The organism is Kitasatospora sp. NPDC001159, assembly GCF_053598235.1.
In genome coordinates, this window is record NZ_JBSFJV010000019.1 from 56,873 (window position 1) to 106,988 (window position 50,116).

The following is a 50,116-nucleotide window of genomic DNA, read 5'->3' on the forward strand; positions in this document are numbered from 1 at the left end:
TCCAGCGCGGCCAGCGCACCGACCCGTCGGCGCGGTCCGTCGTGCAGTTCCTCGGTCGAGTTCCTCACACCGCCACCCTCCGCCTGCCGCCCGTCCCCGGCTACGGCCCTTGGGCGCGTCCGGCAGGGACCAAAGGCTCAACATGCGTCCACCGGCCCCCGGTGTGAGAGTGGGGGCAGCCCGGTAATCCGTCCGAAGGAGGAGTCATGGGCATCTTCGACAGGTTCCGCCACAAGGCGCACGAGGCCTCCGAGGATGAGCGCGGCTCGATCGGCCGCCACCAGGAGCAGGATGCCGCCCAGCGCGCAGCCCTCGCGCACGACGAGGCCGCGGACGCGTTCAGCGACGAAGTCGAGCGCACCCGCGAGACGCAGGAGCGGCTCGCCCAGGAAGAGGCCGACCGGCGCGCCGCCGAGAACATGACGGCCGAGGGCGACCCCTGGGACTGACGCCCGGCACCTTCACCGCGCCCGTGGCGGCAGCGGCGGGCGCCGCAGGTCCGGCCGGGGCGTGGACTCCGGCGGGGGCGCCGCGGCCGGGGCGTCCTCCAGCAGCTCCAGGGCCAGCTGGACGGCGGCCATCAGGTCCGGGTGGCGCCCGCGCGCCCAGTCCTGCGGGGTGCACAGCACGTGCACGTCCGGCTCGACGCCCCGGTTCTCCACCGACCAGCCGAGCCCGCCGCTGAACCAGGAGGCGTTCTTCGGCACCGAGATCTGGGTGCCGTCGCCCAGGGTGTGCCGTCCGGTCATCCCGACCACCCCGCCCCAGGTGCGGTTGCCGATCACCGGGCCGAGGCCGAGCAGCTTGATCGCCGCGATGATCACGTCCCCGTCCGAACTGGTCGCCTCGTCGGCGAGCGCCACCAGCGGACCGCGCAGGGCGTGGCGCGGCCAGCGGACCGGCTGGCGGTCCCGGGTGAAGTCCCAGGCGAGGACCTGCCGGGTGAGCTTCTCCAGCACCAGTTCGGAGACGTTGCCGCCGGCGTTGCCGCGCACGTCCAGCACCAGTGCGGGCTTGTCCAGTTCCCGCCGCCGGTCCCGGTTGAACTGCGCCCAGCCGGAGCCGCCGAGGTCCGGGATGTGCAGGTAGCCGCACCGCCCGTCGCTGAACTCCCGCACCAGGGCGCGGCGCTTGACCACCCAGTCCTGGTAGCGGATGGCCCGTTCGTCGGTCAGCGGGGTGACCGCGATCCGCCGCACCGGGGCGTCCGGGCCGCTGCGCAGGGCGAGTTCCACGGTGGTGCCGCCGGTGCCGGCCAGCTGCGGGAACGGGCCGCGAAGCGGGTCCACCGGGCGGCCGCCGACCTCCAGCAGCTCGTCGCCCTTCCGGACCCCCTTGGCGGCCAGCGGGGCGCGGGCGCGCGGGTCGGAGGACTCGCCGGGCAGCACCTGGTCGACCAGCCAGCGGCCGTCGGGGGAGCGGTGGGCGCTGGCGCCGAGCAGGCCGAGCGGCTGCTGGGCGAGCGAGGGCCCCTCGGCACGCCGGGAGGGGGTGACGTAGGCGTGCGAGGTGCCGAGTTCGCCGAGGAGTTCGCGCAGCAGGTCGGCGAAGTCGTCGGGTGAGCAGACCCGTTCCAGCAGCGGCTCGTACTGGGCGACCAGCGCCGGCCAGTCCAGGCCGGACATCGGCTCGTCCCAGAACTGGTCCCGGACGATCCGGGCCGCCTCGTGGTACGCCTGGCGCCACTCGGCGGCCGGGTGCACGGTGTGGGTGATCCGGCGCAGGTCGACGGTGGTCCCGGCGGAGGGGACGCCGACCGGGAACACCCGCAGCGTCCCGGCCGAGTAGACCGCGATCGAGCCGCCGTCGCCGGAGACCGCGTAGCCGTCCAGCTTGTCGACCAGGGTGGTGCGACTGCCCCGGGTCAGGTCGTAGTGCTCCAGCGAGGGGCGGCCGGAGGTGTCGTCGGGGCTGGCGAAGGTCTGCCCGAGGGTGCCGGAGATCGGCCAGCGCAGCCAGACCAGGCCGCCGCGCACCGCGTCGGTGGCCGAGTACTTGGAGGCGATCACCGGGAACTGCAACAGCCGCTCGCCGATGCCCTCGGGGTCGACCCGGACGGTGCCGTCGCCGCCGCCGTTCCCGCGCGGGGTGCCGTCCTCGGCGGGCGCGGCGAACGGCGACGGGGTGTCGGCGCTGAGCGGGACGAGGTACGGGCGGCAGCCGACCGGGAAGGAGAGGTCGCCGGTGTGCACGTCGTGCACCGGGTCGAAGCCGCGCCAGGAGAGGAAGGCCAGGTAGCGGCCGTCCCGGGTGAAGACCGGCTGCTCGTCCTCGAACCGCCCGTCGGTGACGTCGACGACCGGTGCGGGCGTGTCGGTGCGGGTGAGCCGGATCCGGCGCAGCGAGCGCCCGGCGGCCGGCTGGGACCAGGTGATCCAGTGCGAGTCGGGGGAGAACCGGGCGCTGGAGACCGGCCCGTAGTCGGAGGCGGCCAGCTCGCGCACCTCGCCGTCGGTGGCGGAGACCAGCAGCAGCCGCCCGTCCGAGGCGGCGGCGGCGAGGTGGGTGCCGTCGGGGGAGGCGGTGAGTTCCAGGACCCGGCCGAGCCTTCCGGCGGCGAGCACCCGGTGGCGGTGCTTCTTTCCTCCCTCGTAACCGGGGAAGTCGTCGTGGCCGGGCAGCGGCGTCACCTCGATCGCGTCGGCGCCCTCCGCGTCCGTGACCCAGGCCGCCTCGCCGGTGTGGCCGAGCACCACCGGCAGTCGGGTCCGCACCCCGGGGGTGTCGGCGAGCGCGCGGGCCGGGCCGTCCTTGTGGGTGAGCCAGTACTGGCTGCCGCGCACGGTGATCACCCCGGCCCGCCCGGTCTGGTCGCAGGCGAGATCCTTGACCTGGGAGGCGGCGCTGACCTGGTACGGGCGGCGTCCGGCCCGGGCGCCGCCGAGCGGGACGTGCAGCCGGCGCGGGGCGGCGGCGTCCAGGCCGTTCAGCAGCCAGAGGTCGCCGGCGTGCTGGTAGACGATCCGGGTGCCGTCGGTGGCGGCCTCGCGAGCGTAGTAGGAGGCATGGTCGGTGTGCCGGCGCAGGTCGCCGCCGTCGGGGAGGCAGGAGTAGAGGTTGCCTATGCCCTCGTGGTCCGAGAGGAAGGCGATCCGCCCGGCGACGGGCATCGGGGAAGCGAGGTGGCCGGTGTGGTCGGGCAGGATCAGCCCGCCGTCGACCCAGAGCCGGCCGATCGCGCCGCCGCGGTAGCGCTTCCAGGCGGCGGGCTCGTGCGGAGCGGCGCCGGTGAGCAGCACGGTCCGCTCGCGGCTCATCTGGGCGTCGCCGACGGGGCCCCAGGGCATCCGGCGGCCGGGGGAGCCGTCCGGCGGCAGGGCGTGTGCCCAGGTGTAGTGGGCGAAGGGCTCGTGGAAGGAGGTGACGGCCAGTACCTCGCCGTCCGGCAGCCAGCCGCGCACCCGGGTGTCATGGCTGCCCCAGAAGCTGAGCCGGCGGGTCTCGCCGCCCTCGACCGGGGCGGTCCACACCTCGGGGGTGAGGCTGAGCCAGCTGGTCCAGGCGAGGGTGGTGCCGTCGGGGGAGAAGCGGGGGTGGCTGACCCGGGTGCGGTCGCAGCCGACCCGCCAGGCGCGGCCGGTGCCGCCGCCGTCGGCGTCCAGCGGGGCGATCCAGACGTCGTCCTCGGCGGTGAAGGTGAGCAGGCCGCCGTGCAGGTGGGGGTGGCGGAGGTAGCCGGGCGGGGTCACCCCTCCATCCTTCGGCGGAGTGTCATCCCCGGCAACCGGGGTGGTCCTCCCGGACCGGCCCAACCGTCTGGGCCATTGACGGTGCGCTGTCGGATCCGCTGCTGCCCGCCTTCGGCCTGGTCCTCGCCGCCCGCCGCCACGCCTTCCCGCCGGAGCGCGGCTAGCGGAGCAGCAGCCGGTTCGCCCGCAGCTCCTCGGCCAGCCCGGCCGGGGCGGTCGTGATGTGGCCCGCCGAGTACGGGGGCTGCGGGTCGTACTCGATGAGCAGCTGGATCGCCTGCGCGGTCGCGTCGCCGGCGATCCGCCCGGTCAGCGTCAGTGCGAGGTCGATCCCGGCCGAGACGCCCGCCGCGGTCGCGTACTTGCCGTCGATGACGACCCGCTCGGTGCCGGTCGGCTCCGCGCCGAACTGCGGCAGCTGGTCCAGGCAGACCCAGTGCGAGGTGGCCCGGCGGCCCCGGAGCAGCCCGGCGGCGCCCAGCAACAGCGAGCCGGAGCAGACCGAGGTGGTCCAGGTGGTCGTCGCGTCCACCGCGCGCACCCACTCCACCACGGCCTGGTCGGTCAGCTGGGCCTCCGTCCCGGGCCCGCCGGGCACCAGCAGCAGGTCGGCCGAGTCCACCTCGTCCAGGGCGGCGTCGGCGGTGAGCGCCAGGCTCGTCATGTCGGTGCGGACCGGCCCGCGCCGGGCGGCGGTGAACACCACCTCGGTGCCGGGGATGCGGGACAGCACCTCGTACGGGCCGACGGCGTCCAGGGCGGTGAAGTTGTCGTAGAGCAGGACGGCGATGCGCATCAGTGTCCTCCATCGGGACTCGGTCGGAAGCGGCGTCGGTATTCCACGGGCGGGGCGGCCAGGGTCCGGACGAAGGCGCGCCGCATCGCCTCCGGGGTGCCGTAGCCGCAGGAGCGGGCGATCTCCTCGATGCCGTCGTCGGTGTCCTCCAGCAGCCGCCGGGCGGCCTCCAGCCGGACGCCGTCCACGTACCGGCCCGGCGTCACCCCCACCTCGGCGGCGAAGGCACGGGCGAAGTGCCGGGGCGACAGTGCCGAACGGCCGGCCAGCGCCTCGACCGACAGGTCGGCCTCGGGGTGCTCGGCGATCCACCGCTGCACCTCGCGCAGCGGCTGCCGGGCCGCCACCTGGGCGGCCAGCTGGGTGCTGAACTGGGCCTGGTTGCCCGGCCTGCGCAGGAAGACCACCAGACGGCGGGCGATCAGCAGCGCGGTGTCGCGGCCGAGGTCCTCCTCGACCAGGGCCAGCGCCAGGTCGATCCCGGCGGTGACCCCGGCGGAGGTGGCGATGTGTCCGTCCCGGACGTGGATCGGATCCGGGTCCACCTCGACGTCGGGGAACCGCCGGGCCAGCGCCTCGCAGTACGCCCAGTGCGTGGTCGCCCGGCGCCCGGCCAGCAGCCCGGCCTCGGCGAGCAGGAAGGCTCCGGTGCACACCGACACCACCCGTTCGGCCCGGTCGGCCAGTTCCCGGATCCACGCCACCAGCGCGCCGTCCGGATGATCGGTGCCCTCCCCGCCGGGGACCAGCAGGGTGTGTACCGGTCCGACCTCGGCCAGGTCCGTGTCCGGCAGCAGCCGCAGCCCGCTGTGGCTGCGCACCGGTCCGCCGCCGAGCGAGGCGGTGATCACCCGGTACGCGCCCGGCTGCCCGGCGGCGGTGCCCGCTCCCGCGAACACCTCCACGGGCCCGGTCACGTCCAGGCTCTGCACGCCGTCGTAGAGGACGACGACCACGCTGCGCGCTCTCATGCGGCCAGCCTGTCAGCGGGCCGGAGCGGCGGCAATGACCTGCTTCCCACCTTTCCTGCCACGGGTGGCGAGTGATCCCGCCCCGGAGGCGGGTGGGCGAGTAGCTGCCGAAACGCCGGAAGGCCCCTCGCTCTCGCGAAGGGCCTTCCGGCTGTCTGTGCGCCGCCAGGGACTCGAACCCCGGACCCGCTGATTAAGAGTCAGCTGCTCTAACCAACTGAGCTAGCGGCGCTTGCTGACGTGGAGAACATTACCTGGTCAGCGGCCGAAACACACAATCGGCCCGGACGGCCCCCACCCGCTCAGGCGGTCAGCACCACCTTGCCCCGGACGTGCCCGGTGGCGACCAGCCGGTGGGCCTCGGCGGCCTTCTCCAGCGGCAGCGCCTCGGCGACCTCCAGCCGCAGCGCGCCCGCCTCCCACAGTCGCACCAGCTCGGCCAGCCGTTCGGCCGTCCGCGGTGCCCGCAGCCCCCGGACGCCCAGTCGCTCGGCCTCCGGATAGTCGACCACGGTGCCGATCCGGTCCTTGTCGGCGACCAGCTCGACCGAGGCCTCCAGCGCGCCCCGGCCGGCCGCGTCGAAGGCCGCGGTCACCCCTTGCGGCGCCACCGCCCGGACCCGCTGGACCAGGCCCTCGCCGTAGGCGACCGGGATCGCGCCCAGCTCGCGCAGGTAGTCGTGGTTGCGCTCGCTCGCCGTGCCGATGACGGTGGCGCCCCAGGCCCGGGCGAGCTGGACGGCGACGGTGCCGACTCCGCCGGTGGCGCCGTGCACCAGCACCGTGTCGCCGGGGCCGACCCCGAGCTGGGCGAGTGCCATGTGTGCGGTCTGGCCGGAGGCGGAGAGCGAGCCGGCCGGCTCCCAGGGCATCGTGGCGGGCTTGGCCACCAGCTGGGCGGCGTCCACCGTGACCAGCTCGGCGTGGCAGTCCAGCACCCGGAAGCCCAGCACCCCGTCGCCGACCTTCCAGCCCTCGGTGCCCGGGCCCAGCCGGTCGACCACCCCGGCGAACTCGTTGCCGAGCGTGAACGGCGGCTCGACCGCCAGCCCCGGCGGGCGGAACCCCTCCCGGATCGCGAGGTCCACCGGCTGCACCCCGGCGGCGTAGACCCGCACCCGGACCTCGCCCGGACCGGGCTCCGGGGCGGGCACCTCGGTGACCCGCAGGACCTCGGGACCGCCGGACCGCACCACGGTGACCGCCTTCATGGGGGCTCCTCTCCCTCGACCGTTCGACTGATCGTTCGCCGATCGTTAGACGCTCCCGATCCTCGAACCTGAAGTGCGCTTGAGGTCAAGCGCTGCTCGGCATGTCTTCACGGCGTGGCCACCGTCGCCCTGGCCCTCGCCATCCCGCTCACCCTGCACTCCGGCGCGGACTTCCCCGAGCGCGGCCGGCTGGTCCTCATCGCCTTCAGCGTGGTGCTGTTCACCCTGCTGGTCCGGGGTCTGAGCCTGCCCTGGCTGGCCAGGCGGCTCCAGCTGGACATTGACCAGGACCGGCACGAGCAGGCCGTCCGTCAGCTCTGGTGGCGGGCCGCCAAAGCCGTGCTCACACGCCTCGGTGAGCTGGATGAGCAGGACAAACTGCCCGCCGAGGTCGCCGACCGCCTGCGGGACCGTCAGCACGACCGGCTGGCCCGACTCTGCCCGGAGAACTACGCCGAGGAGGACACCGCCGAGGCCAAGCTGCGACTCGCCCAGTTTGCGGGCCGCCCGGGACGTCGAGCAGGAGATGGTCGCCGCCTCCCGGCGCGAGCTGCTCGTCGCCCGCAGCGAACTCGGGGCCGACCCGGAACTGGTCGACCAGGTGCTGCGCGGGCTGGACCTGCGCACGGAACGGAAGTGACGGGCAGTCCGCGCGCCGGGCGGAATGTGCGCGACCGCCTCCGGGGTTGCATAGGCTGAACCCGGGCAGGCCGTCAACGGAGTCGGCATACCACCAGTACCCGCACGACCTCGCACAGAGACCCTGATTGTTCGGGCCTCACGCCTGGCCCTGCCGGTTTCCGCACCCAGATGAATCGAGGACCAACCGATGTCGGAGACCCGCGCCGACGCCCGCACCCCGCTCGACCGCACCCCGCAGTGGGCCGCGCTGGCCAAGCACCGGGACGAGCTGGGCGAGACCCACCTGCGCGAGCTGTTCGCCGCCGACCCGGAGCGCGGCAGCCGCTACACCGTGCAGGTCGGCGACCTGCACGTGGACTACGCCAAGCACCTGGTCACCGACGAGACGCTGGAGCTGCTGCGCGAACTCGCCGCCGCCACCGGCGTCGCCGAGCTGCGGGACGCCATGTTCCGCGGCGCGAAGATCAACAACACCGAGCAGCGCGCCGTCCTGCACACCGCGCTGCGCGCCCCGCGGGACGCGGTCGTCGAGGTCGACGGGGTCAACGTCGTCCCCGGCGTGCACGCCGTCCTGGACAAGATGGCCGGCTTCGCCGACCGGGTCCGCAGCGGCGAGTGGAAGGGCCACACCGGCAAGCCGATCCGCGCCGTCGTCAACATCGGCATCGGCGGCTCCGACCTCGGCCCGGCGATGGCCTACGAGGTGCTCCGCTCGTTCACCAAGCGCGACCTGGACGTCCGCTTCGTCTCCAACGTGGACGGCGCCGACCTGCACGAGGCGGTCCGCGACCTCGACCCGGCCGAGACGCTGTTCATCGTGGCCTCGAAGACCTTCACCACCATCGAGACCATCACCAACGCCATCTCCGCCCGCGACTGGCTGCTCACCGGCCTGGGGGCCGGCGCCGAGGCGGTGGCCAAGCACTTCGTCGCGCTGTCCACCAACACCCAGGGCGTGCAGGACTTCGGCATCGACACCGCCAACATGTTCGAGTTCTGGGACTGGGTCGGCGGCCGCTACTCCTACGACTCCGCGATCGGCCTCTCGCTGATGATCGCCATCGGCCCGGACGCCTTCCGCGAGATGCTGGACGGCTTCCACCTGGTCGACGAGCACTTCCGCACCGCCCCGGCGGAGCAGAACGTCCCGCTGCTGCTCGGCCTGCTCGGGGTCTGGTACGGCGCGTTCTTCGACGCCCAGGCGCACGCGGTGCTGCCGTACTCGCACTACCTGTCCAAGTTCACCGCCTACCTGCAGCAGCTGGACATGGAGTCCAACGGCAAGTCGGTGACCCGCGACGGCACCCCGGTCAACTGGCAGACCGGCCCGGTGGTCTGGGGCACCCCCGGCACCAACGGCCAGCACGCCTACTACCAGCTGCTCCACCAGGGCACCAAGGTGATCCCGGCCGACTTCATCGGCTTCGCCCGGCCGGTCGCCGACCTGCTGCCGGGCCTGGTCGCCCAGCACGACCTGCTGCTGGCCAACTTCTTCGCCCAGACCCAGGCGCTGGCCTTCGGCAAGACCCCGGAGGAGGTCGCCGCCGAGGGCGCGCCGGCCGAGCTCGTCCCGCACAAGACCTTCAAGGGCAACCACCCGACCACCACCATCCTGGCCCGCGAGCTGACCCCGTCCGTGCTCGGCCAGCTGGTCGCGCTGTACGAGCACAAGGTGTTCGTCCAGGGCGCGATCTGGAACATCGACTCCTTCGACCAGTGGGGCGTCGAGCTGGGCAAGGTGCTCGCCAAGCGGATCGAGCCGGTGCTGCTCACCGGCGAGGGTGGCGAGCAGCTGGACAGCTCCACCGCGGCGCTGGTCGCCCGCTACCGCACGCTGCGCGGCCGCTGAGCCCCGGCCGGGCCGTCCGCTCCGGCGGGCGGCCCGGCTGCTTCGGTACGGGCAGTGCCTTCGGCGGACAGTGCTTTCACCGAAAAATGCCGAGAGGCCCCTTGCTTTCGCAAGGGGCCTCTCGGCTGTCTGTGCGCCGCCAGGGACTCGAACCCCGGACCCGCTGATTAAGAGTCAGCTGCTCTAACCAACTGAGCTAGCGGCGCCTGCTGACAGAGAAGACTCTAGCAGCGGCCCGCGTCCGAGCCAAAATCGAATACCGGTCGCCCTCCGTTCACCCTCCGGCCACGACGGATGGCTCCGCCGGGACGGGCGCGCCGGGCTCGCGCGCCGCCCGTACACAGGCCCAGAGCACCACCGAGGCGCCGGGCAGCCAGGGCTCCCGCTCCTCCGGGGCGACGATCCAGCGGCCGGATCCCCGGCCGGGGGAATCCGGGCCGTGCACCATCCGCTGGACCGGCGGTACGGTCACCGCGTCGCCCCTGCCGTGGCACAGCAGCGGCGGCACGTCCCGGGCCCACTCCTCCCAGGCCAGCAGTCGGCGCAGCCGGGGCGCCGCGCCGGGCTGGACGAACAGCAGGGTGCGCCCCCGGTAGCTCGCGACCGGTCCGCAGCCCGGGCCTGAGGCCCAGAGCTCGTCCAGCACCCGGCGGCCGAACAGCGCCGGCATGCTGATCACGTCGAAGGCCCGGCCGCAGGGCAGCACCGACGGCGCCCACGGGCGGGACTCCCAGAGGGCGCGCATGCTGCGCGGGTATTCGCTGGCGGAGGCGAGCCAGGACTCTCCGGCCACGGTGACGTACTCCACCGACTGCAAGGTCCAGATGTCCACGTCCAGCAGCCTGCGCGGTGCACGCCACCGGTGTGGTGGAAAGTGCTGTTTGCCGGACAGGGCAGCGGGGCACGGCGTACCCTTCCGCTTCTGGCATATGCCAGGGGCCAGCCGGTCAGTCCTCGTGGCGGCGCGGCTGGAGCAGGCCGCGGCCGTACTCGATCATCTTGGCGGCATAGTCGGGGGTCCAGTCCGCCCGCTCGGCGATCTCGGTGTCCGACAGCGCGTCGAACCGGCGCGGGTCCGCCAGCTGCGCGGCGGCGACCGCCTGGAAGTCGGTGGCTCGCTCGGCGGCCGCCCGGAAGGCCAGGGCCAGTTCGGTGGAGCGGCGCAGCAGCTCCCCGGGGTCGTCGATGGACTCCAGGTCGAAGAATCGTTCCGGCTCCGGCTCGGCGGACTGCGGCTCGAACAGCAGCTGCGCGGGGCGCAGGCGCCGGGTGGGCTCAGGCGCCTCGGCGGGGGAGTCGGGCATGGACGGACACCTCCGGGGTCTCGGTGGGGGAGGGCGGGCGGGCTGCTCCGGGCCGCACCGCCCGGTTGTGGCCGTCGTCCATTGTCTCGCGGCGGCGGCCGCTAACGGAACGGTGCGCGTGAAGGCGCTATTCCCCGGCGCGCGCCGGGGGCGTGCCTCGGGCGCCACGCATCCGGATCGCGTGCGAACCGGTTGTTCCGGGTGTACGGGAACCAGTCACCGTCGAACCGGGAGTGCCCCATGCGCGCACCGAAGACCCTGTCCACCGGCGTCCTGCTGTCCACCGGCGTCCTGCTGGCCGCCGCCGTCCTGGCCCCGGCCGTACCCGCCTTCGCGGTGGAGACGGCGAAGGTGGTCACCGGCCCACCGAGCGCCCCGGGCGGCCTCTCGACCGCGACCTGCCCGGCCGGAACCCACCTGACCGGCGGCGGCTACCGGCTCCAGCCCGACGCGGACGGGCCGGTGCGCGCCAGCGGCCCGACCGCCGACGCGACCGGCTGGAGCGCCCAGGCGGAGCGCGGCTCCGTGGTGGCCTTCGCGGTGTGCGAGACCGAGGACTGAGTGCCGGGGCCTGTCCGGCGGGTCCTCGCCGGGTCCGACGGAACCCCCGGACGGGCCCTGCCTAGCGCAGGTGGACCCGGTGGCCGCTGAGGTGCTGGAGGACCTGGTGGTTGGCCTCCCAGCCGTCCGGGAAGGTCACCGGGACGCCCAACTGGACCGGCTCGGTGGAGGGGTGCTCGTCCAGCAGCTCGGCGATCCCGGCCCGGGCCACCACGATGCAGGCGTGCCGGTGCCGGGAGGCGAGCACGCACAGTCGGCCGGTCTCCAGGTGGAAGGCGGTCGCGTCCGGGCGTCCGGAGAGCGGGTGCAGCACCACCGTGACGTCGTACTCCCGGCCCTGCAGCCGGTTGGCGGTGTCCACGGTGACGGCCGGACCGGCCGCGCCGTCCACCGGGACGCCCGCCTTGAGCAGGGCCGCCCGGACGGACGCCGCCTGGTCCCGGTGCGCGGTGCCGACGGCGATCCGGTCCGCGGTGAGCGGGGACCCCCCCTGCTCGGAGTGGGCGGTCAGCCCGCGCTCCAGCAGCCGCTGGACGGTGGCCGCGACGGCTGCCACCGCCTGCGGGTCGGTCCGTACGGTGTGCCGGGCGGGCAGCTCCAGCAGCGCCCAGCCGTGCTCGGCGGCCCGGTCGATCACGGCGTCCAGCGCCGAACCGTCGGGGCGGACGGCTGCGGTCAGCCGGCGGTCGTCCGGGCCGGTGCCGGAGCGGAACGGCGTGTACGGGTAGAACGCCCGCGAGATCAGCGGCGCCGCGCTGGCGGGCAGCCGCCAGGAGACCGGCAGCCGGTGCGGCTCGATCTGCGGGTTGTGCGCCAGCATGGTGACCACGGCGCTGCTGGACGGGTCGTAGGACAGGCCCGCCCACTGCTCGGTGCCGACCACGGTGAACGGGTCCAGCTGGCCCGGGTCGCCGACGAACAGCGCCCGCTCGAACAGCCGGGCCACCGCGAGCAGGGCGTCCGAGCGCATCTGGTAGGCCTCGTCGACGATCGCGTGCCGCCACGGCGCCTCGGTCCGGACCCACTGCCACTTGGCGGAGGTGGAGATCACCACGTCCTGCTCGACCAGGTCGGCGGCCTTGTCGGAGGGCGTGACATTGGCGTGCCTGAGCACCTCCGGGCCGGGCCGGGAGTCCGCCGCGTGCAGCCGGCCGATCGTCAGCTCCGGAGCCTTCTCGGCCAGCCGGCCGACCAGGTCGTCCACCTGGCCGTTGGTCTGGGCGACGATCATCAGCCGCTCGCCGGCCTCCACCAGCTCGCGGGCGGCCCGCACCACCAGGGTGGACTTCCCGGCGCCGGGCGGGGAGTCCACCACCACGCCGCGCGGGGCGCCGGCCGACGGGCGGACGGTGGCCGCCAGGATGCGGGCCACGGCGGCGTCGGCGGCCGCGCCCGGGGACTGCTCGGGGGTCGACTCGGCCATTACTCCCACTCCTCGGCGGCAGCGGACGGGGCGGTTGCCGGCGCGGTGCCGGGCGGGCCGCCGTGGGTCCACGGGGTGTCGTCCGGCTCGGGCAGCGGCGCGGACTGGCGGACCGTCAACTCGAACAGGGTGAAGGTGACCGGCTCGCCGGGCTCGGGCAGGCTGCCCGGCTCGGGCTCCTTCTTGCGGCCCATGCCGGACAGCACCCGCAGGGTGATGGTGCCCTCGGCGGGCTCGACCGCGACGATCTCGGCCTTCTGCGCGGACGGGCCGTGCACCCGGTGCACCTCCCGGCCGAGGTCGGCGTGCGGGCGGTCGGCGGTGCGCAGGGTGAGCAGCGGGCGGGGCTTGGGGGAGCGGCCGGTGGTGTCCCAGTCCGGCACCACCTCGGTCACCACCCCGCTGAACGCCTCGCCGGACAGCCGGTGTTCGGCCATCGCCAGCGGGTCGTCCAGCGCCTCCTGGACGTCGAGGCGGGCCTGCTCGCGCTCGCGCTGGGCGAGCTTGCGGGCGGCGGTGACGGCGTCGTCCTGCCGGGGCTGCGGGGGCTCGCCGGCCGCGAGGCGGTCCCGGTGGCCGGTGTAGGACCAGCGGTCGCCGGTCCAGCGCTCCTCCAGGTGCCCGGCCGGCGGCAGGGCGCGCAGCAGGTCCAGACCCTGCCAGACGTCCCGCCAGGTGGGCAGCAGGACGGCGGACAGCACCTCCGTCAGCTGGTCGACCGCCGAGCGGACGGTCGCCCGGGCGCGCCCGGCGGCGGCCTCGTCCTGCTGCTCGGCGCTGTGCTGCAGGGCGTTGACGGCGGCGTCGTAGCGGGCGATCGCCGGGGCGAGCAGGAACTCGTCGAAGCGCGGGTCGGTGGTCGGGCCGGCCGGCGGGTGCAGCAGCAGGCCCTGCTCGTCCCGGCCGGTCTCGGCCAGCTCGGCCGCCTGCGCGCCGGTCAGGCCCGTCGGCGGGTTGTGCCAGGCCAGCCGGGCGGCCAGGTGCTGGTCCTCCAGGTGGCTCTGGCCGGTGGCCCAGTGCCGGGCGAGCAGGCCGGTCATCGGCAGCAGCAGGCTGGAGCCGGGCACCTGGGCGCGGTCGGTGAGGTGGGTCAGCCAGCGGCCGAGCAGCGGCACCCGCATCGGCGCCGGGTAGGGGCCGGGCTCGGCGTCCTCCACGGTGCGGCGGAACCGGGTGGAGCGGCCGATCAGCGCCAGGTGGTGCATGCCCGCGCTGTTGGGCACGATCAGCTGCGGTGCGTCGGCGCACAGCTCGCGGAACACCTGGGTCTTCTCGCCGGTCTCCGGGTCCTTCTCGGAACCCTCGATCTGCTCGACGTCGTCGGCGAAGGACTCCAGGTAGGGCAGCAGGTCGGCGGCCAGCTCGGCCAGGAAGTCGAACCGCAGGGTGCGGTTGAGCGGCTGCGGCACCAGGTGCAGCCGGGGCGCGTCCCGGTCGGTGCCGAGCATCACGGCCAGTGGCGCGCCGGACTCACCGGCGGCGGTCAGCGGGATCAGCACCATCGGGCGCTCGGACAGGTGCCGGTGCCGGACGGTGGCCAGCGGTTCGGCGTGCCCGCTGCGGACGGCCTCCAGCCGGGCGAGGGTGGTGAGGAGACTCATGCGCCCGCCTCGCTTCGCTCGGCAGGGGCATTCGCCCACGCGCGCCCTCTGATGATTCGCTCGCTCCGCTCGCTCATGCGCCCGCCTCGCTTCGCTCGGCAGGGGCATTCGCCCACGCGCGCCCTCTCATGATTCGCTCGCTGCGCTCGCTCATGCGCGGGCACCCAGCGCTTCTGTGCGCAGGGCGGCCGCGTAGGCCAGGCGCTCGGCCGCGTCGTCCGCGCCGTCGCCGTCCCCGGCGCCGTTGTCCGCGCCGGATGCGGTGACCAGCGCCTCGGTGACCGTACGGATGCTGCCCAGCTCGCCGCGCACGCCCCGGCCGAGCTGCTCGACCCGGTCGCCGCAGCGGGCCTGGGCGCGGCAGTGGAAGCCGAGTTCGCAGGTGGAGAGGCAGTCCGGGCTGTACGCGGCGGGCACCGCCTCGACCGCGGCGGTGAGCTGCTCGGAGGTCCGGGCTGGGGCGCCGTCCTGGTCGGCGGCCAGGTCGAAGTCGGTGCCCGCCGGGAGGGTGTCCAGCAGCCGGCCGATGCCGGTCATCCGGCTCAGCTGGCGGCGGGTGGTGGCCAGCTCGCGGCGGACGTCGACGGCGACCGCGGTCGGCCGGTTGCCGAAGTCCTTCGGGCAGACCAGCAGCACGCTGGTGCGAGGGCTGCCCGGCAGCCGCTGCTCGCTGTACGGGTCCTCGGCGAGCGTCTGTCCGGCGGCCGCGGCGGCGGTCCGCTGGAGCGCCAGCACGTACACCGCGGCCTGGCGGGCGGCGGCGCCGACCTTGGCCGGGTCCGCGCTGCCGTCCAGCACCGGGAAGGACTTGATCTCGACCACCGTGCACCGCCCGCCGTGCACCACCAGCGCGTCCGGCTCCAGGTAGGCGGTGCTGCCGGCCACCTCCAGGCGCAGCATCGGGTGGTCCAGCAGTGTCCAGGCCTCCGGCTCGGCGGCGGCCCGGGCCAGCGCCTCGGCCGTCCGGTCGGCGCGGACGGCCGGGCCGGAGCGGTGCAGCAGGTCGGGCACCAGCAGCGGGGCGCGGTCGTCGGCCGGGACGCCGAGGTGGGCGCGCAGCGGTTCCAGCAGCGCGGAGTAGTCGTCCGCCTTCAGCCGGGACTCGAAGATGACGCCGCGGGCGATCGCGAACGGGGACTGGCCGAAGGGGGCGGGGCGGCCGAGCCGGGCGGCCAGCGCCGATTTGTCCACCCCGGCCGCGTCCAGCACGGCGCGGCGGTGACAGCCCGGATTGGCGGCGAGCGCGGCGAGGGCGCGTGCGTTCAGACTGCGCTGCTGGGCCGGTCCGCGCAGCTCGGCGAGCCGCTGGGCGAGCGGCTCAGCGGACCCGCTGAGCGGGACGTTCGTCGAGACGTTCATGGTGCGGCCCAGTGTCGCATCCGGGTCCGACAATGCGGTGCGGACCGGCCCGTTCCGGCCGCAACCGCCGGGTATCGAAGCCCGCGATCGTGGCCGCGATCCGGGTGGGGGATCATGGAGCCCGGTGCTCAAGGGTGAGACCGACCGTTGACCGCCCCGTTGCGAGGAGCCCTCCATGCCCGCCCGAATCGTGCTGGTCCGCCACGGCGAGACCGAGTGGTCGGCCACCGGCCGCCACACCGGCCGCACCGACATCCCGTTGACCGGGGAGGGCCGCGCGATGGCCCGGGAGCTCGGTACCCGGCTCGCCAAGGCCCCCTGGAACGGACTGCCGGAGGCGCTCGTCTACACCAGCCCGCTCGGCCGGGCCAAGGAGACCTGCGAACTGGCCGGCTTCGGCGACCGCGCGGTGGAGCGCCCCGAGCTGCTGGAGTGGGACTACGGCCAGTACGAGGGGCGCACCGGCGCCGACATCCGGGCCGCCGACCACCCCGGCTGGCTGATCTGGCGCGACGGGGTGCCCGGCGGGGAGAAGCTCTCCGAGGTGGCCGCCCGGGTGGACGCCTTCCTCGCAGGCCTGAACGCGGAGCACGGCGTCCCGGAGCCGGACACCACCGTCATGCACTGCGCCGACCGGGACGTCGTCCTGTTCGCGCACGGTCACCTGCTGCGCATCCTGACCGCCCGCTGGCTGGGCCTGCCGCCCGAGTTCGCCCAGCGGTTCAAGCTCGGTACGGCGGCGCTGTGCGTGCTGTCCTGGGAGTACGGCGCCCCGGCGGTGGAGGTCTGGAACGACCTGTCCCACCTGGAGGAGCTGAACTCGGGCCACTGAGCCCGCGGTTGACGGCCTTCGGGGTCCGCTCGGGCCTTTGTCCGCTCGGGCCTTTGCCCGTTCGGCCCTGCGCCCGCTCAGGCCGCCGCGGCCTGGTCGTACCCGGCCAGAAATCGGCGGACCTCGGGCACCGAGGCGTGCCGGCGCAGCTGTTCGGCGGTGTCCGCCAGCATGCTGCGGATCCGGGCCGAGCGGACCTCGCCGAACAGCGCGACGGCGGCCGAGCCGTGGTGCGCCGCCCCCGCCAAGTCCCCCCGGCCGAGCCGGTCGTGGGCCAGTTCGGCGGTGTACAGCACCCGGTTGCGGACGAAGTGCGGCTCCTGCAGCGCTATGGCCAGCGCGGCCTGCTCACTGGCCCGGTCCCACTCGCCGAGCGCGGACCAGCACTGCGACTGCAGGCCGGCGATCTCCGCCTCGCCGAAGAAGGACATCCACTCCGGGTCGGCCTCGGAGGGCCCCCGGTCGAACAGGACGTACGCCCGGCCGATCGCGCGTTCACAGGAGGAACGGTCCCGCAGCAGGGCCCAGGCGCCGGCCTCGCGCATGGCCAACAGGGCGAGCAGTCTCGCGGAGTCCAGCTGCCGGGCGGCGGACTGCCCGGCCTGTGCGGCACGCAGTGCCTCGCGCGGGCGCCCGGCGTCCCGGGCGAGGAAGGCGCTGTTGCAGAAGACGTGCGCTTCCAGCGCGGAGTCCCCGGCCATCCGGGCGGTGGCGAGCGCCTCGGCGTAGAACGAGCGGGCGTCCGCGAGCCGGTTCGAGTCGTGTGCCAACCAGCCCACCGAGATGGCCAGTTCACCGGCTCCGGCCTGCAACCGGCGCTCCGTCTCGGCGCTGTACTCGCCCTCGTTGAGCAGCAGGTAGGCGGTGCGCAGCGACTGTCCGGCGAGGTCGTACAGGGTGTCGGCGCCGTGCGCGTCGTCGGCCAGTCTGATCTCCCGGACGGCCTGTTCGACGCCGAGCACCTCGGCGGCGCCGACCTTGCGCAACGGCGGCACCGGTCCGGGGCGGCCGGACACCACCGGGTCCAGGCCGAGCAGCGAGGGTGCGGTGAACTCCGCACCGGGGACGGCACCTCGGCCGGCGGCCGGGCGGAAGCCGGCGCCGGTGGCGGGACCGGCCGCGGCCGGCCGGTCGATGCCGATCACGGTGGCCAGCGCGGTCGAGCCGCCGGCCAGGAACGTACGGCGACGCACGTCGTCGTTCTCCTCGTCGAGATAGGGCGATCCATCGGGCCCCCTGGGCACCGCGCCGGCCCTCGGCCACGGGGGCCCGTCCGGAGCGGCTGGATCCGCGTACGGCGAGGCAGCGTACGGGAGTTGGGTGGAGAGTGGTGAGCGCGGGGCGGGCAGGGGCGGGAACGGCGGGTGGAGCGGGGGCACCCCGGTCGCCCCGCCGGCGCCGTCCGCCGAGCGGCGGCGGACGGCGGTGCGGGGGGCGAAGCCGAGGTCGGTGAGCGTGCGGCCCGGCCACATGTGCCGGAAGACCCGCTCGTAGGCGTAGTTGGGGCAGCGGATCTCACCGGACTCGACCCGTCCGACGTAGCGGGCGTCGCAGGACACGTGCTCGCCGATCTCGCGGGCGGCCCGGCGGACGGCCGTGGCGAACTCGCCGGGTGAGCGGTCGCCACGCAGCGCGCGCATCACGGTGTTGGGGGACGGTCGGTTCGGCTCGGCCGGCGGGGTGGCTGCCATGGCGCCGAGAGTACTCGGAGTCACCGGGTGGCCACAGTCGGTTTGCGGTATATATGGCGTCAATCCGGTGCAAACCGGGCGTTGTTGCGGGATATCCGCCATGAAATGCCATGCCTTGCTGTAATGCGCCCCGTGGCCTCGGGTGCCACCGCCGCGTTGTCCTGATACGTGGAAGCCCAGGCCGTCCCCCGGCCCCTCCCCGCCCCCAGCGCCCCACCCCGGGCAACTGCGCTACCGATCCGACGAGGTACAGGAGGGCCCATGATGGCCGCCGGACTGCCGCAGTACCGACCCGTCGCCGGGAGTGTGCTCGCCGGCGCTGCCCCGGCCCTGCTCCCCGACCCCGCCGACGACCGGTTCCCCGGCCGGGGCCCGGTGGGCGGCGGCCGCGGCTCGTGCGGCGGCCTGCGCCGGGACGCCGCCGGCCCCGAGGAGGGCACCCTGCTCACCAGCTGCGACACCGTGACCGTCGCCCTGCGGCACGGCCTGGAGGCCGTCGACATCCTGCGGCTGCGCCGCGCCTGCGGAGCCGTCCTGCAGAGCCGCAACGGCAGCACCGTCTCCTTCCTCGTCCCGGCCGGCACCTGGGAGACCTGGCACCTGCCCGGCAGCTCCTGTACGGCCGGCGCCCTGGTGCCCGGCGCCACCGACCCGCGCTGGGTGATCCCGCCCTCCGGTACCGGCCGCAGCACCCGCCCCACCGACGCCTGGGTGCTCCGCTCCGCCCTCTGCGAGGCCGCCTGCACGCTCACCGCCAGCGGCCTCGGCCCGTTCTAGCGAGCGTGCCGCGAGGATTCCGCCGGGCCCTTTCAGTCACCGGCCGGATCCCCACGGCACGCCCCTGACCTGTGGGTGTTCCCTCCCGGCGGCGATAATGGCGGCCATGGGACGAAGCAGCAGAGCCGCGCGCAGCCCGGAACCGGCGGCCACCACCGGGCCGGGCGGCCGCCTCCACGCCCAGGGCCCGCTCACCCGCTCCGTCGGCTCCGGCCTGGCCGAACTGTGCCCCGACCGCGACCGCCCCGCCGCCTGGACGCTGCTGATCGACGGCGCCCCGCAGTCCCTGGTCGACCTCGCCGACCCCACCCACCTCGGCTTCGAGTACCAGCGCCGGCTCGGCCACCTGATCGACCTGGCCGCCCCGCCCGGCCGCCCGCTGACCGTTCTCCACCTGGGCGGCGGTGCCCTCACCCTGGCCCGCTACGTGGCCGCCACCCGGCCGCGCTCCCGCCAGCAGGTCGCCGAGATCGACACCGAACTCACCGAACTCGTCCGCGCCGAACTCCCGTTGGAGCGCGGCTGGCAGATCAAGGTGCGCGGCGCGGACGCCCGCACCGTGTTGGAACGCACCCCCGCGGCCAGCGTCGACCTGGTCATCACGGACGTGTTCTCCGGCGCCCGCACCCCGGCCCACTGCACCACCGTCGAGTTCACCACCCTCGCCGCCCGCGCCCTCGCCCCCGGCGGCTGGTACACCGCCAACATCGCCGACGGCGCCGCCCTCCCCTTCGCCCGCTCCCAGGTCGCCACCCTCGCCGCGGTCTTCCCCGAACTCTGCCTGGTCGCCGACCCCGCCGTCCTGCGCGGCAAGCGCTTCGGCAACCTCATCCTCGCCGCCGCCCACACCCCCCTCCCCATTTCCGACCTCACCCGCCGCGTCGCCTCCGACTCCTCGCACGGCCGGGTCGAACACGGCCGCTCCCTCGCCGACTTCACCGCCGGCGCCGTCCCCGCCACGGACGCCACCGCCGCGCCCTCCCCGGCCCCGCCGCCGGGCGTCTTCCGCTGACGGGCGCGCCGGGCGGTCCCCGTCGACCGTAAAACCGTTGGTGGGCGACCGAGTTGCGCCGGACAATGGCTACCACCGCCCGGCCGTCGACCTGAGGGGACACCGTGCACATCCGACCCGCCCGCCCGGCCGAGGCCGAGCTGCTCACCGGCATCGCCCTGCGGGCCAAGGCGTACTGGGGGTACGACGAGGCGTTCATGGCCGCCTGCCGGGACGAACTGACCCTGGACGCCGCCGCGATCGGGCGGGCGCCGGCTTCGACGGTGGTGGCCGAGGACGGTGGCCGGGTGCTGGGGTTCGCCGTGCTGATCGCCGCGCCGCCGTCCGGCGAACTGGGCATGCTCTTCGTCGAGCCCGATCTGATCGGCCGCGGCATCGGCCGGGCGCTGTTCCACCACGTCCGCGACGAAGCCCGAGCACTCGGCCTGCGCCGCCTCACCGTCGACTCCGACCCGCACGCCGAGCCCTTCTACCTGGCGATGGGTGCCACCCGCATCGGCAGCACGCCGTCCGGCTCGATCCCCGGGCGTGAACTCCCCCTGATGGAAGTGGAGCTGGCCTCCGGCGCCTAAGGCGTGTCTGACAATTCCCGCCGGGCGCGAATTGTCAGACACGCAGCCAGTGCCGGTCCGGGCCGTTCAGTGCCCGCGTGGCAGTCCGCGGTGCTTGCACATGGCCGCGCCGGTGAGCAGCAGTCCGGCGGCGATGGGGACGAGCACTGCGGTTGCCGTCGCGGAGCCGTCGTCCGCGCCCGTCACGGTCGCCGTGTCGGCGAGGCCGAGCGACTGGGGCGTCCCGCCGTCCGTCGGTACGGCGGGATCCGCAGCCCCCTCCGTAACCCCCGTCGCACCGAGGGGTTCCACCGCGGCCTGCCCCTCGAGGGCGGCGGCCTCCCGTACCACCGGAGCCCCGGCCGCCTCGGATCGGGGCCGGCCGGCCACCGGCCGGGGCGGGCGCGGTTGCGGCACGGTGGCCAGTTCGACGGGCTCGCCCTCGCGGGAGGCGCGGGTCTCGGCCGGGTGGGCCTGGGCCGGGACGGTGCCGAGCAGGCCGGAGGCGAGGGCGAAGGCGTCGGGGACGGTGGCGCGTTGGCCGGGGAGGGGGAGCCCGCCGGCTCGGATGCGCTCCCGGAGGACGCCGCCGACCGTGCCGGTGGCCTGGTCGGCCGCTGCTCCGTCGGTCAGTTCCCCGACCAGCCCGGGGGAGCGGCCGGGCTCCGCGGCCGCCGGATGCCCGGGTTCCTCGAGGCGGGCGGCTGACTGCCCGTCGATCACGGTGCCGTCGTGCAGGGCCCGGCGGACGGCGGGCTGGGCCTGCCCGGGCAGCGGTTCGGCGGAGGCCGCGTACGCGCCGGGCGCTCCGACGCCCCAGAGCTGTGCGAGCAGCGCCCCGCCGGCGGCGACGGCGCGGGGGTGGGGCAGCCACCGGGCGATCGCGTGCCGCGCTCCGGCGAAGCCGCGGGGGGCGGGTTCCTGGGGCTCGGTCGCGTGATTGGCTCGCACGTGAGTTGAGAACGAGCGGACGGGCGGTGAGGTCACGCCAGCCGTCACGGACAGTCATCGCGCAGGTGGCCCCGGGGCGCTCTGCCCGGGGCCACCGACCGCGCGGCGGTCAGGAGTTGGGACGCAGGGTCCAGGTGACCGTCATCACACCGGTGACGGCGCCGTCGGCGCGGGTGATCTCGACGGTGACCGGGAACTCGGGGCGGCCGCCGGCGTCCAGCTCGGCCACGACCTCGGCGGCCGGGCGGCCGAGCACGGCGGTGGCGGTGACGTCGCCCATGGCGAGCTTCTTGTAGGCGATCTCGGCGTTCACGGCGAGCGGCACGGCCCGGGACAGCTGGTCCCCGAAGGCGGCGAGCACGATGCAGCCGCTGGCGGACTCGGCGAGCGTGAACATCGCGCCGGCGTGCGGGCCGCCGACGTGGTTGTGGTACGCGGGCTGGTCGGGCAGTCGGAGCACGGCGCGCTCCGGGGTGGTCTCCAGGTACTCGAGCTTCAGGGTGTGCGCCATCGGCACGGTGGCGTCGAGCATCTGGCCGATCGAAGGAGTGGTCATGGCGACAATGTTACTAGCCGGTAGCTTATCGCGGCAGGGGCGGCCCGGAAAAGCCTGACCGTCACGCACAACTGAGGCAACGCGAAAACGCCTGAGGGGCCGATCTCTTGAAGAGATCGGCCCCTCAGGCTCTGGGGTGAGTGACGGGACTCGAACCCGCGACCACCTGGACCACAACCAGGTGCTCTACCAACTGAGCTACACCCACCATCTGTCCGGTCCGTTCCCGCTCTCGCGTTCCCGTTCCGACAGGAAGAACTCTACAGGATCCGAGAGGGTGCTCGCGCCAGGGTTTCGTTCCGGCGAGCGCGGGCACCCTCCCCGACCCTCCGGGGGCCGTCCGCGCGACCCCCTCCGCGGTGGTCGCGCCGGGGTGGGGGTCGCTGCGGAGAGCGCGCGCCGGGTCAGCCGGGTCAGCCGGCCGAGGCCTGGTACTTCCCGGCGATGGCGCGCGCGGTGTCCGCGTCCGGGCCGGGCTGCGGGACGAACACCGCCTCGCGGTAGTACCGCAGTTCGTCGATGCTCTCCCGGATGTCGGCGAGCGCCCGGTGGTTCCCGCCCTTCTGCGGGCTGTTGTAGTACGCCTTCGGGTACCAGCGGCGGGCCAGCTCCTTGATCGAGGAGACATCCACGATCCGGTAGTGCAGGTGCTTCTCCAGGGCCGGCATGTCCCGGGCCAGGAAGCCGCGGTCGGTGGCCACCGAGTTGCCGCACAACGGCGTCTTCCCGGCCTCCGGCACGTGCTGGCGCACGTACGCGAGCACGCGCTCCTCGGCCTCGGCCAGGGTCGCGCCCTGCTCCAACTCGTCGAGCAGGCCGGAGGCGGTGTGCATCTCCCGCACCACCTCCGGCATGTTCGCCAGCGCCTCCGCCGGCGGGCGGATGGTGACGTCCACGCCCTCGCCGAGGATGTTCAGCTCGGAGTCCGTCACCAGCACCGCGACCTCGACCAGGGCGTCCCGGTCGAGGTCGAGGCCGGTCATTTCACAGTCGATCCATACCAAACGGTCATTCACGCAACTCACCCTACGGCGCGATCACGCGCCGCGGGCACCGGTGGAGCCGAGCGGGGTGCCGGAGCGAGGCTCTCGACCTGGTGCTCCTCCGCCCTGTCGTGCGGGCCGCGGCCGTCCGGGTGCTCGCCCTCCCGGCCGGTGCGGACCGCGTGGCCGTCCCGCCCGGGACGGGCCTCACGCGCCGCCCGTCCGCCGTCCACCGCCGCGGCCCGACCGCCTTGGGCGCGGGCCTGCGGCGTCCGGGCCTGCCGGTCGCGGAGCTCGCCCGCCCCGGCCGCCGGCTGCCCGGCGGCGGTGGTCGGCACCCGGTTGCCCGGCGCACCGTGCGCACGCCCGGCCGCACCCGGCTCGTCCGCGGGCCGTTCGACCGCGCTGCGGTACCCCTGGCCCTGGCCGCGCGCCCCCGGCTGGGGGTGGCCGTCCTCGGCCGCCGCGTGCTCGGCGGTGCGCGGCGGACGCCCCGCACCCGGCCCGGCCTGCGGCGGCACCAGCGGAGGCCGGGCCGGACCGCGCGCCACACCCTGCTGCCCGGGGTGCGGCTGCTGCGCGGCCTGCTGGTGCGGGTACGGCTGACCCGCGCGGGCGTGGAAGCCCTGGGGGGCCGGCGCCCCGACCTGCCCCGGACCGTGCGGACCGGCGTGACCGTGCGGCACCGGCTGCCCGGGACCGACCGGCTGACCGTGCGGGCCTGCCTGGCCGACTGGAACCTGCGCTCCCGGTCCGGCCGGGAAGGGGTGGGCCGGCTGCCCGCCGTGCCCGGCCGCGCCGAACAGCGCCCCGCCCGCCGCCGAGGCGGCCGCGGTGGCCGCGGCGTGCGGCAGCGCGCCGGGCAGCCGCAGGTCGCCGCCGTGCGCTCCGGCCGGGGCACTCGACTGCTGCCCGGGCCGACGGGCCCGGTAGCTGGTCCGGTACGCGGCCGGCGAGACCCCGAGCTGACGGCGGAAGTGCCCGCGCAGCGCCACCGGCGAACGGAACCCGCACCGGCGCGCGACGTCGTCCACCGACAGCTCCGAGGTTTCCAGCAGCCGCTGCGCCTGGAGCACCCGCTGGGTGATCAGCCACTGCAGCGGCGCACTGCCGGTGAGCGTGCGGAACCGGCGGTCGAAGGTGCGGCGGCTCATGTACGCGCGGGCCGCCAGCACCTCGACGTCGAACTGCTGGTTGAGGTTCTCCAGCGCCCAGGTGACCACCTCGGCCAGCGGGTCGTTGCCGATCTCCTCCGGTAAAGACTGATCGATGTACTGGGCCTGTCCGCCGCCGCCGCGACGGCTGGGCACCACCAGCCTGCGGGCCAGCGCGTTGGCCGCCTCGGCGCCGTGGTCGCTGCGCACCACGTGCAGGCACAGGTCGATCCCGGCGGCGGTCCCGGCGGAGGTGAGCACGTCGCCGTCGTCCACGAAGAGCTCGCGCGGGTCGACGTGCACCCGGGGGTAGCGCTTGGCCAGGGTCGGCGCGTACATCCAGTGGGTGGTCGCCGGGCGGCCGTCCAGCAGTCCGGCGGCGGCGAGCACGAAGGCGCCGGTGCACAGCCCGATGATCCGCGCGCCCTCGTGGTGCGCCTTGCGCAGGGCGGTGATCGCTTCGACCGGCGGGGGCTGGGAGATCGAGCGCCAGGCCGGGACGACGATCGTGCCGGCCCGGGCGAGGGCCTCCAGGCCGTACGGTGCGGAGAGGGTCAGGCCGCCGGTGGTGGCCAGCGGGCCCTCCTCCCCGGCGCAGACCAGCAGTCGGTAGCGGGGGACCCCGGCGTCCTGGCGGTCCACGCCGAAGACCGAGAGCGGGATGGAGCTCTCGAAGATCGGGGCGCCGCCGAAGATCAGCACCGCGACGGTCTCCCGGCGGCGTCGGCCGGACAGCTTGCGCGGGACGCCGGCCGGCGACGGGGTCATCGGGGAGCCGTTGGCGCCCGGACCGCCATGGCCCAGCGGGCCGTGGCCGGGGGCGGTGCCCAGGGCGAGGCCGCCGAGCGGACCGCCGGCACCGTTCGGGCCCGGGGCCGCGCCGCCGGCGGGGTAGGCAGGGTGGCCGTTGTAGCTGGAGTACTCGCCGGTGAAGGGCTGGGCGGGGTTGCCGTAGGCCTGGCCCGGGTTGACGGGGCCTCGACTGACGGGCTGTCCGCCGTGGTTCGGGTGCCCGCCCTGGGGCGGCTGCGCCCCGTACGGCGCCTGGCCGCCGTGGGCCTGGGTGCCGTGCGCCGGACTGCCGTATGCCTGACCGCCATATGCCTGACCGCCGTACGCCGGACCGCTGTGCTCGGCCGGGACGGGGCCGGTGGCGGACGGCACCGCGGGATAGGTGGAGTGCGAGGCGGGGCCCGAGGCGCTCGGGGTGCCGGAGGTGCGGGTGGTGGCGGCGGTCGCGGAGGTGCCAGCGCTTCTCGCGGACCGACCCGCGGTGCCGGCCAGCGCCTGGCCGCTGTCAGGACCCGCGTCGCTCCTGCTCACCCTGCTCAAGGCGCTCAAGCCCCCTCGGTGGTGTGGTGTGGGTGGTGCGGCACTGCTCGCCAAGATCGAAATCTATCGGGTGGACCATTGCCGTTGTGACAAGTTCACCATCCGACGCTATGTCGACATGGCAATTTGGCGTGATGCATTCGATCACGAAGCGTGGCACCCGTCGACCCTTCTGGGAAGAGGGCCGGGGCAACGGTGGCTGGTTGTCGCGGGACTGCTCCTGGGGTGTCCGGCTTCCGGGCGCCCGGCCGGCGGGTCTGGGCTGCGGATTTGCCGAAGGGGGAGGGAGCGGCAAGAAATTGACCGAAAATCGGCGGTGCACGTGAGGGCGCACGGGCACGGGTCGTGCGCCTCCCAGGCTTCATCCGGCCAGTGCCGGTGCGGCTCGACCGGGGCAGGGGGCGCCGGGCTACGGTCCCGCCGTGAACACCAACAGCCGGCTCGAACAGGCCAACGACAACGCCGCCGCCTTCTGGCTCGCCCAAGCCCGCGCGCACGGCTGGCAGTTCCGGGTCCTACCGGGGCTGACGGCGGTCCGCTGCGCCCGCGACCCGGACGACTCGCAGCGCTTCCTGGTCACCCGCCCCTGCGCAGAACCAGGCGTCGTGGAACAGGAGTTGGCGGAACTCCTGGATGGGTGGGGGACCAGCCGCTTCACCCTGGAGGACCCGTACGGCGGGCTCGACCTCTCCCGCTTCGGGGCCACCCGGATGCCGGTCATGCCGGTGATGGCGCGTGAGCCCGGCCCGGTCGAGGGCGTGACGGCCGAGTTGCCCGCCGCCTCCCGGGCACGCGGCGGAGGCTCCCTGACGGTGGATGAGGCGCTGGACGGCGACTCCTTCGCCCAGGTCGAGCGGACCGTCGTGGACGGCTTCCCGCTGCCCCGTCAGCCCTGGACACGCGGCGACGCGCTCCCGGAGCAGCTGCTGCGCCAACCCGGCTGCCGGGGCTGGATCGGCCGGGTCGACGGTGCCCCGGCGGGCGCCTGCCTCACCTACGACGACGGCCGGGCCACCGGGGTGTACTGGGTCGCCACCCTGCCCGACCAGCGCGGTCAGGGGGTGGCGCGCGCCGTGCTGCAGACCGCCCTGGCCCACGCGCACCCGGACCGCCCGGCCACCCTGGTCGCCACCTCGCTCGGCGAACCGCTCTACCGCGCCCTCGGGTTCACCGGACTGGCTCCCACCTGCTGGTGGACCCGCATCTCGGCGTGCGACTGACCGGCGGCACCGGGGCGTGGGGCGCGCGGTGGCGCTGTGTGTCCAATTCCGAGCGGGACCCCGACGCGGTCGGAACCGGCCCCGGCGCTACTGGGCGGCCGCCGTGGCCGTGATCGTGACCGGCGCCGAAGCGAAGACGGTCCGGGCGGGTGCGGTGTCATCGACCGTCGCACGGAGGGGTGTTGGGCGCACCGGCGCAACGGCCCGACCGCCGTACGCGCCCGGCTCCGCCCCGGCGCCCGCCCCGATGACCGGTTCCGTGCGCACTTCCGCGCTCTGGCGACCGTCGGCGATCACGGCAAATTCGCCTGATCGGTTTCGGACATCGGCCCCCGCTCCGGAGCCCGAGGCGCCGACCGCCCCGGCCTTCACCCCGGCGTTCAGGGCGCCGGGCGCACTGGGGCCCTCGAGGGCGGTTCCCGTCGGGCGTGCGCCGGACTGCGCGCTGGGCAGCGCCGTCGCGCGCACCGGGACCCGGGCGGGGGCCCCGGCGGGCTGCCGACGCACCGGCTGGCCCGGCCGTACGCCCGCATGGACGCCCGGCCGGGCGGAGGGCGCGTTGCGCGCGGCCAGCACCAGCCCGACGGCTTCCGGCAACCCGGCGGCCTTCAACGTCGGCCGGAAGCCGCTCTCCGCCCACGGCCGGCCGTGGTGCAGCCAGACGCTGCGCAGGCCGGCCAGTTCGGCACCGGCGATGTCGGCGGGCGCGTGGTCCCCGACCATCCAGGTGCGCGTCGCCCAGTCCCCGGTCGGCCGGACGCCGCACCGCTGGGCGGCGATCTCGAAGATCAGCGGATCCGGCTTGACGCAGCCGGCTTCCTCCGAGATCACCCAACCGTCGACCATCGATCCCAGTCCGGTCCGCCGGATCTTCTCCAACTGCGGCTTGGTGCCACCGTTGGAGACGATCCCGAGTGTCCACCCGGCCGCCCGTGCCGCCCGCAGTGCCTCGATGTGCCGGGACGGACAGTGGATGTGCGAGTTGATGCCGCGTCGGAAGTGCGCGAGCAGGAACTCGACGGAGGTGTCCAGTCCGTAGCGGCGCCGGACGGCGGACAGTACGGTGCTGCGCGGCACGTAGCCGCCGCCGTCGAGGGTGACGAACCAGTCGAGGTCACCGGGCGGTAGGTGGTGTTCGGACAGGAAGTCCTGCGCCCAGGCCCGGAAGGCGGCGTCCCGGGGCAGCAGCGTGTTGTCGAGGTCGAACAGGAGCAGGGGCATGCCGAGCATGGTGCCAGCGCCCACGCCTATGCACCTGGCAAATGCCAGAGCGCGTCGCGAAGCCGTACGAAGTGGCTGAAACAGGCCTGGGCGCGTGCTGGACGGATGGCGTTTGGACGGGCTGGCGGGACTCGCGGGGCGTAACGATTCGCGACGTCCCGCAACGGATCGTCGCCAATCCATGACAGTCCGGTCACGGTGTCCGGCGGGCCTGTTGCGCCTTTCGGCCCGCTCAGTCAAGCTCCAGGGAACCTCCTTTCCGGAGGGGGCGCGATCGCCTGCGGGCAGGGCGAACTGTTTCGGCGTGCGCATCCCCCTTTCGCGGGAACAACATCGTTCCAGGGCTTCGCCGCTGGGCTGGGCCCCGTGCCCGTCGTACTCTGAAAGGAACAGGTCACATACGGTGCTGCTCGGCGTAGACCGACGTCATGCCGTGGGCGGGCCTGCTGCCCGGGCGGCGTTGTCCTCTCCTGTCGGCCCCTCTCCCTTGAAGAGCCGTGAGTCATGGCTGTTTTTGAGCCTTCCCGACCGGTCGAACCGGAAGCGCCCCGTAGCGCGGGTACAGAGCCCGGGGCAGACGGCGCTCGCACGAACCTCGACCCGGCCGACGGTAACCGTGACGAGCGCGCCGAAGGGCTCCTGGGCGAGCAAGTCGAAGACCGCGCCGACATCGGCCGTGTCGATGGCAGCCGTGCCGATGACGGCGCCGACGGCCGCGCCGGCGGGCCTGCCGACCCGCACGTGGAGCGCGCCGAGTGCGCGGAGCCCGCTGGCCACCCGTCGACCGGCGAGCCGGACCGTGAGCGGACCGATGCGTCCGGCGACGCGGCCCGGCCCGCAGGCGCGAGCCCTGAGCGGGGTGAACCCCGAGGCCTCGCGCGCGCTCTGCGCAGCCTCACTCGCCTTGGCGGCCTCGCCCGCCGTGACCGCCCAGGGCCGCGCCAGCGGCGTGGCGAGCACCAGCCTGGTCCTGCGGAGCCCCCGGTGACGGGCCGCACCGGCCCGGGCGCCGAGCGCCCGGAGACGGCGCCCGGCATCCTCGGCGGGCACACCGAGCCCTCGGCCCAGGAGGCGCCCGGACGCTCCCTCGACCCGGTGTTCCAGCACGGCGTGGTGGTCGGCTTTGACGGCTCGCTGTCGAGCGAGCGAGCCCTCGCCTACGCGGTCGGCATGGCCCGCCGGTCGCAGTGCGGCCTGGTGATCGTGCATGTCGCCAACCGCCTGCCGGCCACGGTCTGGGCGGGCTGCGAACCGCCGGTCTTCGTCGACCTCCCCGACCACCGGACCGAGGTCCTCGGCCTGGAACTCGCCTGCGCGGACTTCCTCGCGGGGGTGCCGTGGATCCTGATCGAGCGGGGCGGCGACATCTGCCACGAGATCGAGGAGGTCGGCCGCGAGTACGCCGCCGACGCGATCGTCGTCGGCACGACGCACGGCTTGCTCGGCAAGCTCTTCGGCTCGGTCTCCGGTCGGCTGGCGCGGCGGGCCAACCGCCCGGTGATCGTGATCCCTTGAGGACTTCTGAGGGCCCGCGAGACTGCTGCGGAGCCCCTGGCGAGTCCCTACGGGGCCCCGCGGATTCCCCACGGACGTCCGACCCTGGCAACCCTGTTGCTCTGATATCCCCTGAGGTCTCCTCCTGATGCCTTCTCCACGGTCGGCCGCTCCTCAACACGCTCTGCGGAGCGGTGGGTTGACCCGGTGGACTCGGCTCAGGAGGTGACCATCAGGAAGTGATCGTCACGACGTGACGCCGAGCTCCCGGGCGATGAGCATGCGCTGAACCTCAGACGTGCCCTCCCCGATCTCGAGAATCTTGCAGTCGCGCCAGAAGCGGGCGACCGGGAATTCGTTCATGAAGCCGTACCCGCCGTGGATCTGGGTCGCCTCGCGGGCGTTGTCGACGGCGGCCTCGGACGAGTACAGCTTTGCGATCGCGGCCTCCTTCTTGAACGGTTCGCCGTGCAGCAGCCGGGAGGCTGCGTCCCGCCAGGCCAGGCGGGAGGTGTGGGCGCGCAGCTCCATGTCGGCAAGCTTGAACTGGATGGCCTGGTTGGCGCCGATCGGCCGGCCGAAGGCCCGGCGCTCGCCGGCGTACTTCACGGACTCGTCGACGCACCCCTGGGCCAGGCCGGTGGCCAGGGCCGCGATCGCGATGCGGCCCTCGTCGAGGATCCGCAGGAACTGGGCGTAGCCTCGGCCACGCTCGCCCAGCAGGTTGGCCGCGGGAACGCGGCAGTCGGTAAAGGACAATTCGCGGGTGTCGGATGCGTTCCACCCGACCTTCGAGTATTTCTTCGAGACCTGGAACCCAGGGGTCCCGGTGGGCACGATGATGGAGGAGATCTCCCGCACAGGCGAGTGGAATTCGCCCTCTTCACTCGAACGAGCGATCGGTTCGGTGAGCGCGGTGACGGTGACCAGTCCGGTGATGTCGGTGCCGGAGTTGGTGATGAAGCACTTCGTGCCGTTGATGACCCACTCGTCGGTGGTCTCGTCGTAGCGCGCGGTCGTGCGGGTGGCGCCGGCGTCCGACCCGCCCTCCGGCTCGGTGAGGCCGAAGGCGCCGAGGAGTTCGCCCGAGGTCAGTCGGGGCAGCCACTCGCGCTTCTGTTCCGCGGTGCCGAACCGGTAGATAGGCATCGCGCCGAGTGAGACGGCGGCCTCCAGGGTGATCGCCACCGAGGAGTCGACGCGGGCGAGTTCCTCCAGCGCGAGGCCGAGCGCGAAGTAGTCGCCGCCCATGCCGCCGTACTCCTCCGGGAAGGGCAGGCCGAACAGCCCCATTCGCCCCATCTCCCGGACGATCTCGTACGGGAACTCCTCCCGCTCGTAGAACTCGCCGATCTTCGGCGCCACCACGTCCTGGGCGAACTCGGCGACGGTGCGTCGCAGGTCCTCGTACTCGCTGCTGAGCCGGTGGTCGAGCATCTGATCCTCCTGGTGCCCGGCCGGGGCGGCCGCGGGCGTGAACGGGATGGCCGGCATCCGTCGGGTGGTGTGACGGTCGCACGGTGTGGTTGAGGGATGAACGCGGTGCGTGGGGCGCCGGCCGGACCGAACGGGCGGCCGGCGCCGGGAGTCGGGCCGGGGCGGGGTCAGCCCCGAGCGGCGCCGAGCAGCGCCTGGACGGTGCGGGACGGGCTCGGGCGGCCGAGGCGCTCGGCCATCCAGCCGCTGGTCGCCACCAGCGCGCGCAGGTCGACGCCGGTCCGGATGCCGAGCCCGTGCAGCATCCACACCAGGTCCTCGGTGGCCAGGTTGCCGGTGGCGCTCTTCGCGTAGGGGCAGCCGCCCAGGCCGCCCGCCGAGGCGTCCACCGTGGTGACGCCCTCGCGTAGCGCCGCCAGGGTGTTGCTGAGCGCCTGGCCGTAGGTGTCGTGGAAGTGCACGGCGAGCCGGTCGGCCGGTACACCGGCCTTCGCGAAGCCGGTCAGCAGGGCGCCGACCTGGCCGGGGGTGGCCACGCCGATGGTGTCGCCGAGGCTCAGCTCCGCGCAGCCCATCTCCAGCAGCTGCACGCCGTACCGGACCACCTGGTCGACCGGGACGGGCCCCTCCCAGGGGTCGCCGAAGCACATCGAGAGGTAGCCGCGGACCGTGACCCCGGCCGCGGCGGCCCGGGCCACGACCGGGCGGAACATCTCCATGGCCTCGTCCGCCGAGCGGTTGAGGTTGCGCCGGGCGAAGGTCTCGGTGGCGCTGGCGAACACCGCGATGTCGGTGGCGTGGTGGGCGAGCGCGCGGTCGAGGCCGCGCTCGTTGGGCACCAGTACCGGCAGCCGCAGGCCGGGGTGACGCTCCGGCAGGTCGGCGAGCCGGGGCATCAGCTCCTCGGCGTCGGCGAGCTGGGGTACCCATTTCGGGTGAACGAAGCTGGTGGCCTCGACGGTCCGCAGCCCGGCGGCCGCGAGCCGGGCGATGAACTCCGCCTTGACCTCGACGGGCACCAGCGATCCCTCGTTCTGCAGGCCGTCGCGCGGGCCGACCTCGTGGATCCGGACCTCCTCGGGCAGGCCGGGGGCGCGGACCGGGTCGGGCAGGCCCAGGTCGAGGGCGTCGGGGTCGTGGGTGGCGTCGGTCATGACCGCACCTCCGCGGGCTCGGCGGCCTCCTCGGCCGGGGTGACCACGACCAGCAGGGCCTCCATCGCGACGGTGGCGCCGGCGGCGGCCCGCAGCTCGGCCACCACGCCGTCGTGCGGGGCGGCGATCACGTGTTCCATCTTCATGGCCTCCAGCACGAGCAGGGGCTGGCCCTTGCGGACGGTCTCGCCCGCCGTGGTCTTCACGACGGTGACGGTGCCGGGCATCGGGGCGGTCAGGGCGCCGTGGTGGGCGGCGGCCCCGGCGGCGCTCTCGACGACCGGGTCGTAGGCGTGCAGCGGCCAGGCGTCGCCCTCGATGCCGAGCCAGGTCACCGGGCCGGCCGTCAGACCGGGGGTGGTGTCGGTGGCCAGCGCGAAGGCGGTCTGCAGGCCGTCGACGGTCAGGTGCAGTCGTTCACCGGCCAGGGTCGCGCGGGCGCGGTGGACGGGCCCGGCGTCGAGCTGCAGCTCCACCTCGCGGGTGAGCCCGGCGGAATTGTCAGCGGGGTCGGCTACGTTGCCCGCAGTGATCGAACGGATGCGCACCGGCACCGGGTCCTGGCCGGGGGTGCGGAGTCGGTGGGTGGTCCAGGCGGGGGTGCCGCCCAGGCGCCAGCCGGAGGGAAGGGAGAACGGGTCGGTCCAGCCGCCGGGGTCGGCGGCCGGGGTCAGTTCCAGGTGGCGTGCCAGCGCGGCCGCGTAGTAGAGGAGGTGGGCGGGTGACGGCGGTTCGGCCGCCACGGTGTCGGCTTCGTCTGCGGGGCGGGCGGAGGCCGCGGCCCCGGCCGGGGTGGAAGCGTTCGACGGGGAGTACGGCGCGGCGAGCAGGGCTGGCTGCTGCAGGGCCGTCTGTTCCACCAGGCCGGTGTCCAGTCGGCCGGCGACGACCTCCGGGTGGGCGAGCAGTCGGCGCAGGAAGCCGGTGTTGGTGGTGACACCCAGGATGCGGGTGTCGGCCAGCGCGGCGCGGAGCCGGCGCAGTGCGGTCGGGCGGTCGGGCCCGTACGCGATGACCTTGGCGAGCATGGGGTCGTACGCGCTGGTCACGAGAGTTCCGGGGGCGACCCCGGAGTCGACGCGGATGCCCTCGCCCCGGGGCTCGTCCAGGGTGAGGATGCGGCCGCCGGTGGGCAGGAAGTCGCGTTCCGGGTCCTCGGCGCAGATGCGGGCCTCGATGGCGTGGCCCAGGAAGGAGATGTCGGACTGGGCGAACGTGAGCGGTTCGCCGGCGGCGACGCGCAACTGCCACTCGACCAGGTCGAGTCGGACTGAGCCCGGGCCGACGGCGACGGCAAGTTCGGTGACGGGGTGTTCCACCTGGAGACGGGTGTTCATCTCCATGAAGAAGAAGTCCCGCACCCCCTCGGCGGCGGAGGCGGGGGCGTCCGGGTCGATGCCGGGGACGATGAACTCCACGGTGCCGGCCCCGGTGTAGCCGCAGGACTCCGCGGCGCGGACGGCCGCGGCGCCCATCGCGGCGCGGGTCTCGGCATTGAGGAGAACGGAGGGAGCCTCTTCGATCAGCTTCTGGTGGCGGCGCTGCAGACTGCACTCGCGCTCGCCGAGGTGGACGGTTGTGCCGTGGGCGTCGGCCAGCACCTGCACCTCGATGTGGCGCGGCCGGTCGACCCAGCGCTCCAGCAGCAGGGTGTCGTCGCCGAAGGCGGTGCGGGCGACGCGGCGGGCGGCGGCGATCTCGGTGGGCAGGTCGGTGCGGTCCCGCACCAGGCGCATGCCTTTGCCGCCGCCACCGGCGGACGGCTTGAGCAGTACGGGGTAGCCGATCTCGTCGGCGGCGGCGACGAGTTCCTCGTCGGTGGGCGCGGTGGCCTGGCTGCCGGGGACCACCGGGACACCGGCGGCGCGCACGGCCTCCTTGGCGTTGATCTTGTCGCCCATCAGCTCGACCGCGCCGGGAGGCGGGCCGATGAAGACGAGGCCCGCGTCGGCGCAGGCACGGGCGAAGCCGGGGTTCTCCGCGAGGAAGCCGTAGCCGGGGTGCACGGCCTGGGCGCCGGTGCGGTGGGCGGCGGCGAGGATCTGGTCGGTCCGCAGGTAGGTCTCGGCGGCCGAGCTGTCGCTGCGGTCGGCCGGGCCGAGGCGGACCGCGACGTCGGCCTCGCGGACGTGCGGGGCGTCGGCGTCCGCGTCGCTGAAGACGGCGACCGAGCGGACACCGAGCCGCCGCAGGGTGCGGATCACCCGCAGGGCGATCTCGCCGCGGTTGGCGACCAGAACTGTGTCGAACATGGGAGGCGTTCCTCCGGGTCGAGGGGAGCCGTACGAAGGAGGTGGCGGTGGGCGGTTGGGGCGCCGGCCCGGAGGGCGGGCCGGCGCCGCAGGAGTCACACCCGGAGAGGGGGGTCACATCAGGGGGTGCATCACGAGGGTCACACCGTGAGGCGTCACATGCGGAAGACGCCGTACGGCGCGGGCGGCGCCAGCGGGGCGTTGGCGCAGGCGGTGAGGGCGAGTCCGACGACGGTGCGGGTGTCCATCGGGTCGATCACACCGTCGTCCCAGAGCCGGGCGGTGGCGTAGTAGGCGTTGCCCTGGCGCTCGTACTGCTCGCGGACGGGGCGCTTGAACTCCTCCTCCGCCTCGGTCGGCCACTCCTCGCCGTGCGCCTCCAACTGGTCGCGGCGGACGGTGGCGAGGACGGAGGCCGCCTGCTCGCCGCCCATCACGGAGATCTTGGAACCCGGCCACATCCACAGGAAGCGAGGTGAGTAGGCCCGGCCGCACATCGAGTAGTTGCCGGCTCCGTACGAGCCGCCGATCACCACGGTCAGCTTCGGGACCCGGGTACAGGCCACGGCGTTGACCATCTTGGCGCCGTGCTTGGCGATGCCGCCCGCCTCGTACTGCCGGCCGACCATGAACCCGGTGATGTTCTGCAGGAAGAGGAGGGGGATGCCGCGCTGGTCGCACAACTCGATGAAGTGGGCGCCCTTGAGGGCCGACTCGGAGAACAGCACACCGTTGTTGGCGACGATGCCGACGGGGTGGCCGTGGATCCGGGCGAAACCGGTGACCAGGGTCGCGCCGTACTCGGCCTTGAACTCGGCGAAGCGACTGCCGTCGACCAGCCGGGCGATCACCTCGCGCACGTCGTACGGCGTGCGCGGGTCGACCGGGACGGCCCCGTACAGGCCGGCCGGGTCGACGGCCGGCGGCTCGACCGGGGTGAGCGGCCACGGCTTGGCCGCGCGCGGGCCGAGCCCGGACACGATATTGCGGACGATGGAGAGGGCGTGGGCGTCGTCCTCGGCAAGGTGGTCCGTCACGCCCGAGGTGTGGGAGTGCAGGTCGCCGCCGCCCAGTTCCTCGGCGGTGACCACCTCGCCGGTGGCGGCCTTCACCAGCGGCGGCCCGCCCAGGAAGATCGTGCCCTGGTTGCGGACGATCACGGCCTGGTCGCTCATCGCCGGGACGTACGCGCCGCCGGCCGTGCAGGAGCCGAGCACGGCGGCGATCTGCGGGATGCCCGCGGCGGAGAGCCGGGCCTGGTTGTAGAAGATCCGGCCGAAGTGGTCGCGGTCCGGGAAGACCTCGTCCTGCATGGGGAGGAAGGCGCCGCCGGAGTCCACCAGGTAGACACAGGGGAGCCGGTTCTCCAGCGCGACCTCCTGGGCGCGCAGGTGCTTCTTGACCGTCATCGGGTAGTAGGTGCCGCCCTTGACGGTGGCGTCGTTGGCGACCACCACCACCTCGCGTCCGGCGACCCGGCCGATGCCGGCGATCACCCCGGCCGCGGGCGCCGCCCCGTCGTACATCCCGTCGGCGGCCAGCGGGGCCAGCTCCAGGAAGGGCGAGGCGGGGTCGAGCAGGGTGTCCACCCGGTCGCGGGGGAGCAGCTTGCCGCGCGCCGTGTGCCGGGCGCGGGCCTTGGCGCCGCCGCCCAGGGCCGCCGCGTCGAGCTTGGCACGCAGCTCAGCGACCAGGGCCTGGTGCGCCTCGGTGTTGGCCCGGTAGGCCGCGGAGCCCGGGTCGACGGAGGTGCCGAGCCGGGGAGCCGGAGCGGCGGCACCCGGTGCCGCCGCCGTGCCGTTCGCCGCGCTGAGCCGGACGCCGGAGGGGGCGCCGGTGGTTGAGATGGCCATTCCCAAGAGCTCCCTTGCCCTCGGCAGCAGGTGCGCGGGCCGGGCGCGGTGCGCCCGTGAGCCCACGTTAATTAACGTTAACTTACGCGTCCAGGTTAACGGCCGATAACCCGACTGTCTACGATGGGCAGCATGCCGAACGTCCCCGCAGCCTCCGCGCTCCCACGCCGTGACCAGATCCGCCGGGAGGCCGCGCGACTGTTCGCCGCCCGGGGCTTCCTCGGTGTGGGCGTGGACGAGATCGGCAAGGCCGTCGGCATCAGCGGCCCCGGGCTCTACCGCCACTTCGCCGGCAAGGACGCGATGCTCGCCGATCTGCTGATCGGCATCAGCGAGCGCCTGCTGGAGGAGGGGCGGCGCCGGGCGGGCGGCGGCGACGGCCCGTCCGCCGCACTGGACGCGCTGATCAGCGGCCACGTCGACTTCGCCCTGAACGACCGCGACCTGATCACCCTGCACGACCGCGAGCTGCTGAACCTCAAGGAGGAGGACCGCCGCACCGTCCGCCGGCTCCAGCGCGGCTACGTCGAACTGTGGGTGGACGTGGTCCGGCAGGCCTATCCGCCGCTCGCCGACGCCACCGCCGAGCCGGTGGCGCGGGCCGCCGTGCACGCGGTCTTCGGCCTGATCAACTCGACCCCGCACAGCCTCGGCCCGAACCCGGCCCAGGGCGAGCGCACCGGCCTGCAGCGTGACGGCATGGCGGCGTTGCTGCACGCCCTCGCCCACGGGGCCTTCGCGGCTGCCGCCGATTCGGTCGGCTCCGACTCGGCGGCCGCCGACACGTCCGAGCGGGCCTGAGGGCCGGGCGTCACACCGCCCGAGCGTGACACTGCCCGAGTGCTACACCGCCCGAGCGTCACACTGCCCGAGCGTCGCACCGCCCGTGCCCGCCTCCGGCCCTAGGTCCAAAGAACGGTGCCCGCCCACCCCCGGGCCGTTGGGTGCCCGACGAGCCGTCGGCGACCCTGGAGGGGTGGCGGACGTGCGAATCGCAGATGTGTTCGACCGGGAATCAGCGCAAGCCGCAGGCTGTTGCCCAGTCCGCCGGACCGGACGATCCGGGCCGCCCCGGTGTTCACCCCGGCCGCCTCGCGCGGCCGGAAAATGCCATGGCGGCCACCCGACGAAGTGGTTAGCATCCCTAAATATGCCCGAGACTCACGGATCCATGGTGGAGCAATCCCCGAGCGGACCACCGGCCCCCGAGCCGCCCACGGACACGCTCGTCGAGCAGCGGCCCGGGACGAGCGCCGAGACGCACCCCGACGCGCCCGCCGAGGCAGTCGGCTGGCTGCGCCGACTGATCGGCTACAGCTGGCGGTCCCGGCGCAGCCTGCTGCTCGCCTTCGGCGCCTCGCTCCTCGGCATGGCCGTCACGGCGCTGGTGCCGCTGGTCACCAAGCTGATCATCGATGACGTCATCGTCGCCCACACCCGCTCGCTGACCCCGTGGGCGGCGGTGCTGCTGCTCGCCGCCGTCGTGGTCTTCGGCTGTACCCAGGTCCGTCGCTACTACGGTGGCCAGCTCGCGCTCGACGTCCAGCACGACATGCGCAGCGACCTGTTCCGGTCGCTCGGTCGGCTCGACGGCCACCGCCAGGACCGCCTGGACACCGGCCAGGTGGTCGGGCGAGCGACCTCGGACCTCCAGCTGATCAACGGCCTGCTCTCGATGCTGCCGATGATGACCGGTTATCTGCTGATGTTCGTCATGTCGCTGGCCGTGATGCTCTGGCTGTCCCCGCCGCTCACCCTGATCGCCCTGGTCATGGCCCCCGCGCTGTGGTGGGTCAGCGTGCTCAGCCGCAAGCGCCTGTTCCCCGCCACCTGGGCCGCCCAGCAGGAGGCGGCCGCCGTCGCGGGCGTGGTGGACGGCGCGATCGGCGGCGTCCGGGTGGTCAAGGGCTTCGGCCAGGAGGCGCAGGAGCAGGACAAGCTGGAGCAGGCCTCCCGCAACCTCTTCGCCGCCCGGCTCCGTTCGATTCGCCTCAACGCCCGGTACAACCCGGCGATGCAGGCGATCCCGGCTCTCGCCCAGGTCGCGGTGCTGGCCTTCGGCGGCTGGCTGGCCGTCGACGGGCAGGTCTCGCTCGGTACCTTCGTCGCCTTCTCCACCTACGTCGCCCAGATGACCGGGCCGGTGCGGATGATGACCATGGTCATCACGGTCGGCCAGCAGGCCCGGGCGGGCGTCGAGCGCGTCCTGCAGCTGATCGACGAGCGCCCGCTGGTCCAGGAGCGCCCGGAGGCGCTCACCCTGGACCTCACCCGCGACGGCACTACCGCCGGCACCACCGACCGCGTCACCGCCGACACCGCGGACGGCACCACCGACGGAGCCCGGAAGGACGACGCCCCGACCGGTACCGCCGTCGGCCCCAGGGCCCCCGAGGTCGCCCTGGAGTTCGACCAGGTCGAGTTCCGCTACGACCCCGAGCACCCCGCCCCCGTCCTGCACGGCCTCAGCCTGAAGCTGGCCCCCGGCGAGACCCTCGCCCTGGTCGGCGCCTCCGGCTCGGGCAAGTCGACGGTGGCCCAGTTGGTGCCCCGCTTCTACGACCCGGCCGCGGGCACCGTCCGCCTCTACGGGCACGATCTGCGCGACCTCACCCTGGACTCGGTCCGCGCGGCGGTCGGCATCGTCCCCGAGGAGAGCTTCCTCTTCTCGGAGTCGGTCCGCACCAACATCGCCTACGGCCGTCCGGACGCCACCGACGAGCAGGTCGTCGCCGCCGCCCGCGCCGCCCAGGCCGACGAGTTCGTCCGCGCGCTGCCTGACGGCTACGAGACCAAGGTCGGTGAGCAGGGCCTGACCCTTTCCGGCGGTCAGCGCCAGCGCATCGCCCTGGCCCGGGCGATCCTCACCGATCCCCGGATCCTGCTGCTGGACGACGCCACCTCCGCGGTGGACCCGCAGGTCGAGGCGGAGATCCACGACGCGCTGCGCTCGGTGATGACCGGCCGCACCACCCTGCTGATCGCCCACCGCCGCTCGACCCTCCAGCTCGCCGACCGGATCGCCGTTCTGGACCGCGGCCGACTGCTGGACATCGGGACGCACGAGGAACTCGAAGCCCGATGTTCCCAGTACCGGGCCCTGATCACGGACCCCGAGGCCGGCCGCACCTCTCGGCCCGACCGGGCAACCGATCCCACCGAGCCGGCGACCGACGAGGCCGAGCAGGGCGGGCGAACCGGCCGGGCCGAGCAGTCCCCCGCTCCCGCGACCGCCGCCACCCCCGCCCTGACCAAGGCGGCCCGCACCGCCGACCCCGACCTGATGGCCAAGGTCGCCGCGCTCCCGCCGGCCGCCGACACCCCGGCCGTCCCCCGCGTCGAGGCCGAGGCCGGCGACCCCGACTTCACGCTGGGCCGCCTGCTGCGGCCCTTCCGTGCCCCGCTGGCCCTGGCCTTCCTCCTGGTCGCCCTGGACGCGGCCGCCGGCCTGGTGCTCCCGGTGCTGATCCGGCACGGCATCGACGAGGGGGTCCGCAAGGGCCTGATGGCCGGCGTCGCGGTGGCCGCGCTCACCGCGCTGGTCGTGGTCCTGCTGGACTGGGTGGTGCAGAGCGCCGAGAACCGGGTCAGCGGCCGCACCGGCGAGCGCGTGCTCTACACCCTTCGGCTCAAGATCTTCGCGCACCTCAACCGGCTCGGCCTGGACTACTACGAGCGCGAGCTGACCGGCCGGATCATGACCCGGATGACCACCGACCTGGACTCGCTGACGTCCTTCCTGCAGACCGGCATGGTCACCGCCGTGGTCAGCCTGCTGACCTTCGCCGGGATCTTCGTCGCCCTGCTGATCATCGACGCCGGCCTGGCCCTGGTGGTCTTCGCCGTCCTGCCGTTGCTGGTGATCGCCACCCTGGTGTTCCGCAAGAAGTCCAAGGACCAGTACGAGCGCTCCCGCGACCTGATCAGCACGGTCAACGCCGACCTGCAGGAGAACGTGGCCGGCATGCGGATCGTCCAGGCCTTCCGCCGGCTGGACACCAACACCGACCGCTTCGTGGCCCGCGGTATCGCCTACCGCGAGGCCCGGGTCCGCGCACAGCTCTACATCTCGCTGTACTTCCCGTTCGTCCAGTTCCTCTCCAGCGTGGCCGCCGCGCTCGTGCTGATCGTCGGTGCCGCCCGGGTCGACGCCGGGACGCTGACGGTCGGCGCGCTGGTCGCGTACCTGCTCTACATCGACCTGTTCTTCGCCCCGGTCAACCAGCTGTCCCAGGTGTTCGACGGCTACCAGCAGGCCTCGGTCGGCCTGGGCCGGATCCGCGAGCTGCTGCGCACCCCGACCACCACCGCCGAGGCGGCCGACCCGGTCCCGGTACCCAAGGGGCTGCGCGGCGAGATCTCCTTCGAGGGCGTCGGCTTCGCCTACAACGGCGGCGCGGACGGTGCCCCGGAGGTGCTGAGTGACGTGAACCTGCACATCCCCGCCGGTCAGACGGTGGCGCTGGTCGGCGAGACCGGCGCGGGCAAGTCGACGCTGGTCAAGCTGGTCGCCCGGTTCTACGACGCGACGGCCGGCACCGTCCGGGTGGACGGCGTCGACCTGACCCACTACGACCTGGCGCGGTACCGCCATCACCTGGGCGTGGTGCCGCAGGAGTCGTACCTGTTCGCCGGCACGATCCGCGAGGCGATCGCGTACGGCCGGCCGGACGCCTCGGCGGCCGAGGTGGAGGCGGCGGCCCGCTCGGTCGGCGCGCACGACATGATCGTCCGACTGTCGGGCGGCTACGACCACGAGGTCGCCGGCCGCGGACGGAACCTCTCGGCGGGCCAGCGCCAGCTGATCGCCCTGGCCCGGGCCGAACTGGTCGACCCGGACATCCTGCTGCTGGACGAGGCCACCGCGGCGCTCGACCTGGCCACCGAGGCGGCCGTCAACCAGGCCGCCGACCGGCTCAGCGGCGGTCGCACCACCCTGGTCATCGCGCACCGCCTGACCACCGCCGAGCGAGCCGACCGGGTGGTCGTGCTGGACCACGGCCGGGTGGTCGAGGACGGCACCCACACCGAACTGCTCGCCCGGGACGGCGTGTACGCCCGGCTCTGGCAGGCGTTCATCGCGGACGGCCACCCGGCGGCCGAAACGGTCGCCGCCAGGTAGCCCCTCCGGCCTCGACGGAAGCCACCCGGACCGAAAGCGGCCGAAAGCCGCCCCGACCGAAGCTGCCCGGACCGAAGGGGGTCCGGACCGAAGGGGGTCCGGACCGATCGCCGCCGACGGCCAAGCCGTCAGGCGGCGATCAGCGAGGCCAGCAGCCCGGAGGCGTCGATCCCGCGCGGCAGGTCGCTCACCTGCCCGTCCCCGACCTCGACCACCCGCCAGCCGGACCCGTCGGCCCGGCTGGCGAGGTCGGTGGTGACGAAACGGCAGCCGAGTCTGCGCACCAGTGCGGGGACGTCGGTCAGGTTGGGCTCGACCTCCTGGTGCGGGGCGTCCGGATGCGGCCCGATCAGGATCGGCCGGCCGTCCAGCCACCACACCCGGGCCTCCAGGGCCCGCCCGCCGGTACCGTTCGCGCCGTCCGATCCGCCGTTCGCGTGGTCCGGCCCCCCGTTCGAGCGCTCGAACTCCTCGTACCGCCGCAGCACCACCCCGCCGGTCAGGAACTCGCCCTGCAGCTCGACGAACCGGCCGACCACCCGGCCGACGGCTGCCAGATCGGCCAACTCCGGCACGTAGCAGGCCTCGTGCCATTCGTGCTTGCGCGACTTCACGTAGTCCTTGACGATCGCCGGCCCGCTCCCGCCGAGCCGGGCCGCGGCCGCCGCCAGTTCCTCCGGCCCGGGCGCCGCCGCCCCGGCGGACGGAATCCAGACGCTGAGCGGGGTCGCCCCCTCGAACGCGCCGTACCAGCCGGGCAGTTCGTGTGCCGCCGCATAACCGGGCGCGCTGGTCAGCAGGTCGCCGCCGCGGGCGGTGAGCGCGGCGGCGAACTCGGCGTACCGGGCGGAAGGGAGCATCCAACCCCGGTACCAGAGCGGGCCGCTGTCCCGGGGCACCCGCCGGACCGCTTCCTCGGCGTGCCCGGCGAACAGCGCGTCGTGGTCGACGAGGTGGTGTTCGCCGCCCAATTCCCGCAGCAGCCTGGCCTCCCAGGTGAAGTGCGGATCGGGCCGGCGCGGGTTGAGCGGATCGGCGGGGAAGATGAGCGAGGGTACGGGCATGGCGGCCAGGGTATGGCCGGCGGGCCGGCCGCGGCGCGGCCTCGGCGCAGGGCGCGGTTCAAGCGGGTGACCAGCGCGGTGAATTCGCTCGACGCCCCGGTCGGGCGCTGTCAGAGTGTCCCGATGCGAAATCTGCTGCGACCCCGCAAACGCGTTCCCCGGCAGGCCGCCCGCACGGTGGTGCTGGACGAGAACGGCTCGGTGTTCCTGCTCCGTTCGGACAACGACGAGGTCGGCGTGCACTGGACCATGCCGGGGGGTGGTCTGGAGCGCGGCGAGAGCCCGCTGGTCGGCGCCCGGCGTGAGCTGTGGGAGGAGACCGGCTGGACCGACCTCGAGCCCGGCCCGCTGCTCTGCACCTGGGAGCACGACTTCACCTGGCACGGCACCCCGGTCCGCCAGCACGAGCACATCTACCTGACCAGCGGACCGCACCGCGGCCCGGTCGGCGACGTCAGCGCGGTGCACGCGCAGGACCGGATCCTCGACTGGCGCTGGTGGACCCCGGCCGATCTGGCCGACGAGAACGCCGACGCGCTCTGGCCGCCCCGGCTTCCGGAGTTGCTGGACGCCGTCCGCACGGGCTGGGCGGTCGACGGGTGCCCTCCGGTGCCCGTCGACCTCGGCTACATCCCGAACGCCCCGGCGGCCGGCTAGCCCGGCGCGCCGGACGGCCGTCGCTACCCGCGCCCGCCGCGCCGCCCGCGCCCGGCGACCGGACCGGGCTCCCAGCCGTGCAGGTCCAGCTCCCGGTCGTGCAGAGCCCAGGGGTTCATCATCACCGTCAGCTGGGCGTCGGCGAGCTGCCCGAGGGTCAGCCCGGTCTCGGTGAGCAGTTGCTCGGTCGACACGGAGACGGCGATGGCGGGACGCCAGGAGGGCAGCACGACCAGGCTGGTGCCGCGTCCGACCCGGATCGGCTCCGCCGCCACCCGGACCGGCGTCCGCTCCTCCGAGCGGCCGACGGCCTCGGGCTGGCCGGGGCTGCCGCCGATCAGGATGCCCAGCGGCGGTTCCGCCCGGGCCGCCCCGGACCCGGCCTCGCTCCCGACTCCGGACGAAGCTCCGAACGAGGCTCCGTTCAGGGCTCCGTACGGGGCTCCGAACGCGGTCTCCACGGCGGCGCCCGGAGGCATGTGATCAGCCACCGCCCCCGTTGCACCGGCCGGTTCACCCACCCATGCCGCACCGTGCGGCTCCGCCCCCACCGGGTCGGTCGCGGCCGTCTCCCGTGCGGCCGCCTCCTGCCCGGTCCGGTCGGCCTGCGGGTGCATCCGGCGCAGTCGGCGCGAGGGCGACGGCCGCCGGGAACCGGGGCTCCGGACCTCCTCGCGCGCCGAACGCGGCACCGGTGCGGGCCGGTTGGCCTTGGTCGGCGCGGCCGGTTGCTGGAGCCGGACGAACCCCGGCCCGGTCCCGCCGACGGGGACGTCCTGCTCGGAGGGGCCCTCCACGGCCTCCTCGCCGAGCAGTGCCCGTACCTCCTCGACCGGGCGCCGGCACGCGGCCGCCAGCTCGGCCAGCGAACGCCCCTCGGCGCGCGCGGCCCGCAGCCGGTCGGCGAAGGCCGCCCGGAGCCGCGCCGTCGTAGGATCGCCCTCCGCCGCAGCCGGTTCGGCGGCCGCGGCGAGGTACGCCTCCACGTCCTCCTTGGTGCGCGGCTGCGGCACCGAGCCGTGGCGGGAGGTGCAGCGCTGCCGGGTCGCGCCGGACGCGGCCGCGCCGCCCTCGGCGGCCGTGGCGATCGAGCAGATCTGCGCGGAAAGCGCGTCCGGGACGGACGTTGCGGCCGTGACGGGCGGGACGGCGCCCGGAGGTGAGGAGCCGGCGCCGTCCGCGGGCGGGCCGGGCAGGGACGGGTCGGTGGCGGTGGCGGTGGGATGGAGCGAGGTCATCGGCGGGCCCTTCGGGGGACGGTCTCGACGATCCTCCCGCACCGCGCGACCAGCTCCAAGCGTCATTCCCGGGCGTGTGCGCGCGACCACCGAGAGATCACGGCCGCCCCTACCGGGCGTATCGGCTCAACTTCCGGGCGCGACGAAGCCCTTGAGATCGGCCAGTACCGCGTTCGCCGCCGTGACGCCGAGCCCGAGGAACCAGGTCTCGTCCGAAACCGGCCGGGCCTGACCGGACTTGACCGCGACGAGGGTCTTCCAGAGCGCGCCGCCGAGCACCGCGTCCTGGTTGGTCGAGCCTGGGGTGCCGTACACGCCGTAGAAGATCCAGCCGGCGTCGGCCTTGTCGATCTGCTCCGGGCTGACCTCCACCGCCAGCTCCTTGACCTGCTCGATCCCGGGCTGCGGCAGCGGTACGTCGGTCAGGACGGTGCCGATGAAGGACGGCTCGGCGTGGAGCCTGGTCCGGCCCGGTATGAAGCGCAGCGGCGTGGATGGTGGGCCGTTTGTCGCCGAGCTCGGCGCCGATCGCGGCGGCGACCGCCCGGTCGGCGCCGAGCTGCGCCTTGGCCTCGGCCTCCAGGCCGAACGGGCTGGCGTTGAGCAGGAAGTTCTGCTTCCACGGGTAGCCGGGGCGCAGCGAGAAGACGGTCGGCGCGATCTTGGACAGCTGCGCGTACTGGTCCTGGGCGCGCAGCTGGCTGCCAAGGATCAGGTCGGGCTTGAGCGCGGCGACCGCCTCCAGGTTGAGGCTGTTGATGGTGCCGACGGCGACGGGGTTGCCGGCCTTCTCCTTGAGGTAGGACGGCAGGGACTTGGAAGCGTCAAGTGTGGACGACGCCGAACCCATCCCGTCGCCCGTCGTGGCCCCCAGAGGGGGCCGTCGCCGAAGGGCTGTGCCGACAAAGGCCGGTGCCGCGGTGGGAGTGCCGCTATCGTTGAACGCATGAAGCGCTTCACGGGCCTGAGCTGGTGGCCGTCCTAGGACGGCCACCTCACTCGCCTGACCAGGGCCGTCCGGGATGGACGGCCCTGCTGCGTTTCCCCCGCGGGACGGGCCCCTCGCCCCGGACGGCCGACACCACCGCCGTACCGAGGGAGAACCCCGATGACCACCGCCACCACCGCAACCACCATCACCGCGGCCACGTCCGACCTGCTCGCCCCGGAGCCGATCGACGACCCGGCCGCCCACCGCGTCCTCACCGGTGACCGCCCCACCGGCCCGCTCCACCTCGGCCACTACTTCGGCACCCTGCACAACCGGGTCCGGCTCCAGGACCAGGGTGTCGAGATGTTCGTCCTGGTCGCCGACTACCAGGTCATCACCGACCGAGACCTGGCCGACCGGCTCGCCGAGCACACCGAGAACCTCGTCCTCGACTACCTCGCGGCCGGCCTCGACCCCGAGCGCGCCACGATCTTCGCGCACAGTGCCGTTCCCGCCCTCAACCAGCTGCTGCTGCCCTTCCTCAGTCTGGTCAGTGTCGCCGAACTGAGCCGCAATCCCACCGTCAAGGACGAGATCGCCCACTCCAGCCAGGCCGCCGTCAACGGACTGATGTTCACCTACCCCGTCCACCAGGCTGCCGACATCCTGTTCTGCAAGGCCGACCTCGTCCCGGTCGGCCAGGACCAGCTGCCGCACCTCGAAGTCGCCCGCACCGTCGCCCGCCGCTTCAACGAGCGCTACCCGCACGCCGATGGCAGCGCCGTCTTCCCCCGGCCCAAGGCCCTGCTCTCCGAAGCTCCGATGCTGCTCGGCACCGACGGCGGCAAGATGAGCAAGAGCCGCGGCAACGCCGTCGCCCTCGGTGCCACCGAGGACGAGACCGCCCGGATCATCCGCGGCGCCAAGACCGACGCCGAACGCCGGATCAGCTACGACCCGGAGAGCCGCCCCGAGGTGTCCGGCCTCGTCCTGCTCGCCGCGCTCTGCCAGGACCGCGCCCCCGAGGCGATCGCCGAGGAGGTCGGCGACGGCGGGGCCGCCGCGCTCAAGCGCACCGTCACCGAATCGGTCAACGAGTACTTCCGCCCGATGCGCGCCCGCCGCGCCGAACTCGCCGCCGACCGCGGCCACCTGCGGCAGGTCCTGCGCGACGGCGCCGAGCGCGCCAACGCCATCGCCGACGCCACCCTCGCCGAGGTGCGGGAAGTGATGGGCGCGATCTGAAGAGCCATCAGCCTGCTCCGGAGCGTCCCCAGCCGGACTGAAACGCCCTCAGTCCGTCGACCCGCGGACATCGGCCGGTCAAGGCGTGGGCATATCGTCACCGGGCGGTCTCGACCACACCCCGAGGCCGCCCGCAGCCCCCACTCCTTCCTCGAAAGGCCCGGCCCATGGACCAGCACCCGACCACGTCCGGCCAGGGACTGACCCGTCCGCCGCACCTGCGCCCCGGCGACCACATCGCCGTCGTCGCCCCCAGCGGCCCGATCGACCCCGAGCGACTCACCGCCGGCTGCGAGATCCTCCGCTCCTGGGGCCTGCGCGTCACCGTCGCACCGCACGTCCTCGACACCCACCCCACCCTCGGCTACCTGGCCGGCACCGACGCTGACCGTGCCGCCGACATCCAGAACGCCTGGCTCGACCCCACCGTCGACGCCGTCATCTGCGCCCGCGGTGGCTACGGCGTCCACCGCGTGGTCGACCTGCTCGACTGGACGGCGATGCGCGCGGCCCGGCCCAAGCCCTTCATCGGCTTCAGCGACGTCAGCTCCCTGCACGAGGCCTTCGCCCAGCGCGTCAGCCTTGCCACCCTGTACGGGCCGCTGGCCGCCGGCACCTCCTTCGTCAACGACGGCCCTACCGCCGAACACCTGCGCCGCACCCTCTTCGAGCCCGCCGCCACCACCGTCCTCACCTCGCCCACCGCCACCGCACTCGTCTCCGGCCGCGCCCGCGGTGTCACCGCCGGGGGATGCGTCCACGTCCTCGCCGCCGAGCGAGGCACACCAGCCGCCCGCCCCTCCTATGAGGGCAGCATCCTGATCCTCGAAGACGTGAACGAGCACCCGTACCAGCTCGACCGCCTGCTCACCCAGTTCCTGCGCTCCGGGGCCCTCGACGGCGTGGCCGGCATAGCCCTCGGCTCCTGGGAGGGCTGCGGATGCCCCGAACGCGTCCGGGACGTGATGCTCGACCGCCTCGGCGACCTCGGCGTGCCCGTGATCTGGGAACTGGGCTTCGGTCACTGCCCGTCCACCCTCACGGTCCCGCTCGGCGTCCCCGTCCTGCTCGACGCTGACGCCGGCACCCTCACGCTGGACCTGCCCGCCCTCTCCTGAGCCGGCCTCCGGGCCCCCGAATAAGTAGGGTGCGGCCATGTTGCGTCCTGAAAGCTGGTCCAGGCTCGCGGGTGGAAGTCCCGTCCGGGTAGACACCGGAGTGCCCGGTAGCAGGTCCCGGTTCGTCGTGGAGACGCGGCGGGCTGAGCGGGATGTCAAGAGCCCCTTCGGGGGGAGCAAGCACGCGGGCCGTAGCATCAAGCGAACCTTGCAGCCTCGTCACACCACAACGGAGAAGCCGAGCCCCTCATGTCCGGGCGAAGGCCATGTCCTGGGGGCCCTGTTCCGGGTCAGCCCTCGGGGTTCTCCCGGGGTATGGAGGGCGGCGCGTGTGCACAGTCTGGGCCGGAACAGGAGAGACCCGTCTGACCACGCCTGACGTCGGGCAAGAGACCAGACGTATAAGCCGATGGTGAAGTCGTCCGGAGGGCAGCGGGAGTCCGATGGGGTCGTAGTACCGCTGATCGGCGTGCAGCACAACGCGTCGGGAGGGAAGGGCCCCAACTTTGATCACGCTCGTGGCGGAGGTAAGCGCGAGGGCATGGCCGGAGAGAGATCGGTCAACCACCCCGGCGATGCTCGGCGAACTCCAGCAGGCTCTGCGCTCAGGTACGTACCGTCCCGCGCCGGCCAGGCGTGTGGACATCCCGAAACCACAGGGTGGCAAGCGGCCGCTGGGCATTCCCACGGTGCGCGACAGAGTGGCCCAGCAGGCGGTGAAGATCGCCCTGGAGCCGGTGTTCGAGGCAGACTTCCTGCCGTCCTCGTACGGGTACCGGCCGAAGCGGTCAGCGTTGCAGGCGATGGAGCGTCTTCGGACGGGCTTCATCGAGGGCCGTTGTGTCGTCGTGGAGTTCGACGTCCGCAACTTCTTCGGCGAGATCGACCACGGTCGGCTCCTCGCCGCGGTGGGGCGTCGGGTGTCGGACCGCAGGGTGCTCAAGCTGCTGCGGTTGTGGCTACAGCCGGTTGTGATGGTGGATGGGGAGGTGCGGCGGACGGTCGCCGGGACTACCTCAGGGCGGGGTGATCTCACCCTTGCTGGCCAATATCTACCTGCACGTCCTGGACACCGAGCTCGTGGAGCGCGGTGTCGGTGAGCTGGTGGCGGTACGCGGACGACGGTGTCGTCCTGTGCCGGTCGGTGAGCAATGCCAGGAACGCCTTGGCGGTGGTCGGGGAGATCCTCGGCGAGCTGGGGCTGGAGCTGCACCCGGACAAAACGAAGGTGGTTGACCTCAGAGTCGACTTCCTCGACTGCCACTTCAGAGCCCGCTTCTCGGGCAAGGTGTGGGAGAAGTGGCGCAAGGTGCGCCTCTACCTGCACCGTTGGCCCTCGCAGGCGGCGATGAAGCGACTCCGGGAGGAGGTCCATGACAGGACCGACTGCCGTCGGACGGGAACGAACATCCGCGACGTGATCGCGGAGTTGAATCCGATCCTGCGCGGCTGGGGCGCCTATTTCCGAACCGGGAATGCCGCCCGGAAGTTCAGACAGATTGACCGATACGTGCTGGATCGGCTCCGCGGACTCGTGGTGAGGAAGCGAGGCCGCAACCTCCGAGCAGGTCAGGCAGCTGTGTGGACGGACGAGTGGTTCATCGGGCACGGCCTGCACAGTCTGCGTGGCACGGTTCGCTATCCGAAGACCGCGTAACCCAGTCAAGAAGATCATCGGTAAGCCGTGTGCGGGAAAACCGCATGCACGGATTGAAAGGGGACGGAGGAACCAGGCCCGCGAGGGCACTGCGCCTCCAACTACCAATGAACGAGGACCGCCTCACTGCCCTTGCCCTCGGATTCCTCCGCGGTCCGGGCAGCAACGCCCGTACGATCCTCGGACTTGCCGGCCCGCCCGGTGCCGGCAAGTCCACCCTGGCCCGCCATCTGGTCGCCGAGGTCGAACGCACCGAAGGCCCCGGCACCGCCGCGTACGTCCCGCTCGACGGCTTCCACCTCTCCGCCGCCCAGCTCGACCGCCTCGGCCTGACCCACCACAAGGGAGCCCCGGCCACCTTCGACGCCCACGGCTACCTCGCCCTGCTGCGCCGCATCGCCACCGACCGCTTCGAGGACATCTACGTCCCCGACTTCGACCGCACCCTGGACGAGCCGGTCGCCGCCCGCCACGTCGTCCGCCCGCACACCCGCCTGGTCATCACCGAGGGCAACTACCTCGCCTCCGCCGAGACCCCCTGGCCGGACGCCCGCCGACTGCTCCGCGAACTCTGGTACGTCCACACCGACGACGCCGTCCGCGAGGATCGCCTGCTCCGCCGCCACCGCGACGGCGGCCGCGACGAGGCCGCCGCCCGCCAGTGGGTCACCGGCAACGACCACCCCAACGGCGAGTACGTGAAGCCGGGCCGCGTGCTCTGCACCCGGACCGTCGCCGGAATCGGTTTGCCCGAAGCGCCGGATAGGGGTAGTGTTCTCTAGTCGCTCGGCAGGGAGCACCGGACACGCATCCGCGCGGACGGTCCCGGGGCGGCCAATCCTCTGAAACACCACTTCCGGTTCGTGCCGGTCGTTTTCGCGTGCTTGCGTTGCGGCTTGGTGCTTATTCGGCGTGCGCGTTTTATCGGATTGCGGCCGGATTCGCTTTTCGGAGCGGGGATCGGCTAGTGTTTGAAACGTCGGACAGGGCGTCAAGCCTTGGAAGACACCGGCGAGTTGGATGAACGAAGCCCCGGAAACGGAGCGGAAAACATCTGATAAGCTGGAAACACGAAAGAACGAAGCGCCCGGAGGGCCCGCTGGAAGGCGGTCCGAAGGAAGTGTCCGTTCCTTGAGAACTCAACAGCGTGCCAAAAGTCAACGCCAGATATGTTGACATCCCCGGCCTCGGTCGTTTGATCGGGGTTG

42 protein-coding genes, 3 tRNA genes and 2 pseudogenes (1 of these 47 only partly in view) are annotated in these 50,116 nt (G+C 73.7%); 18 read left to right on the plus strand and 29 right to left on the minus strand.

Features of this window, described 5'->3' with window-relative positions; all coding sequences use genetic code 11:
- Nucleotides 1–68, minus strand: the beginning of a protein-coding gene (locus tag ACWC9T_RS12735; RefSeq protein ID WP_449821055.1) for a phosphoribosyl-dephospho-CoA transferase MdcG domain-containing protein. The gene continues 712 nt to the left of window position 1, outside the view; 68 of the gene's 780 nt are visible here — the first part of the coding sequence; its start codon is at nt 66–68; its stop codon lies off the left edge, out of view.
- Nucleotides 69–206: 138 nt separating this feature from the next.
- Between ACWC9T_RS12735 and ACWC9T_RS12740 the strand changes: the two genes are divergently transcribed.
- The gene (locus ACWC9T_RS12740; RefSeq protein ID WP_449821056.1) at nt 207–449 is read left to right on the plus strand and encodes a hypothetical protein; all 243 of its coding nucleotides are present in this window, start codon (nt 207–209) and stop codon (nt 447–449) included.
- Between the two features lie 12 nt (nt 450–461).
- On the opposite strand, the gene ACWC9T_RS12745 is transcribed toward ACWC9T_RS12740, so the two are convergent.
- From ACWC9T_RS12745 to ACWC9T_RS12770, 6 genes are all read right to left on the minus strand, one after another.
- The gene (locus ACWC9T_RS12745; protein ID WP_449821057.1) at nt 462–3,689 is read right to left on the minus strand and encodes a S41 family peptidase; all 3,228 of its coding nucleotides are present in this window, start codon (nt 3,687–3,689) and stop codon (nt 462–464) included.
- 160 nt (nt 3,690–3,849) lie between these two features.
- Nucleotides 3,850–4,485, minus strand: a complete 636-nt coding sequence (locus ACWC9T_RS12750; protein WP_449821058.1) for a DJ-1/PfpI family protein — start codon at nt 4,483–4,485, stop codon at nt 3,850–3,852.
- Nucleotides 4,485–5,456 carry a GlxA family transcriptional regulator gene (locus ACWC9T_RS12755; RefSeq protein ID WP_449821059.1) on the minus strand — a complete coding sequence of 324 codons (972 nt, stop codon included), beginning with the start codon at nt 5,454–5,456 and terminating at the stop codon, nt 4,485–4,487. The genes ACWC9T_RS12750 and ACWC9T_RS12755 overlap by 1 nt, the downstream gene beginning before the upstream one ends.
- 158 nt (nt 5,457–5,614) lie before the next feature.
- Nucleotides 5,615–5,688 (minus strand) — tRNA-Lys (locus ACWC9T_RS12760).
- A gap of 70 nt (nt 5,689–5,758) precedes the next feature.
- Nucleotides 5,759–6,667 carry an NADP-dependent oxidoreductase gene (locus tag ACWC9T_RS12765; protein WP_449821060.1) on the minus strand — a complete coding sequence of 303 codons (909 nt, stop codon included), beginning with the start codon at nt 6,665–6,667 and terminating at the stop codon, nt 5,759–5,761.
- Nucleotides 6,668–6,712: 45 nt separating this feature from the next.
- Nucleotides 6,713–7,087, minus strand: coding sequence for a hypothetical protein (locus tag ACWC9T_RS12770; RefSeq protein ID WP_449821061.1), 375 nt, complete (start codon nt 7,085–7,087; stop codon nt 6,713–6,715).
- Between the two features lie 76 nt (nt 7,088–7,163).
- Between ACWC9T_RS12770 and ACWC9T_RS12775 the strand changes: the two genes are divergently transcribed.
- Both ACWC9T_RS12775 and pgi read left to right on the plus strand, forming a co-directional pair.
- Entirely contained in the window at nt 7,164–7,307 is a 144-nt protein-coding gene (locus tag ACWC9T_RS12775) for a hypothetical protein (protein ID WP_449821062.1), read from the plus strand.
- A 189-nt stretch (nt 7,308–7,496) separates the two neighbouring features.
- Complete coding sequence (pgi, locus tag ACWC9T_RS12780) at nt 7,497–9,158, plus strand: glucose-6-phosphate isomerase (protein WP_449821063.1); 1,662 nt, start codon at nt 7,497–7,499, stop codon at nt 9,156–9,158.
- A 132-nt stretch (nt 9,159–9,290) separates the two neighbouring features.
- Here the strand turns inward: pgi and ACWC9T_RS12785 are convergent.
- From ACWC9T_RS12785 to ACWC9T_RS12795, 3 genes are all read right to left on the minus strand, one after another.
- Nucleotides 9,291–9,364: transfer RNA gene (locus ACWC9T_RS12785), tRNA-Lys, on the minus strand.
- Nucleotides 9,365–9,432: 68 nt separating this feature from the next.
- Nucleotides 9,433–10,050 (minus strand): bifunctional DNA primase/polymerase, encoded by a 618-nt coding sequence (locus ACWC9T_RS12790; protein WP_449821095.1) that lies wholly within the window; start codon nt 10,048–10,050, stop codon nt 9,433–9,435.
- Between the two features lie 55 nt (nt 10,051–10,105).
- On the minus strand, nt 10,106–10,462 hold the full coding sequence (locus tag ACWC9T_RS12795) for a hypothetical protein (protein WP_449821064.1): 357 nt from the start codon (nt 10,460–10,462) through the stop codon (nt 10,106–10,108).
- A 240-nt stretch (nt 10,463–10,702) separates the two neighbouring features.
- Between ACWC9T_RS12795 and ACWC9T_RS12800 the strand changes: the two genes are divergently transcribed.
- The gene (locus ACWC9T_RS12800) at nt 10,703–11,023 is read left to right on the plus strand and encodes a hypothetical protein (RefSeq protein ID WP_449821065.1); all 321 of its coding nucleotides are present in this window, start codon (nt 10,703–10,705) and stop codon (nt 11,021–11,023) included.
- A 61-nt stretch (nt 11,024–11,084) separates the two neighbouring features.
- Here ACWC9T_RS12800 and ACWC9T_RS12805 read toward each other — a convergent pair whose 3' ends face one another.
- The 3 genes from ACWC9T_RS12805 to ACWC9T_RS12815 form a co-directional block, all read right to left on the minus strand.
- Nucleotides 11,085–12,446 (minus strand): AAA family ATPase, encoded by a 1,362-nt coding sequence (locus tag ACWC9T_RS12805; RefSeq protein WP_449821066.1) that lies wholly within the window; start codon nt 12,444–12,446, stop codon nt 11,085–11,087.
- Nucleotides 12,446–14,047, minus strand: coding sequence for a hypothetical protein (locus ACWC9T_RS12810; RefSeq protein ID WP_449821067.1), 1,602 nt, complete (start codon nt 14,045–14,047; stop codon nt 12,446–12,448). The genes ACWC9T_RS12805 and ACWC9T_RS12810 overlap by 1 nt, the downstream gene beginning before the upstream one ends.
- A 150-nt stretch (nt 14,048–14,197) precedes the next feature.
- Complete coding sequence (locus ACWC9T_RS12815) at nt 14,198–15,406, minus strand: hypothetical protein (protein WP_449821068.1); 1,209 nt, start codon at nt 15,404–15,406, stop codon at nt 14,198–14,200.
- A 175-nt stretch (nt 15,407–15,581) separates the two neighbouring features.
- Here ACWC9T_RS12815 and ACWC9T_RS12820 point away from each other — a divergent pair, with 175 nt between their 5' ends.
- Nucleotides 15,582–16,238, plus strand: coding sequence for a histidine phosphatase family protein (locus ACWC9T_RS12820; RefSeq protein ID WP_449821069.1), 657 nt, complete (start codon nt 15,582–15,584; stop codon nt 16,236–16,238).
- 77 nt (nt 16,239–16,315) lie between these two features.
- Here the strand turns inward: ACWC9T_RS12820 and ACWC9T_RS12825 are convergent, their stop codons facing one another.
- Nucleotides 16,316–17,929 (minus strand): tetratricopeptide repeat protein, encoded by a 1,614-nt coding sequence (locus ACWC9T_RS12825; protein WP_449821070.1) that lies wholly within the window; start codon nt 17,927–17,929, stop codon nt 16,316–16,318.
- Nucleotides 17,930–18,190: 261 nt separating this feature from the next.
- Here ACWC9T_RS12825 and ACWC9T_RS12830 point away from each other — a divergent pair, with 261 nt between their 5' ends.
- The 3 genes from ACWC9T_RS12830 (at nt 18,191) to ACWC9T_RS12840 (ending at nt 20,290) form a co-directional block, all read left to right on the plus strand.
- The gene (locus ACWC9T_RS12830) at nt 18,191–18,706 is read left to right on the plus strand and encodes a hypothetical protein (RefSeq protein WP_449821071.1); all 516 of its coding nucleotides are present in this window, start codon (nt 18,191–18,193) and stop codon (nt 18,704–18,706) included.
- Between the two features lie 106 nt (nt 18,707–18,812).
- Entirely contained in the window at nt 18,813–19,718 is a 906-nt protein-coding gene (locus ACWC9T_RS12835; RefSeq protein WP_449821072.1) for a spermidine synthase, read from the plus strand.
- Nucleotides 19,719–19,822: 104 nt separating this feature from the next.
- Complete coding sequence (locus ACWC9T_RS12840) at nt 19,823–20,290, plus strand: GNAT family N-acetyltransferase (RefSeq protein ID WP_449821074.1); 468 nt, start codon at nt 19,823–19,825, stop codon at nt 20,288–20,290.
- Nucleotides 20,291–20,356: 66 nt separating this feature from the next.
- Here ACWC9T_RS12840 and ACWC9T_RS12845 read toward each other — a convergent pair whose 3' ends face one another.
- The 5 genes and pseudogenes from ACWC9T_RS12845 to ACWC9T_RS12865 form a co-directional block, all read right to left on the minus strand.
- Nucleotides 20,357–21,220, minus strand: coding sequence for a hypothetical protein (locus tag ACWC9T_RS12845; RefSeq protein ID WP_449821075.1), 864 nt, complete (start codon nt 21,218–21,220; stop codon nt 20,357–20,359).
- A gap of 109 nt (nt 21,221–21,329) precedes the next feature.
- The gene (locus ACWC9T_RS12850) at nt 21,330–21,776 is read right to left on the minus strand and encodes a DUF4442 domain-containing protein (RefSeq protein WP_392904612.1); all 447 of its coding nucleotides are present in this window, start codon (nt 21,774–21,776) and stop codon (nt 21,330–21,332) included.
- 132 nt (nt 21,777–21,908) lie between these two features.
- Nucleotides 21,909–21,984: transfer RNA gene (locus tag ACWC9T_RS12855), tRNA-His, on the minus strand.
- A gap of 205 nt (nt 21,985–22,189) precedes the next feature.
- Complete coding sequence (orn, locus tag ACWC9T_RS12860) at nt 22,190–22,792, minus strand: oligoribonuclease (protein WP_449821076.1); 603 nt, start codon at nt 22,790–22,792, stop codon at nt 22,190–22,192.
- 871 nt (nt 22,793–23,663) lie between these two features.
- Nucleotides 23,664–24,681: pseudogene (locus ACWC9T_RS12865) on the minus strand (helix-turn-helix domain-containing protein); the annotation flags it as partial.
- A 986-nt stretch (nt 24,682–25,667) separates the two neighbouring features.
- Between ACWC9T_RS12865 and ACWC9T_RS12870 the strand changes: the two are divergent.
- Entirely contained in the window at nt 25,668–26,465 is a 798-nt protein-coding gene (locus ACWC9T_RS12870; RefSeq protein WP_449821077.1) for a GNAT family N-acetyltransferase, read from the plus strand.
- 87 nt (nt 26,466–26,552) lie between these two features.
- Here the strand turns inward: ACWC9T_RS12870 and ACWC9T_RS12875 are convergent, their stop codons facing one another.
- Entirely contained in the window at nt 26,553–27,686 is a 1,134-nt protein-coding gene (locus ACWC9T_RS12875; protein ID WP_449821078.1) for an HAD family hydrolase, read from the minus strand.
- A gap of 426 nt (nt 27,687–28,112) precedes the next feature.
- The gene (locus ACWC9T_RS12880) at nt 28,113–28,646 is read right to left on the minus strand and encodes a hypothetical protein (protein ID WP_449821079.1); all 534 of its coding nucleotides are present in this window, start codon (nt 28,644–28,646) and stop codon (nt 28,113–28,115) included.
- Between the two features lie 75 nt (nt 28,647–28,721).
- Between ACWC9T_RS12880 and ACWC9T_RS12885 the strand changes: the two genes are divergently transcribed.
- Entirely contained in the window at nt 28,722–29,201 is a 480-nt protein-coding gene (locus ACWC9T_RS12885; protein WP_355676745.1) for a universal stress protein, read from the plus strand.
- Between the two features lie 225 nt (nt 29,202–29,426).
- Here ACWC9T_RS12885 and ACWC9T_RS12890 read toward each other — a convergent pair whose 3' ends face one another.
- The 4 genes from ACWC9T_RS12890 to ACWC9T_RS12905 form a co-directional block, all read right to left on the minus strand.
- Nucleotides 29,427–30,617, minus strand: coding sequence for an acyl-CoA dehydrogenase family protein (locus tag ACWC9T_RS12890; protein WP_449821096.1), 1,191 nt, complete (start codon nt 30,615–30,617; stop codon nt 29,427–29,429).
- Nucleotides 30,618–30,784: 167 nt separating this feature from the next.
- Nucleotides 30,785–31,771 (minus strand): hydroxymethylglutaryl-CoA lyase, encoded by a 987-nt coding sequence (locus tag ACWC9T_RS12895; protein ID WP_449821080.1) that lies wholly within the window; start codon nt 31,769–31,771, stop codon nt 30,785–30,787.
- Nucleotides 31,768–34,023: an ATP-binding protein gene (locus ACWC9T_RS12900; RefSeq protein ID WP_449821081.1), complete on the minus strand. Its 2,256-nt coding sequence runs from the start codon at nt 34,021–34,023 to the stop codon at nt 31,768–31,770. Before ACWC9T_RS12900 ends, ACWC9T_RS12895 begins: the two co-directional genes overlap by 4 nt.
- A gap of 155 nt (nt 34,024–34,178) precedes the next feature.
- The gene (locus ACWC9T_RS12905; RefSeq protein ID WP_449821082.1) at nt 34,179–35,876 is read right to left on the minus strand and encodes a carboxyl transferase domain-containing protein; all 1,698 of its coding nucleotides are present in this window, start codon (nt 35,874–35,876) and stop codon (nt 34,179–34,181) included.
- Nucleotides 35,877–36,008: 132 nt separating this feature from the next.
- Between ACWC9T_RS12905 and ACWC9T_RS12910 the strand changes: the two genes are divergently transcribed.
- A complete protein-coding gene (locus tag ACWC9T_RS12910) occupies nt 36,009–36,677 on the plus strand; it encodes an SACE_7040 family transcriptional regulator (protein WP_449821083.1) in 669 nt (222 codons plus the stop codon).
- 370 nt (nt 36,678–37,047) lie between these two features.
- Entirely contained in the window at nt 37,048–40,998 is a 3,951-nt protein-coding gene (locus ACWC9T_RS12915) for an ABC transporter ATP-binding protein (protein ID WP_449821084.1), read from the plus strand.
- 128 nt (nt 40,999–41,126) lie between these two features.
- Here the strand turns inward: ACWC9T_RS12915 and ACWC9T_RS12920 are convergent, their stop codons facing one another.
- Complete coding sequence (locus ACWC9T_RS12920; RefSeq protein ID WP_449821085.1) at nt 41,127–42,062, minus strand: ATP-grasp domain-containing protein; 936 nt, start codon at nt 42,060–42,062, stop codon at nt 41,127–41,129.
- 123 nt (nt 42,063–42,185) lie between these two features.
- On the opposite strand from ACWC9T_RS12920, the gene ACWC9T_RS12925 reads away from it, so the two are divergent.
- A complete protein-coding gene (locus ACWC9T_RS12925) occupies nt 42,186–42,719 on the plus strand; it encodes an NUDIX hydrolase (RefSeq protein WP_449821086.1) in 534 nt (177 codons plus the stop codon).
- Nucleotides 42,720–42,742: 23 nt separating this feature from the next.
- On the opposite strand, the gene ACWC9T_RS12930 is transcribed toward ACWC9T_RS12925, so the two are convergent.
- The 3 genes and pseudogenes from ACWC9T_RS12930 to ACWC9T_RS12940 all read right to left on the minus strand — a co-directional run.
- On the minus strand, nt 42,743–43,957 hold the full coding sequence (locus ACWC9T_RS12930) for a hypothetical protein (RefSeq protein ID WP_449821087.1): 1,215 nt from the start codon (nt 43,955–43,957) through the stop codon (nt 42,743–42,745).
- 126 nt (nt 43,958–44,083) lie between these two features.
- Nucleotides 44,084–44,329 carry a hypothetical protein gene (locus ACWC9T_RS12935; protein ID WP_449821097.1) on the minus strand — a complete coding sequence of 82 codons (246 nt, stop codon included), beginning with the start codon at nt 44,327–44,329 and terminating at the stop codon, nt 44,084–44,086.
- 214 nt (nt 44,330–44,543) lie between these two features.
- A pseudogene (locus ACWC9T_RS12940) lies at nt 44,544–44,807 on the minus strand (ABC transporter substrate-binding protein); the annotation flags it as partial.
- A 258-nt stretch (nt 44,808–45,065) separates the two neighbouring features.
- Here ACWC9T_RS12940 and trpS point away from each other — a divergent pair.
- The 5 genes from trpS to ACWC9T_RS12965 all read left to right on the plus strand — a co-directional run bounded on the left by trpS (nt 45,066) and on the right by ACWC9T_RS12965 (nt 49,690).
- Entirely contained in the window at nt 45,066–46,133 is a 1,068-nt protein-coding gene (gene trpS / locus ACWC9T_RS12945) for a tryptophan--tRNA ligase (RefSeq protein ID WP_449821088.1), read from the plus strand.
- A 167-nt stretch (nt 46,134–46,300) separates the two neighbouring features.
- Complete coding sequence (locus tag ACWC9T_RS12950; protein WP_449821089.1) at nt 46,301–47,251, plus strand: S66 peptidase family protein; 951 nt, start codon at nt 46,301–46,303, stop codon at nt 47,249–47,251.
- Nucleotides 47,252–47,826: 575 nt separating this feature from the next.
- The gene (locus tag ACWC9T_RS12955) at nt 47,827–48,351 is read left to right on the plus strand and encodes a reverse transcriptase domain-containing protein (protein ID WP_449821090.1); all 525 of its coding nucleotides are present in this window, start codon (nt 47,827–47,829) and stop codon (nt 48,349–48,351) included.
- A complete protein-coding gene (locus tag ACWC9T_RS12960) occupies nt 48,348–48,908 on the plus strand; it encodes a group II intron maturase-specific domain-containing protein (RefSeq protein ID WP_449821091.1) in 561 nt (186 codons plus the stop codon). Before ACWC9T_RS12955 ends, ACWC9T_RS12960 begins: the two co-directional genes overlap by 4 nt.
- Nucleotides 48,909–49,015: 107 nt before the next feature.
- Complete coding sequence (locus ACWC9T_RS12965; RefSeq protein WP_449821092.1) at nt 49,016–49,690, plus strand: nucleoside/nucleotide kinase family protein; 675 nt, start codon at nt 49,016–49,018, stop codon at nt 49,688–49,690.
- The last annotated feature ends 426 nt before the right edge of the window (nt 49,691–50,116 follow it).

Excerpts from the sequence above, each read along its gene's own strand:
- ACWC9T_RS12740 (WP_449821056.1), top strand. The coding sequence starts at position 207 with ATGGGCATCTTCGACAGGTTCCGCCACAAGGCGCACGAGGCCTCCGAG.
- ACWC9T_RS12750 (WP_449821058.1), bottom strand. The coding sequence starts at position 4,485 with ATGCGCATCGCCGTCCTGCTCTACGACAACTTCACCGCCCTGGACGCC.
- ACWC9T_RS12755 (WP_449821059.1), bottom strand. The coding sequence starts at position 5,456 with ATGAGAGCGCGCAGCGTGGTCGTCGTCCTCTACGACGGCGTGCAGAGC.
- ACWC9T_RS12765 (WP_449821060.1), bottom strand. The coding sequence starts at position 6,667 with ATGAAGGCGGTCACCGTGGTGCGGTCCGGCGGTCCCGAGGTCCTGCGG.
- pgi (WP_449821063.1), top strand. The coding sequence starts at position 7,497 with ATGTCGGAGACCCGCGCCGACGCCCGCACCCCGCTCGACCGCACCCCG.
- ACWC9T_RS12795 (WP_449821064.1), bottom strand. The coding sequence starts at position 10,462 with ATGCCCGACTCCCCCGCCGAGGCGCCTGAGCCCACCCGGCGCCTGCGC.
- ACWC9T_RS12800 (WP_449821065.1), top strand. The coding sequence starts at position 10,703 with ATGCGCGCACCGAAGACCCTGTCCACCGGCGTCCTGCTGTCCACCGGC.
- ACWC9T_RS12805 (WP_449821066.1), bottom strand. The coding sequence starts at position 12,446 with ATGGCCGAGTCGACCCCCGAGCAGTCCCCGGGCGCGGCCGCCGACGCC.
- ACWC9T_RS12810 (WP_449821067.1), bottom strand. The coding sequence starts at position 14,047 with ATGAGTCTCCTCACCACCCTCGCCCGGCTGGAGGCCGTCCGCAGCGGG.
- ACWC9T_RS12815 (WP_449821068.1), bottom strand. The coding sequence starts at position 15,406 with ATGAACGTCTCGACGAACGTCCCGCTCAGCGGGTCCGCTGAGCCGCTC.
- ACWC9T_RS12820 (WP_449821069.1), top strand. The coding sequence starts at position 15,582 with ATGCCCGCCCGAATCGTGCTGGTCCGCCACGGCGAGACCGAGTGGTCG.
- ACWC9T_RS12825 (WP_449821070.1), bottom strand. The coding sequence starts at position 17,929 with ATGGCAGCCACCCCGCCGGCCGAGCCGAACCGACCGTCCCCCAACACC.
- ACWC9T_RS12830 (WP_449821071.1), top strand. The coding sequence starts at position 18,191 with ATGATGGCCGCCGGACTGCCGCAGTACCGACCCGTCGCCGGGAGTGTG.
- ACWC9T_RS12835 (WP_449821072.1), top strand. The coding sequence starts at position 18,813 with ATGGGACGAAGCAGCAGAGCCGCGCGCAGCCCGGAACCGGCGGCCACC.
- ACWC9T_RS12850 (WP_392904612.1), bottom strand. The coding sequence starts at position 21,776 with ATGACCACTCCTTCGATCGGCCAGATGCTCGACGCCACCGTGCCGATG.
- ACWC9T_RS12875 (WP_449821078.1), bottom strand. The coding sequence starts at position 27,686 with ATGCCCCTGCTCCTGTTCGACCTCGACAACACGCTGCTGCCCCGGGAC.
- ACWC9T_RS12890 (WP_449821096.1), bottom strand. The coding sequence starts at position 30,617 with ATGCTCGACCACCGGCTCAGCAGCGAGTACGAGGACCTGCGACGCACC.
- ACWC9T_RS12895 (WP_449821080.1), bottom strand. The coding sequence starts at position 31,771 with ATGACCGACGCCACCCACGACCCCGACGCCCTCGACCTGGGCCTGCCC.
- ACWC9T_RS12900 (WP_449821081.1), bottom strand. The coding sequence starts at position 34,023 with ATGTTCGACACAGTTCTGGTCGCCAACCGCGGCGAGATCGCCCTGCGG.
- ACWC9T_RS12905 (WP_449821082.1), bottom strand. The coding sequence starts at position 35,876 with ATGGCCATCTCAACCACCGGCGCCCCCTCCGGCGTCCGGCTCAGCGCG.
- ACWC9T_RS12910 (WP_449821083.1), top strand. The coding sequence starts at position 36,009 with ATGCCGAACGTCCCCGCAGCCTCCGCGCTCCCACGCCGTGACCAGATC.
- ACWC9T_RS12915 (WP_449821084.1), top strand. The coding sequence starts at position 37,048 with ATGGTGGAGCAATCCCCGAGCGGACCACCGGCCCCCGAGCCGCCCACG.
- ACWC9T_RS12920 (WP_449821085.1), bottom strand. The coding sequence starts at position 42,062 with ATGCCCGTACCCTCGCTCATCTTCCCCGCCGATCCGCTCAACCCGCGC.
- ACWC9T_RS12925 (WP_449821086.1), top strand. The coding sequence starts at position 42,186 with ATGCGAAATCTGCTGCGACCCCGCAAACGCGTTCCCCGGCAGGCCGCC.
- ACWC9T_RS12930 (WP_449821087.1), bottom strand. The coding sequence starts at position 43,957 with ATGACCTCGCTCCATCCCACCGCCACCGCCACCGACCCGTCCCTGCCC.
- trpS (WP_449821088.1), top strand. The coding sequence starts at position 45,066 with ATGACCACCGCCACCACCGCAACCACCATCACCGCGGCCACGTCCGAC.
- ACWC9T_RS12950 (WP_449821089.1), top strand. The coding sequence starts at position 46,301 with ATGGACCAGCACCCGACCACGTCCGGCCAGGGACTGACCCGTCCGCCG.
- ACWC9T_RS12955 (WP_449821090.1), top strand. The coding sequence starts at position 47,827 with ATGCTCGGCGAACTCCAGCAGGCTCTGCGCTCAGGTACGTACCGTCCC.
- ACWC9T_RS12965 (WP_449821092.1), top strand. The coding sequence starts at position 49,016 with ATGAACGAGGACCGCCTCACTGCCCTTGCCCTCGGATTCCTCCGCGGT.